General features: G+C 59.6%; 45 protein-coding genes and 2 tRNA genes (1 of these 47 running past the window's edge). 27 read left to right on the top strand and 20 right to left on the bottom strand.

Annotation, left to right across the window (positions count from 1 at the left end; translation table 11 throughout):
* The 4 genes from H097_RS21905 to edd form a co-directional block, all read right to left on the bottom strand.
* Nucleotides 1-709, bottom strand: partial view of an ATP-binding protein gene (locus tag H097_RS21905; protein ID WP_032862449.1) — the 5' portion only. Its footprint begins 746 nt before the window's first position; only the first 709 of its 1,455 coding nucleotides appear in the window; it begins with the start codon at nt 707-709; the stop codon falls past the left edge of the window.
* Nucleotides 699-1,430 carry a response regulator transcription factor gene (locus tag H097_RS21900; protein ID WP_032862448.1) on the bottom strand — a complete coding sequence of 244 codons (732 nt, stop codon included), beginning with the start codon at nt 1,428-1,430 and terminating at the stop codon, nt 699-701. Before H097_RS21900 ends, H097_RS21905 begins: the two co-directional genes overlap by 11 nt.
* A gap of 126 nt (nt 1,431-1,556) precedes the next feature.
* Nucleotides 1,557-2,513 (bottom strand): glucokinase, encoded by a 957-nt coding sequence (locus H097_RS21895; RefSeq protein ID WP_032862447.1) that lies wholly within the window; start codon nt 2,511-2,513, stop codon nt 1,557-1,559.
* Entirely contained in the window at nt 2,510-4,336 is a 1,827-nt protein-coding gene (gene edd, locus H097_RS21890; protein WP_032862446.1) for a phosphogluconate dehydratase, read from the bottom strand. Before edd ends, H097_RS21895 begins: the two co-directional genes overlap by 4 nt.
* A 222-nt stretch (nt 4,337-4,558) precedes the next feature.
* On the opposite strand from edd, the gene gap reads away from it, so the two are divergent.
* The 7 genes from gap to H097_RS21855 all read left to right on the top strand — a co-directional run bounded on the left by gap (nt 4,559) and on the right by H097_RS21855 (nt 13,597).
* Entirely contained in the window at nt 4,559-5,560 is a 1,002-nt protein-coding gene (gene gap, locus H097_RS21885) for a type I glyceraldehyde-3-phosphate dehydrogenase (RefSeq protein ID WP_032862445.1), read from the top strand.
* A gap of 216 nt (nt 5,561-5,776) precedes the next feature.
* On the top strand, nt 5,777-6,295 hold the full coding sequence (locus H097_RS21880) for a sigma-70 family RNA polymerase sigma factor (protein ID WP_032862444.1): 519 nt from the start codon (nt 5,777-5,779) through the stop codon (nt 6,293-6,295).
* An 82-nt stretch (nt 6,296-6,377) separates the two neighbouring features.
* Entirely contained in the window at nt 6,378-7,346 is a 969-nt protein-coding gene (locus H097_RS21875) for a FecR domain-containing protein (protein ID WP_032862443.1), read from the top strand.
* A 115-nt stretch (nt 7,347-7,461) separates the two neighbouring features.
* Nucleotides 7,462-10,032, top strand: a complete 2,571-nt coding sequence (locus H097_RS21870) for a TonB-dependent receptor (protein WP_032862442.1) — start codon at nt 7,462-7,464, stop codon at nt 10,030-10,032.
* 127 nt (nt 10,033-10,159) lie between these two features.
* Nucleotides 10,160-10,768, top strand: a complete 609-nt coding sequence (locus H097_RS21865; protein WP_032862441.1) for a biliverdin-producing heme oxygenase — start codon at nt 10,160-10,162, stop codon at nt 10,766-10,768.
* Nucleotides 10,769-10,929: 161 nt separating this feature from the next.
* Nucleotides 10,930-11,334 (top strand): YbaN family protein, encoded by a 405-nt coding sequence (locus H097_RS21860; protein WP_032862440.1) that lies wholly within the window; start codon nt 10,930-10,932, stop codon nt 11,332-11,334.
* 124 nt (nt 11,335-11,458) lie between these two features.
* Nucleotides 11,459-13,597, top strand: coding sequence for a methyl-accepting chemotaxis protein (locus tag H097_RS21855; RefSeq protein WP_032862439.1), 2,139 nt, complete (start codon nt 11,459-11,461; stop codon nt 13,595-13,597).
* A 66-nt stretch (nt 13,598-13,663) separates the two neighbouring features.
* Here H097_RS21855 and H097_RS21850 read toward each other — a convergent pair whose 3' ends face one another.
* Nucleotides 13,664-14,227, bottom strand: a complete 564-nt coding sequence (locus H097_RS21850) for a nitroreductase family protein (RefSeq protein ID WP_032862438.1) — start codon at nt 14,225-14,227, stop codon at nt 13,664-13,666.
* Nucleotides 14,228-14,376: 149 nt separating this feature from the next.
* Between H097_RS21850 and H097_RS21845 the strand changes: the two genes are divergently transcribed.
* The 7 genes from H097_RS21845 to H097_RS21815 all read left to right on the top strand — a co-directional run bounded on the left by H097_RS21845 (nt 14,377) and on the right by H097_RS21815 (nt 26,775).
* Nucleotides 14,377-15,807, top strand: a complete 1,431-nt coding sequence (locus H097_RS21845; protein WP_032862437.1) for a di-heme oxidoredictase family protein — start codon at nt 14,377-14,379, stop codon at nt 15,805-15,807.
* A gap of 31 nt (nt 15,808-15,838) precedes the next feature.
* Nucleotides 15,839-16,903 carry an imelysin family protein gene (locus tag H097_RS21840; RefSeq protein ID WP_032862436.1) on the top strand — a complete coding sequence of 355 codons (1,065 nt, stop codon included), beginning with the start codon at nt 15,839-15,841 and terminating at the stop codon, nt 16,901-16,903.
* 2 nt (nt 16,904-16,905) lie between these two features.
* Nucleotides 16,906-18,003 (top strand): DUF1513 domain-containing protein, encoded by a 1,098-nt coding sequence (locus tag H097_RS21835; RefSeq protein WP_032862435.1) that lies wholly within the window; start codon nt 16,906-16,908, stop codon nt 18,001-18,003.
* A 205-nt stretch (nt 18,004-18,208) separates the two neighbouring features.
* Entirely contained in the window at nt 18,209-19,369 is a 1,161-nt protein-coding gene (locus H097_RS21830) for an efflux RND transporter periplasmic adaptor subunit (protein WP_032862434.1), read from the top strand.
* Nucleotides 19,366-22,422 (top strand): multidrug efflux RND transporter permease subunit, encoded by a 3,057-nt coding sequence (locus H097_RS21825; protein ID WP_032862433.1) that lies wholly within the window; start codon nt 19,366-19,368, stop codon nt 22,420-22,422. The genes H097_RS21830 and H097_RS21825 overlap by 4 nt, the downstream gene beginning before the upstream one ends.
* A 153-nt stretch (nt 22,423-22,575) precedes the next feature.
* Nucleotides 22,576-23,739 (top strand): efflux RND transporter periplasmic adaptor subunit, encoded by a 1,164-nt coding sequence (locus H097_RS21820; RefSeq protein ID WP_032862431.1) that lies wholly within the window; start codon nt 22,576-22,578, stop codon nt 23,737-23,739.
* Between the two features lie 3 nt (nt 23,740-23,742).
* Nucleotides 23,743-26,775 (top strand): multidrug efflux RND transporter permease subunit, encoded by a 3,033-nt coding sequence (locus tag H097_RS21815; protein WP_032862430.1) that lies wholly within the window; start codon nt 23,743-23,745, stop codon nt 26,773-26,775.
* 132 nt (nt 26,776-26,907) lie between these two features.
* Here H097_RS21815 and H097_RS28895 read toward each other — a convergent pair whose 3' ends face one another.
* The 5 genes from H097_RS28895 to colR all read right to left on the bottom strand — a co-directional run bounded on the left by H097_RS28895 (nt 26,908) and on the right by colR (nt 30,679).
* Nucleotides 26,908-27,135, bottom strand: a complete 228-nt coding sequence (locus H097_RS28895; RefSeq protein ID WP_032862428.1) for a hypothetical protein — start codon at nt 27,133-27,135, stop codon at nt 26,908-26,910.
* Nucleotides 27,135-27,851: a lipopolysaccharide kinase InaA family protein gene (locus H097_RS21805; RefSeq protein ID WP_032862426.1), complete on the bottom strand. Its 717-nt coding sequence runs from the start codon at nt 27,849-27,851 to the stop codon at nt 27,135-27,137. Before H097_RS21805 ends, H097_RS28895 begins: the two co-directional genes overlap by 1 nt.
* Before the next feature lie 4 nt (nt 27,852-27,855).
* The gene (locus H097_RS21800) at nt 27,856-28,536 is read right to left on the bottom strand and encodes a class I SAM-dependent methyltransferase (RefSeq protein WP_032862425.1); all 681 of its coding nucleotides are present in this window, start codon (nt 28,534-28,536) and stop codon (nt 27,856-27,858) included.
* A gap of 189 nt (nt 28,537-28,725) precedes the next feature.
* On the bottom strand, nt 28,726-30,006 hold the full coding sequence (locus H097_RS21795; protein WP_032862424.1) for a HAMP domain-containing sensor histidine kinase: 1,281 nt from the start codon (nt 30,004-30,006) through the stop codon (nt 28,726-28,728).
* Entirely contained in the window at nt 29,996-30,679 is a 684-nt protein-coding gene (colR, locus tag H097_RS21790) for a two-component system response regulator ColR (protein ID WP_029295378.1), read from the bottom strand. Before colR ends, H097_RS21795 begins: the two co-directional genes overlap by 11 nt.
* 201 nt (nt 30,680-30,880) lie before the next feature.
* On the opposite strand from colR, the gene H097_RS21785 reads away from it, so the two are divergent.
* Nucleotides 30,881-32,818 carry an LTA synthase family protein gene (locus H097_RS21785; RefSeq protein WP_032862423.1) on the top strand — a complete coding sequence of 646 codons (1,938 nt, stop codon included), beginning with the start codon at nt 30,881-30,883 and terminating at the stop codon, nt 32,816-32,818.
* Between the two features lie 164 nt (nt 32,819-32,982).
* On the opposite strand, the gene groL is transcribed toward H097_RS21785, so the two are convergent.
* From groL to H097_RS21765, 4 genes are all read right to left on the bottom strand, one after another.
* The gene (gene groL, locus H097_RS21780) at nt 32,983-34,626 is read right to left on the bottom strand and encodes a chaperonin GroEL (protein ID WP_032862422.1); all 1,644 of its coding nucleotides are present in this window, start codon (nt 34,624-34,626) and stop codon (nt 32,983-32,985) included.
* Nucleotides 34,627-34,675: 49 nt separating this feature from the next.
* Nucleotides 34,676-34,972: a co-chaperone GroES gene (locus H097_RS21775; RefSeq protein WP_017846112.1), complete on the bottom strand. Its 297-nt coding sequence runs from the start codon at nt 34,970-34,972 to the stop codon at nt 34,676-34,678.
* 247 nt (nt 34,973-35,219) lie between these two features.
* On the bottom strand, nt 35,220-35,696 hold the full coding sequence (locus H097_RS21770) for an FxsA family protein (RefSeq protein ID WP_032862421.1): 477 nt from the start codon (nt 35,694-35,696) through the stop codon (nt 35,220-35,222).
* A 66-nt stretch (nt 35,697-35,762) separates the two neighbouring features.
* A complete protein-coding gene (locus H097_RS21765) occupies nt 35,763-36,494 on the bottom strand; it encodes a HugZ family protein (RefSeq protein ID WP_032862418.1) in 732 nt (243 codons plus the stop codon).
* A gap of 75 nt (nt 36,495-36,569) precedes the next feature.
* Between H097_RS21765 and H097_RS21760 the strand changes: the two genes are divergently transcribed.
* The gene (locus H097_RS21760; protein ID WP_032862417.1) at nt 36,570-37,328 is read left to right on the top strand and encodes an SDR family oxidoreductase; all 759 of its coding nucleotides are present in this window, start codon (nt 36,570-36,572) and stop codon (nt 37,326-37,328) included.
* Between the two features lie 138 nt (nt 37,329-37,466).
* On the opposite strand, the gene H097_RS21755 is transcribed toward H097_RS21760, so the two are convergent.
* The gene (locus H097_RS21755; RefSeq protein WP_032862416.1) at nt 37,467-38,474 is read right to left on the bottom strand and encodes a DUF481 domain-containing protein; all 1,008 of its coding nucleotides are present in this window, start codon (nt 38,472-38,474) and stop codon (nt 37,467-37,469) included.
* Between the two features lie 165 nt (nt 38,475-38,639).
* Here H097_RS21755 and H097_RS21750 point away from each other — a divergent pair, with 165 nt between their 5' ends.
* The 4 genes from H097_RS21750 (at nt 38,640) to H097_RS21735 (ending at nt 43,394) form a co-directional block, all read left to right on the top strand.
* Nucleotides 38,640-38,993 (top strand): MGMT family protein, encoded by a 354-nt coding sequence (locus tag H097_RS21750; protein WP_032862415.1) that lies wholly within the window; start codon nt 38,640-38,642, stop codon nt 38,991-38,993.
* A gap of 43 nt (nt 38,994-39,036) precedes the next feature.
* Entirely contained in the window at nt 39,037-40,569 is a 1,533-nt protein-coding gene (locus H097_RS21745; protein WP_032862414.1) for an AmpG family muropeptide MFS transporter, read from the top strand.
* A gap of 135 nt (nt 40,570-40,704) precedes the next feature.
* Nucleotides 40,705-42,420 carry a proline--tRNA ligase gene (locus H097_RS21740; protein ID WP_032862413.1) on the top strand — a complete coding sequence of 572 codons (1,716 nt, stop codon included), beginning with the start codon at nt 40,705-40,707 and terminating at the stop codon, nt 42,418-42,420.
* A gap of 20 nt (nt 42,421-42,440) precedes the next feature.
* The gene (locus H097_RS21735; RefSeq protein WP_032862412.1) at nt 42,441-43,394 is read left to right on the top strand and encodes a hypothetical protein; all 954 of its coding nucleotides are present in this window, start codon (nt 42,441-42,443) and stop codon (nt 43,392-43,394) included.
* A 28-nt stretch (nt 43,395-43,422) separates the two neighbouring features.
* On the opposite strand, the gene dinB is transcribed toward H097_RS21735, so the two are convergent.
* Nucleotides 43,423-44,481: a DNA polymerase IV gene (gene dinB / locus H097_RS21730; protein WP_032862411.1), complete on the bottom strand. Its 1,059-nt coding sequence runs from the start codon at nt 44,479-44,481 to the stop codon at nt 43,423-43,425.
* Between the two features lie 289 nt (nt 44,482-44,770).
* Here dinB and H097_RS21725 point away from each other — a divergent pair.
* The 4 genes from H097_RS21725 (at nt 44,771) to H097_RS21710 (ending at nt 49,396) form a co-directional block, all read left to right on the top strand.
* Nucleotides 44,771-44,847: transfer RNA gene (locus H097_RS21725), tRNA-Met, on the top strand.
* A gap of 270 nt (nt 44,848-45,117) precedes the next feature.
* A tRNA-Met gene (locus H097_RS21720) sits at nt 45,118-45,194 on the top strand.
* A gap of 279 nt (nt 45,195-45,473) precedes the next feature.
* Nucleotides 45,474-48,116 carry a bifunctional lysylphosphatidylglycerol flippase/synthetase MprF gene (mprF, locus tag H097_RS21715; protein ID WP_032862410.1) on the top strand — a complete coding sequence of 881 codons (2,643 nt, stop codon included), beginning with the start codon at nt 45,474-45,476 and terminating at the stop codon, nt 48,114-48,116.
* Complete coding sequence (locus tag H097_RS21710; RefSeq protein ID WP_032862409.1) at nt 48,116-49,396, top strand: AcvB/VirJ family lysyl-phosphatidylglycerol hydrolase; 1,281 nt, start codon at nt 48,116-48,118, stop codon at nt 49,394-49,396. Before mprF ends, H097_RS21710 begins: the two co-directional genes overlap by 1 nt.
* A 146-nt stretch (nt 49,397-49,542) precedes the next feature.
* Here the strand turns inward: H097_RS21710 and H097_RS21705 are convergent, their stop codons facing one another.
* Nucleotides 49,543-50,817: a hypothetical protein gene (locus H097_RS21705; protein WP_156356821.1), complete on the bottom strand. Its 1,275-nt coding sequence runs from the start codon at nt 50,815-50,817 to the stop codon at nt 49,543-49,545.
* Nucleotides 50,818-51,003: 186 nt separating this feature from the next.
* Entirely contained in the window at nt 51,004-52,905 is a 1,902-nt protein-coding gene (locus H097_RS21700; RefSeq protein ID WP_032862406.1) for a potassium transporter Kup, read from the bottom strand.
* Nucleotides 52,906-53,410: 505 nt separating this feature from the next.
* Between H097_RS21700 and H097_RS21695 the strand changes: the two genes are divergently transcribed.
* Together H097_RS21695 and H097_RS21690 are read left to right on the top strand one after the other, a co-directional pair.
* A complete protein-coding gene (locus H097_RS21695; RefSeq protein WP_032862619.1) occupies nt 53,411-53,725 on the top strand; it encodes a hypothetical protein in 315 nt (104 codons plus the stop codon).
* Nucleotides 53,725-54,012 carry a helix-turn-helix domain-containing protein gene (locus H097_RS21690; RefSeq protein ID WP_032862405.1) on the top strand — a complete coding sequence of 96 codons (288 nt, stop codon included), beginning with the start codon at nt 53,725-53,727 and terminating at the stop codon, nt 54,010-54,012. The genes H097_RS21695 and H097_RS21690 overlap by 1 nt, the downstream gene beginning before the upstream one ends.
* Before the next feature lie 68 nt (nt 54,013-54,080).
* On the opposite strand, the gene H097_RS21685 is transcribed toward H097_RS21690, so the two are convergent.
* Nucleotides 54,081-54,875 carry a DNA adenine methylase gene (locus tag H097_RS21685; RefSeq protein WP_032862404.1) on the bottom strand — a complete coding sequence of 265 codons (795 nt, stop codon included), beginning with the start codon at nt 54,873-54,875 and terminating at the stop codon, nt 54,081-54,083.
* A 576-nt stretch (nt 54,876-55,451) separates the two neighbouring features.
* On the opposite strand from H097_RS21685, the gene H097_RS21680 reads away from it, so the two are divergent.
* Complete coding sequence (locus H097_RS21680; RefSeq protein ID WP_032862403.1) at nt 55,452-56,723, top strand: RES family NAD+ phosphorylase; 1,272 nt, start codon at nt 55,452-55,454, stop codon at nt 56,721-56,723.
* Nucleotides 56,724-56,793: 70 nt separating this feature from the next.
* Here H097_RS21680 and H097_RS28335 read toward each other — a convergent pair.
* A partial coding sequence (locus tag H097_RS28335; RefSeq protein WP_032862402.1) for a hypothetical protein occupies nt 56,794-57,671 on the bottom strand: 878 nt, incomplete at its 5' end.

Raw genomic sequence — 57,671 nt, 5'->3', positions numbered from 1 at the left:
GTGCCAAACGCTTGAGCGGGCGGCTTTGCCAATGCACCAGCAACCCGATAAACAGCAGCAGAAACCCGCTGGTCAGCACGATAAACCACACTTGCTGGGACGGCAGGCCTTGCTCTTCAAGGCTGGTGTAAGGCTCGGGCAAGAGCGATGCGATGTACAACCACTCGCCAGCCGCCAACTGGATCTGCGTGACCAGCACCGGTGGATTGACCGGTTCCAGGGTCAACGCGTAATGCGCCCAGGAACGTGGCAGCTCATCGAGTTTCAAGCCGGCATTGAAGATGCGCAGGTCTTCGGCGCTGACAAACTCCACCGAAAAATGCACGTTGCTGCCCAGGGTCTGGCGCAAGACTTCATCCACGGCACCGAGCACCGCAAGCTTGCGTGGCGTTTGCGGCAGCACTTCCATATCCAGCGGCTTGTCATTGAGCGTCACCACAAAACGCGTGCCGCCCATGCTGCGCAATTGGTCCAGCACCAGCGGCCGATAAGCCACTGGCAACGAGCGGAAATAACTGACGCTGGCAGTCATCGAATGCGCCAGGCTACGGGCACTGGTGACCAGGCCTTCAAGCTGGGTGGCGCGCAACTGCGACACCCAGATCACACTGGACAAGGCCTGGGCAAACAGCACGGCCAACAGGGTCAGCAGCAGCATGCGCCCCAATAATGAACGCGGGACCGGAATGCGCCGGCGTTCAGTGGGCATTGCTGGCAACCACACTGGCCGCCAGTTGGTAACCGCTGCCACGCACGGTGCGGATCAGCCGTGGAGGTTTCTCGGTATCGCGAAGGCGTTGGCGCAGACGGCTGACAGCCATATCGACAATCCGGTCCAGAGGCATCAGGTCGCGGCCTCGGGTGGCGTTGCCAATGGTGTCGCGATCAAGGATTTGCTGCGGATGATCGAGGAACAGCTTGAGCAGGGCAAAATCGGCCCCGGAGAGGATGACTTCCTCGCCGTCGAGGTGGAACAGCCGGTGGCTGATCATGTCCAGCCGCCACTCATCGAATACCAGCACATCACCACCGCTGCGCTCCTGGCCAAACTGGCAGCGCCGCAGCAATGCCTTGATCCTGGCCTGCAACTCACGCGGGCTGAAGGGCTTGCCAATGTAATCGTCGGCGCCCAGTTCCAGGCCGATCACTCGGTCGGCTTCATCGGAACTGGCGGTCAGCATGATGATCGGCACCTGGGCCTGGCGCGGGTGTTGGCGCACCCAGCGGCAGAGGCTGAAACCATCTTCGTCCGGCAGCATCACGTCGAGGATCACCAGGTCGCACGGTGCCTCGTCCATGGCCTGGCGAAACCCTGCGCCATTGGACACACCCCGCACCTGGAAGCCGGCGCGACTGAGGTAGGTTTGCAGCAACTCGCGGATTTCCTCATCGTCGTCGACGAGGAGAATGGATTTACTGATTACGCTCACGGGGGCCTCCTTGTTGTTATGGGGTGCTCTCTAGGGCCTCATCGCGGGCAAGCCCGCTCCCACATTTTGATTTGCGAACACATTCAAATGTGGGAGCGGGCTTGCTCGCGATCGGGCCATCACTGCCTACGCAAAAGCCTGCTCCAACGCCACACCCGCTCCAGTCAACCCGGAATACGGCGCCGTCACCAACCACACCGGAATACCCTTGAAGTAGTCACTCATGCAGCCTTTGTCAGCAAAACTCTTGGCAAAACCACTGTTGATAAAGAAATCGGCAAACCGTGGGATCACCCCGCCTACGATGTACACGCCACCCCGGCCACCCGTGGTCAGCACGTTATTGCCCGCCACGCGGCCCAGCCAGATGCTGAACTGATCGAGGACTTCCAGCGCGACCGGATCGCCGGCCAGGCCCGCCGCCGTAATCGCCTCGGGCGTTTCGAGCACGGCCTGATGACCGTCCACCGCGCAGATCGCCCGGTACAGACGCGGCAGGCCACCACCGCTCAGGGCGGTTTCAGCACTGACATGCCCGATTTCGTTGTAGATGTGCTGCCACAACTGGGTTTCCCGCGGGCTGCTCAGGGGCAGGTCGACATGCCCACCCTCCCCTGGCAACGCCGCCCAGCGGCCTGCGCCCAGATCCAGCAAAGTGCCGACACCCAAGCCAGTGCCCGGGCCAATCACCACCGCCGGGCGCAACGGCTCCGGCGTGCCTGCGCACACCACGCGATACTCATCGGGTTGCAGGCGCGTCATGCCCAGGGCCATGGCCGAAAAATCATTGACCAGCAACAACTCGTCCACCTGCAGGTTTTTGCAGAACGCAGCCCTGCTCAGGCGCCAATGGTTGTTGGTGAACTTGAACTCATCACCACTCACCGGCCCCGCCACCGACAGGCACACCGCGCCAATGGAACCTGGCGCCAGGCCTTCCTCCTTGAGGTAGACCTGGATCGCATCCTCGGGGCTGGCGTGATCTGCCGTGGCCAGCACCCGGATCGAATGCAGTTCCTGGTCCCGCCACAACGCAAACCGGGCGTTGGTACCGCCGATGTCACCAACCAGCGCAAGCTTCACTTAAGTGTCTCCAGGGCAGAGGTAAAGGCGCTGGCGCCCTGCTCTGCGGAGCTTGCGGCCAGACGCATGAATGCAAACAGCTCACGCCCCGCCCCCACGTTATTGCCCAAAAGGCCCGTGGCAGGTGTGCGCGCGGCAAATTCTCCGGCGTCCACCTTAAGCTCCAGGGTGCCTTTGACGCCATCGACGCGAATGATATCGCCATCCATGACCCGCGCCAGCGGCCCACCGCTCTGGGCTTCGGGGTTGACGTGAATCGCGGCCGGGATCTTACCCGAGGCGCCGGACATGCGCCCGTCTGTCACCAGCGCGACCTTGAAGCCTCGGTCCTGCAGGACACCCAGGAACGGGGTCATCTTGTGCAGCTCCGGCATGCCGTTGGAGCGCGGGCCCTGGAAGCGCATCACCGCGACAAAATCCTTCTCCAGTTGGCCGGCCTTGAACGCATCGGCCAGGTCTTGCTGATCCTGGAATACCACCGCCGGCGCTTCGACGATTTGATGCTCAAGGGCCACCGCCGAGACTTTCATCACCCCGCGGCCAAGGTTGCCTTCCATCACGCGCAGCCCACCTTCGGGGGAGAACGCACGGGCCACCGGGCGCAGGATGGTTTCGTCGAGGCTTTCGATCGGGCCGTCGCGCCACACCAGTTCGCCGTCCACCAGGAATGGCTCCTGGGTGTAGCGGCTCAGGCCACGGCCCGCGACGGTGTTGACGTCTTCGTGGAGCAAGCCGGCTTCCAGCAGTTCGCGGATCAGGAACGACATCCCGCCCGCCGCCTGGAAGTGGTTGATGTCAGCCTTGCCGTTCGGATAGACGTGGGACAGGGTCGGTACCACCTCGGAGAGGTCGGCCATGTCTTGCCAGGTCAGGATGATGCCCGCCGACATGGCGATGGCCGGCATGTGCAGGGTGTGGTTGGTGGAGCCGCCGGTGGCGTTGAGGGCCACGATGGAGTTGACCAGGGATTTTTCGTCGACGATCTCGCCAATCGGCGTGAAGTTACCGCTGGCCTTGGTCAGGCGCGTGACCTGGTGCGCGGCCTCACGGGTCAGCGCATCACGCAGCGGCGTGTACGGGTTGACGAACGAAGCGCCCGGCAAATGCAGGCCCATGACTTCCATCAGCAACTGGTTGGTGTTGGCGGTACCGTAGAAGGTGCAGGTGCCTGGGCTGTGGTAGGACTTCATCTCCGATTCCAGCAACTCTTCGCGGCTGGCCTTGCCTTCCGCGTAGCGCTGGCGCACATCGGCTTTCTGTTTGTTGGAGATCCCCGACGGCATCGGCCCGCCCGGCACGAAGATCATCGGCAGGTGGCCATAACGCAGGGCGCCCATCATCAGGCCGGGGACGATCTTGTCGCAGATGCCCAGCATCAGCGCAGCGTCGAACATGTTGTGGGACAGCGCTACCGCCGTGGACATGGCAATCACTTCACGGCTCAGCAGGCTCAGCTCCATGCCGGGCTCGCCCTGGGTCACGCCGTCGCACATGGCCGGGGTGCCGCCGGCAAACTGACCGACGGAGCCAATCTCGCGCAGGGCCTTTTTGATCTGTTCGGGGAAATGTTCGTAGGGCTGGTGCGCCGAGAGCATGTCGTTATATGACGAAACAATTGCCACGTTGGCCGCATTCATCATTCGCAGACTATTTTTATCTTCAGTGCCGCATCCGGCCACGCCGTGGGCAAAGTTGGCGCATTGCAGCTTGCCGCGCATCGGCCCGTCGCTGGCCGCGCCGCGAATCAGCGCAAGGTACGCCTCACGGGTGGCCCGGCTGCGGGCGATAAGGCGTTCGGTGACCTCAAGTACGCGGGGATGCATGTGTAGAACTCCAGGCTAACGGATGTGGCGACCTGAAAGTCTATGCTGGTCAAAAGCCCGCCGCGCAAAGGTTGGCAGGGAGTTACTTGACCAATCGGACCAGTTGATTCAGGTCACTCGTTGTAGATTGAACAAAATATTGCCACTAAAAAGGCTTGTTTTCTATTTTTATGCGAATAATCTTGTAATTCTTACAACAAATCGACGACAGGCGCTTTTCAAATGACTCTTCGAATCGCAATCAATGGTTTTGGCCGTATCGGCCGCAACGTCCTGCGCGCACTTTATACCCAAGGCTACCGCCAGGATTTGCAGATCGTCGCCATCAATGATCTGGGCGACAGTTCGATCAATGCCCACCTGCTTAAATACGACACCGTCCATGGCACTTTCGATGCAGAGGTCGCCCACGATCAGGAAAGCCTGACCGTCAATGGCGACCGGATTGCCGTCAGTGCCATTCGCAACCCCGCCGACCTGCCGTGGGCTGCACACAAGATTGACGTGGTATTCGAATGCACCGGCCTGTTCACCGACCGTGACAAGGCCGCCGCCCATATTAACGCCGGCGCACGCAAGGTGATCATCTCTGCCCCCGCCAAGGGCGCGGATGCCACGGTGGTCTACGGGGTAAACCATGACATTTTGCGTCAATCGCACCAGATCATCTCCAACGCGTCCTGCACCACCAACTGCCTGGCACCGGTCGCCCAGGTGCTACACCGCGAGCTGGGCATTGAAAGCGGCCTGATGACCACCATCCACGCCTACACCAATGACCAGAACCTGACCGACGTCTACCACACCGACCCATACCGCGCCCGCTCGGCCACGCAGAACATGATCCCGAGCAAGACCGGCGCCGCCGAAGCCGTGGGCCTGGTGCTGCCGGAACTGGCGGGCAAGCTGACCGGCATGGCGGTGCGGGTGCCGGTGATCAACGTGTCCCTGGTGGACCTGACCGTGCAACTGAAAAAAGAAGCCACGGCAGAGGAGGTCAATGCACTGCTCAAAGAAGCCAGCCAGCACTCGAAAATCCTTGGCTATAACACCCTGCCGCTGGTTTCCAGTGACTTCAACCATAACCCGCTGTCGTCGATCTTCGACGCCAACCACACCAAGTCCAGCGGCAAGCTGCTCAAGGTACTGGCCTGGTACGACAACGAATGGGGCTTCTCCAACCGCATGCTGGATAACTGCCTGGCGCTGTGTAACGCCGAGTAACCCGCTGAAAACCTGATTGACCCAATCACTGTAGGAGCGAGCTTGCTCGCGAGAAACGCAGAGGCACCACGCTAACTCAGAATGCCAGCGTTATCGTTGACGACCTTCGCGAGCAAGCTCGCTCCTACAGGGTTGAGCGGAATACAGCAAAGTGCCACTTGCCATTTGCGCTGATGATAAGCATTATCATTCGCTACCAATCGGTCTGGTACCCTCGTGAGCCTATCTCGCTTCAACCAAGTCTTCCTCAGCCAACGGCTGGTGCTGTTGCGAACCTTGCAGCGGATGGTGAACAACCACAGCACCGCCGAGGACCTGTTGCAGGAAACCTACCTGCGCGTCACTCGGGCCCTCAGCGAACGCCCCATTGACCATCTCGAACCTTTTGTCTTCCAGACCGCACGTAACCTGGCGCTGGACCATCTGCGCTCGCGTCGGATTCAATCGCGCACCTTGCAGGAAGATGTCCCAATGGATGTCCTGCAAAGTGTCGCCTCCCCGGTCACCACCCCTGAAGATGCCGCCCACGCCGAGCAATTGCTGGAGCACCTGAGTGTCAGCCTTGGGCAGTTGAGCGCCCGCCAGCAGCAGATCTTTATCCTCAGCCGCCTGCACGGCTGCAGCTATCAGGAGATCGCCGACCAGTTGCAGGTGTCCTTGAGCACTGTGCAAAAGGAACTGAAATTGATCATGGCCATCTGCATAGGTGTGGCCGAACGACTCGATCACCCTTAAGCTTTGTCGGGACAAGCCGACAGAAATGTCACAAAAATACGTAAGACATTGAATAAAACGTGGCGAAGACCCGAGGAACACCGTGACGGACCCGAACAACCTGCACCCCCATGAGTTGGCTCATGAGGTGTTGCAACATGCGGCCATGGACCAAGCCCTCGACTGGCTGATCGTCTTGCAGTGCCCGCAGCCTGGCCAGCAAGCCGAGTTTCAGGCCTGGCTGGCTGCCGACCCGAGTCACGCCCAAGCCTTCGCCAAAGCCCAGGCTGCCTGGGGCGGTGCGCCTGTGCACAGCGCCGCCGTGGCCCTCAATGCACCACGCAAACCCAGCGCCTGGCGGCGGATCAAGCCGCACTGGAAACCCCTGGCCACGGCGGCGGTGTTGCTGCTCGGGCTGTTCAGCTTCAGCAACCTGCCGGTGCGTCTGCAGGCCGACCATTTGACCGTGGTCGGCGAGCGCCAGCGCCTGCAACTGGATGACGGCTCCAAGGTGCTGCTCAATACCAATTCGGCGTTTTCCAGCACCATTGATGAGCATCAGCGTATCGCCCGCCTGTATCAGGGCGAGGCGTTCTTCGAAGTCGCGGCCAGCCGTGGCCTGCCCCTGCAAATCGACGCCGGCCCGGTGCGCGCCAGCGTCAGCGATACGGCATTTGCCGTGCGTTACCTCAACGGTGAGGCGCAGGTCCAGGTGCAACGCGGGGATGTCGACCTGAGCACCACCTTCGGCAATAACCGGGTACGCCTGAGTGCCGGCGAGAGCATCCGCGTCGGCCCCAAGGGCTTCGGCCAACCGGCCAAGCTCGATGCCACCAAGGAGCTGGCGTGGGTCCAGGGCCGGTTGATCTTTGAAAACTGCCCGATGAGCGAGGTGCTGGCTGAGCTGCGGCGCTATTACCCGGGCTGGATCGTCAATACCAATGAGCAATTGGCCAGCGTCGCCGTGACCGGCAATTACCGCCTGGACCAGCCGCTGGACGTGGTGCGCTCCCTGGCCCACATCACCTCGGCCAAGCTCTCGGAGTTCCCGGCGCTAGTGATTCTCAACTGAGAATAATTATTTTTACTCGATAGCCCCTGCTGGTACGTCTCGTCTTAGCCAATGCAACTGATTCCTATTTGATTCAGGCTCGCAACTATAAGACTCGTCCCTCGGAGCGCTCTCGATGTCCTCTCGTTTCAACCGCCGGTCCTCTTCGCCCACGCTGTGCCTGCTGACCGCCGCGATCCTGCTGGCCGGCAGCCCGGTGCTCACGGCCAATGCGGCCGAACCCACTGCGCGCAGCCACGCCAATTACACCTTCAGCATCGAGCAGCAATCCCTGGTATCGGCGCTCAACGCCTTTACCGCCGTCACCGGCTGGCAGATCGGCCTGCCCGCCGAACTGGGCCAAGGGGTTTCCTCCCCGGGCGCGCGCGGTTCGCTGACCCCGGAAAAAGCCCTGGACCGGCTGTTGGTGGGGACCAACCTGAACTACCGCAAACTGGGCAATAACAACATCGTCCTGGAAAAGCGCACGGCGGGCAGCGCGATCACCCTGCAACAAATGACCATCAGCGCCACCCGCACGGAACAGGCGGTCGATAGCGTGCCCAGCACCGTCAGCGTGCATGAGCGCGAGGAACTGGACCGCCAGAACGTCAACTCCATCCGTGAACTGGTGCGCTACGAGCCCGGTGTCTCGGTCGGCGGCGCCGGCACCCGCTCCGGTAATTCGGGCTACAACATCCGAGGCATCGACGGTGACCGCATCCTCACCCAGGTGGACGGTGTAGAGGTCCCGGACAACTTCTTCAACGGCCCGTACGCCAAGACCCGCCGCAACTATGTCGACCCGGAAATCGTCAAGCGCGTGGAAATCATCCGCGGCCCAGCCTCGGCCCTGTACGGCAGCAGCGCCATCGGCGGCGCCGTCAGCTACTTCACCCTCGACCCGGACGACATCATCAAGCCCGGCCAGGACGTCGGCGCGCGCCTGAAGACCGGCTACAGCTCGGCCGACGAAAGCTGGCTGACCTCCGGCACCGTCGCAGGTCGCGTGCAGGACTTCGATGGCTTGCTGCACCTGAGCCAGCGTAATGGCCATGAGATGGAGTCCTACGACGGCAACAACGCCACCGGCCTGGCCCGCACCGGCGCCAACCCGGAAGACGTGCGCACCACCAACGTGCTGGCCAAGCTGGGCTGGAACTATGGCGAAGACAACCGCCTGGGCCTGACCTACGAGAAGTACAAGGACGACCGCGACATCAACCAGAAAAGCGCGGTGGGCGGGATTTTCCTCGAAGGCCAGGGCATGAATATGTACCGTGACCGTCGCGGCAACGACACCATCACCCGCGAACGCTTTGGCCTGGAAAACAAGTTTTCCCTCGACTCGCCGTTTGCCGATCACATCAAGACCAGCCTCAACTACCAGATCGCCAAGACCGACCAGGCCACCAGCGAAATCTATCAGGTCGGCCGCCGCGTACTGCGGACCCGCGACACCCTCTACGAAGAAAAGCAGTGGGTGTTCGACGCACAGTTGGACAAGGCCTTCGTCATCGGCGACACCGATCACCTGCTGACCTACGGCACCACGATCAAGCAGCAGAAAGTCACCGGCTCCCGTGAAGGCGCGGCGACCTGCCTGGCCGTCGGTGCCGGCTGTACCGCCATCGGCGCACCGAGCCCAACCCCTGCCGACAGTGTGAAAAAAGCCAGCGATTTCCCGGACCCAACCATCAACAGCTACGCGCTGTTCGCCCAGGATCAGATCAGCTGGAATGACTGGACCTTCTTGCCGAGCGTGCGCTACGACTACATCCAGCTCAAACCCAAGCTGACCGAAGAGTTCCTCAACACCACCGACCCGGACCGCAAGTATCCCCACGACGATTCGAACAAAACCTGGCACCGCTTCTCGCCAAAACTCGGCGTGACCTACGCGTTGACCGAGCAATACACCTGGTTCGGCCAATACGCCGAAGGTTTCCGCACGCCATCTGCCAAGGCGTTGTATGGCCGCTTTGAAAACCTTGGCGAAGGTTATGTCGTGGAACCCAACTCCAACCTCAAGCCAGAAACCAGCAAGAGCTATGAAACCGGAATCCGCGGCAATTTCGATGCGGGCAATTTCGACGTCGCCGTGTTCTATAACAAGTACCGCGACTTTATCGACGAAGACAACGCCGTACTGGACCCTGCTGGCAGCACAGTCTTCCAGCCGGGCAATATCAAGCGCGCCACCATCAAGGGCATGGAAGTCAAAGGTCGCTTGAACCTGGACGCCTTCGGCGCACCGCACGGCCTGTATACCAAAGGCGCGATTGCCTACGCCCACGGTCGCAACGACGAAACCGGCCAGCCGCTGAACAGCGTCAACCCGCTCAAGGGCGTGTTTGGCCTGGGCTACGACCAGGACAACTATGGTGCGCTGGTCAGTTGGACCCTGGTCAAGAAACAGAACCGGGTCGACAGCGCCACGTTCTTTACCCCGACCGGCATCAAGGCCAACGGCCCGTTCAAGACCCCGGGCTTTGGCATCGTCGACCTGACGGGTTTCTACAAAGTCACCAACGACCTGACCGTCAATGGCGGCCTGTACAACCTGACCGACAAAAAATACTGGAACTGGGATGACGTGCGCAGCTACGACGGTGTGGGTGAAGCCGGCGTGACCTCGCCGGCCAGCCTGGACCGCCTGACCCAGCCCGGTCGCAACTTCGCGATCAACCTGATCTGGGACATCTGATCCCTGCAACCCCACCCCGCCGGATTTATCGCCAGCGGGGTGAGGTTTTTTTACTGTGACGCGTCTTCTTGTTCGTCTAGTAATAACAGCCTGGCAATAAGGCGCTTTTCCTTCTCAAGGACATCCCATGACCGCTTCCACCACCGCTGAACGTGCAAGCCTGCGCTCCCAGCGCCTGAACCAGATCACCAACGAGCCGCACACCAAGCTCGACGCACTGGTCAAGGCTCACGCCCCATTTGAAACCCAGGCCAACTTCGCCCGTTTCGTCGTCGCCCAGTACCTGTTCCAGTCGGAACTGGTGGCGCTGTACAACGATCCCGAGCTGATCAAGCTGGTGCCTGACCTGGCCGAGCGCTGCCGTGCCGAAGCTGCCAAACTCGACCTGGCCGACCTGGAAACCGCAGTGCCCGCCCCTGTGGCCGGTGCCGTGCAGAACCCAAGCAAGGCCCAAGCCCTGGGCTGGCTGTTCGTGTCCGAAGGTTCCAAGCTGGGCGCTGCGTTCCTGATCAAGCGCGCCGTCGGCCTGGGCCTGAGCGAAACCTTCGGTGCCCGCCACCTGGGCGAACCAGCCGGTGGCCGTGCCGAAGGCTGGAAGAGCTTCACCCGCACCCTCGACGGCCTGGAACTGAGCGCCGAAGAAGAAGCGGCGGCAGAGAAAGGTGCGGTGGATGCATTCGTACGCTTCACCGTGTTGCTTGAACAGGCGTACGCTAGCGCCCCAGAACTGGCCTGACCCACTGCTGGAATGCAATTAATGTGGGAGCTGGCTTGCCTGCGATGCAGGCGCCTCGGTTTATCAGTTGGACCGAGGCGATGCTATCGCAGGCAAGCCAGCGCCCACATTTTGATCGCGCTCCACTTTCAGATTTTTCGCAACCCATACAAATCGTACCCATGACCGGCACAACCCAATCCTCCTCCAAACTCGCCCGAATCCTGTTCGGCCTGCTGGCCTATGTCAGCCTGGGGATCGGCTTGATTGCGATTGTCGTGCCGGGCCTGCCCACCACCGAATTCATCCTGCTGGCTGCCTGGGCTGCCACCAAGAGTTCGCCACGCCTGAGCGCCTGGCTGGAAAACCACCGCCTGTTCGGACCGATCCTGTTCAACTGGCGCAACGGCAAGATCATCGCGCGCCGGGCCAAGGTCAGCGCCACCGTGAGCATGCTGCTGTGTGCCGGCCTGATGTTGGTGATGCTCGATCACGGCTGGCCGATCTACCTGGCCATCGCCGGGATGAGCCTGGGCAACCTGTGGATCTGGTCACGCCCCGAACGCCTCGCGCAAACCGCTGCCTGAGCGCTACCGCTCATCGCCTGCCCCTCATGAATTACTCGCCGGTGCCGATGTTGCGGGCATAGCGCCGAATGGACTTGGCCGTTGCCCTGCTTGCACACCAATAAGTCCAATCGCGAGTAAGCCCATGTTCGACACCCTCTCCATCCGCTTGAAAATCGTGCTGCTGTCTGGCCTCTGCCTGTTGGGAGTGATTGCGCTGATCGTCAGCCTGAATATCTACCAGGCCAACCAGAACGACCAACTGGTCAGCGCCCAAAGTTCACGCATGCTCACCACCAGCGTGGAGAACCTGCTCCAGGCCAAGGCCGCCGAGCAGGCCGTGCAACTGCAGAAAGCCTTCGGCGAGAGCCTGTTGGTGGTCACCGCCCTCGCCGATCAGGTCAAGGACTTGCGCAACATGGCCGCCAAGCGCTCGCTGGAAGCGGGGGCCGTGCGCGAGGAACTCAACCAACGGATCAAGACCGCCTTCGAGCGCAATACCAAGGTGCTGGGGATCTGGTTGTCGTTTGAACCCAACGGCCTGGATGGCAGGGACAGCGAATTTGTCGACGACAAACTGCGCGCCTCCAACGAAGTCGGGCGCTTTTCCAGCTATTGGAGCCGCGCCGGCGGTGAAGGCCTGAACACGGTGATGGTGGAAGCGGACCTGACCAAGACCACCCTCAATCTCAGTGGTACGCCCTACAACATCTGGTACACCTGCCCACGGGATACCCGCAGCGTTTGCCTGCTGGACCCGTATGCCGACGAAGTCGCCGGCAAGTCGATGCTGATGACCACGATCTCGCTGCCGCTGCTGGCAGATGGCAAGGTGATTGGTGTGATCGGCGTCGACATTGCCCTGGATGCCCTGCAAGCGGCCGCCAATACCGCGCAAAAAGAGCTGTTCGACGGCGCAGGAATCATGGAAATCCTCTCCGGCAGTGGCCTGATTGCCAGCTACAGCGGCGAGCCGGACAAGGTCGGCAAGAGCATCGTCGATGTACTCGGCGCCGAAGGCAAAGAGATCGTGCAACTGCTGGCCAATGACACCCGCAAGGTCCGCGAGCAGGACGATACGATCCGTGCGGTGTACCCGGTCAAGCCGATTGCCGAGGCCAAGCCCTGGGGCGTGGTGATCAAACTGCCCAAGGACGTGCTGCTGGCCGATTCGGTCAAGCTGCAAGGCGTGCTCGACGACGCCCAGGCCCGTGGCACACTGCAGGCATTGCTGGTGGGCGCTGCGGCCGGCCTGCTGGGCCTGTTGCTGATGTGGCTGACGGCCACGGGCGTGACCCGCCCGATCAACAGCGTGGCGGCGATGCTCAAGGACATTGCCAGCGGCGACGGTGACCTGACCCAACGCCTGGCCTACACGAAAAAAGACGAACTGGGGGAACTGGTCGGCTGGTTCAATCGTTTCCTCGACAAGTTGCAACCGACCATCGCCCAGATCAAGCAGAGCATCACCGAAGCCCGTGGCACCGCTGATCAGTCCTCGGAAATCGCGCGCCAGACCAGCGAAGGCATGCAGGTGCAGTTTCGCGAGATCGACCAGGTGGCGACCGCCTCCAACGAGATGAGCGCCACCGCCCATGATGTGGCCAACAGCGCCTCAAACGCTGCCAGTGCAGCTCGCGGCGCCGATCAGTCAGCCCGCGAGGGCCTGGCGATCATCGAGCGCAGCACCCGTGACATCACCACCCTCGCCGAAGAAGTCAGCAAGGCGGTGACCGAAGTCGAAGCCCTGGCGGTCAACAGCGAGCAGATCGGCTCGGTGCTGGAAGTGATCCGCAGCATTGCCGAGCAGACCAACCTGCTGGCCCTCAATGCCGCGATTGAAGCCGCGCGCGCCGGGGAAAGCGGGCGTGGTTTCGCGGTGGTGGCGGACGAAGTGCGCAACCTGGCCCGACGTACCCAGGATTCGGTGGAGGAAATCCGCCTGGTGATCGAACGCATCCAGAGCGCGACCCGTGGGGTGGTGACCACCATGCATTCGAGCCAGAGCCAGGCGCAGAACAATGCCGGGCAGATCCAGCAGGCGGTTCAGGCCCTGGGCAAGATCAGCGATGCAGTGACGGTGATCAGCGACATGAACCTGCAAATCGCCAGCGCCGCCGAAGAACAGAGCGCCGTGGCCGAAGAGGTCAACCGCAATGTTTCGGCCATTCGTACCGTGACCGAGACCCTGACCGGCCAGGCGACGGAGTCGGCGGCGATCAGCAGCCAATTGAACGCATTGGCCAACCAGCAGATGAAGCTGATGGATCAGTTCCGGGTCTGAAAACACCGGATACCCATGTGGGAGCGGGCTTGCTCCCACATAAAGCACAAGCAGATTTGCGCTGGGTCAGAGACCGGTCCAGGCACTGACAAACGCCGTGATGTCTTCCTTTGCCGCCGTACGCGGCGGGTTCTGCGCGGTGCCCAGGTAGAGGAAGCCGATCACCTCCTCACCCGCGCCCAGCCCCAACCCCTTGGCCACATGCGCCGAATACGACAACTCCCCGGTCCGCCACACCGCACCAATCCCCTGGGCGTACGCCGCCAGCAGGATGCCGTGGGCCGCACAGGCGGCCGCCAGCAGCTGCTCGGACTTGGGCACCTTGAAGTGTTCCTGCAGACGGGCAATCACCACCACCACCAACGGCGCACGCAATGGACCGTTCTGTGCCTTGTCGATCACCGCTTGCGGTGCCGCGGGGTCTTGCAGGCGGGCCGCTTCGGCCAGCAGGGTGCCCATTTGCTCGCGGGCCGGGCCTTCCACGGTGAGGAAGCGCCAAGGCCGCAACTGGCCGTGGTCCGGCGCACGCATGGCTGCCGCGAACAGCACTTCGCGCTGTTCGGCAGTGGGGGCCGGCTCCAGCAGGCGCGGCACGGAAACACGGTTGAGCAAAGCGTCGAGAGCCTGCATTGGCCACCTCCAGGAAAAATGTGCGGCCATTCTAGCGGGAATGCATCAGATTGGAGCAAACGATAATTGCTCTTATTCAATCCGCCCTGCCCTGTTAGACTTTGCCCCCTGAATTTCATCCACCGTCGCCCGTCTTTTCAGGATTACCGATGCCCCGTTTGCTTCTTCGCCTGTCTGCACTCTTGATGGCCATGAGCCTGAGTGCCTGCGATGACGCCCCGCCGCCGACATTTACCCAGGCCGAGCCGGGTGAGGCGCGTTCGGGAGGCAGCACGACGGTTAGGAAGACCGACCAGAATGCCTTCTCGTTGCCATCGGCCAATTTGGCGCCGACGCGCCGCCTGGATTTCAGCGTCGGCAACAGCTTTTTCCGCAACCCGTGGGTGATCGCCCCGGCCACCACCACGGCCCGTGATGGGCTGGGACCACTGTTCAACACCAACGCCTGCCAGAACTGCCACATCAAGGACGGGCGCGGCCATCCGCCCTTGCCTGAGGCCAGCAATGCGGTGTCGATGCTGGTGCGCCTGTCGATTCCGGATTCACCGCCCTACGCCAAGGTCATCGAGCAACTGGGTGTCGTCCCGGAGCCAGTCTATGGTGGCCAACTGCAGGACATGGCCGTGCCAGGTGTGGTCCCGGAAGGCAAGGTGCGGGTCGACTACACGCCGGTCAACGTCACGTTCAAGGACGGCACGGTGGTCGAGTTGCGCAAGCCAACCCTGCAAATCACTCAGCTCGGCTATGGCCCGATGCATCCCGATACGCGGTTTTCCGCGCGCGTGGCCCCGCCGATGATCGGCCTGGGCCTGCTTGAAGCCATCAGCGATGCGGACATCCTGCAAAACGCCAGCAAACGCCCGGATAAAAATGGCGTGCTCGGCCGCCCGAACTGGGTCTGGGATGATGCCCAGCAAAAAACCGTGCTCGGGCGCTTTGGTTGGAAAGCCGGGCAACCGAACCTCAATCAACAAAATGTTCACGCGTTCTCGGGTGATATGGGCCTGACGACCAGCCTGAGACCCTTCGATGACTGCACCGACGCCCAGGTTGCCTGTAAGCAGGCGCCCAACGGCAACGGCGAAAATGGCGAGCAGGAAGTCAGCGATAACATCCTGCGCCTGGTGCTGTTCTACACCCGCAACCTGGCCGTACCGGCGCGCCGTGATGTCAATGAGCAGCAAGTGCTAGCCGGTAAGAACCTGTTCTTCCAGGCGGGTTGCCAGTCGTGCCACACGCCGAAATTCACCACCGCAGGCAACGCCGCTGAACCTGAGCTGGCCAACCAGGTGATCCGCCCCTACAGCGACCTGCTGTTGCACGACATGGGCGAAGGCCTGGCCGATAACCGTACCGAATTCAAGGCCGGTGGCCGCGACTGGCGCACGCCGCCGTTGTGGGGCATTGGCCTGACGCAAAACGTCAGTGGCCACACCCAGTTGCTGCATGACGGCCGCGCCCGCAACCTGCTTGAAGCCGTGCTGTGGCATGGCGGTGAAGCCCAGGCGGCGCAGCAGCATGTGTTGTCTTTTAGCGCCGAGCAACGTGCCGCGTTGCTCGCGTTCCTGAATTCTCTATAAGCTTTGCCCCAATTAATGAAGGGAGCTCGACATGTTCCGTCCCAAGTTGTTGTTCACCAGCCTTGCCGCCCTCGCCCTGGGCGCCTGCTCGCCACAGGATCCGCAAGCGGTTACCTCGGCTGCTATCGCCAAGCAAGTGATCCTGCCGACCTACAGCCGCTGGGTCGAAGCTGACCGGCAACTGGCCGTCAGTGCCCTGGCTTACTGCCAAGGCAAGGAATCCCTGGAAACCGCGCGCGCCGACTTCCTTCACGCGCAAAAAGCCTGGGCCGAGTTGCAACCGCTGTTGATCGGCCCGCTGGCCGAGGGCAACCGCGCCTGGCAGGTGCAGTTCTGGCCGGACAAGAAAAACCTCGTCGGCCGTCAGGTCGAGCAACTGGCCACTGCCCAGCCGCAGATCGATGCCGCCGCCCTGGCCAAGTCCAGCGTCGTGGTGCAAGGCCTGTCGGCCTACGAATACATTCTGTATGACGCCAAGACCGACATCGCCAACGATGCCCAGAAAGCCCGCTACTGCCCACTGCTGATCGCCATCGGTGAGCGCCAGAAACAACTCGCCGAGGAAATCCTCGCCAGTTGGAACAGCACCGACGGCATGCTCGCGCAGATGACCAAGTTCCCGAACCAGCGCTACGCCGATTCCCACGAAGCCATCGCCGAGCTGCTGCGCGTGCAGGTCACGGCCCTGGACACCCTGAAGAAAAAACTCGGCACGCCGATGGGTCGCCTGTCCAAGGGTATCCCGCAGCCGTTCCAGGCCGATGCGTGGCGTAGCCAGTCGTCCCTGCAAGGCTTGCAAGCCAGCCTCGCGGCGGCCCAGACCGTGTGGGTCGGGGTCGACAACAAGGGCCTGCGCGGCCTGCTGCCCGCCGACCAGAAGCCTTTGGCCGAGAAGATCGACGCTGCCTACGCCGCCTCACTGAAACTGTTCGACAGCAACCAGCGTTCGCTCAATGAACTGCTGGCCGATGACGCCGGGCGCCAGCAACTCAACGACATCTACGACAGCCTCAACGTCGTCCACCGCCTGCATGAGGGCGAACTGGCCAAGGCGCTGGGCATCCAACTGGGCTTCAACGCCAACGACGGTGACTGATGATGCTCAGGCGACAGGCTTTGGCCATCGGCAGCGTGCTGCTCAGTGCAATCACCCTGGGCGGCTGGACGCTGTTCAAGCGCAAGGGCGACAGCCCGCTGCTGCTGTCGGCCCGGGATGATGCCGACGGCAAGCACTACGCCGTCGGTTATCGCCTGGACGGCAGCCAGGTGTTCGCGACCCAGGTCGGCCAGCGCTGCCACGACATCATCAACCACCCGACCCTGCCCATCGCCCTGTTCGTGGCCCGCCGCCCGGGCACCGAGAGCTACCTGGTAGACCTGCGCGACGGCACGCTGCTGCAAACCGTGACGTCCCAGGCCAACCGGCACTTCTATGGGCATGCGGTGATCCACAAGAGCGGCGACTGGCTGTACGCCACGGAAAACGACACCACCGACCCCGGTCGCGGCCTGTTGGGGGTATACAAGTTCGAAGGTGAACGCCTGGTACACCGTGGCGAGATCTCCACCCACGGCATCGGCCCGCACCAGGTGTCGTGGATGCCCGATGGAGAAACCCTGATCGTAGCCAATGGCGGTATTCGCACCGAGGCCGAAAGCCGGGTCGAGATGAACCTCAACGCCATGGAGCCCAGCCTGGTGCTGATGCAGCGCGACGGTACGCTGTTGAGCAAGGAAACCCTCGGCCAACAGATGAACAGCGTGCGCCATATGGGGATCGCCAGCGATGGCACGATCCTCACCGGACAGCAGTTCATGGGGCCTTCGCAGGAGCGATCCGAATTGTTGGCAATCAAGCGTCCGGGGCAACCGTTCGTGGCGTTCCCGGTGGCGGATGAGCAGTTGCAGGCCATGGGGCACTACACCGCCAGCGTGGCTGTGCACAGTGAGTTGCGCCTGGTGGCACTGACCGCACCACGGGGCAATCGCTTTTTTATCTGGGACATGGACAGCGGCGAACTGCGTCTGGACGGGCCGTTGCCCGACTGCGCCGGCGTGGGTGCGGTGGCAGACGGGTTTGTCGTGACCTCGGGCCAGGGCCGTTGTCGCTTCTACGATTGCCGGCAGCCACAACTGGTGGCCAAGCCCCTGGAATTGCCCGCCGGGTTTTGGGATAACCATCTGCATCTGGCCTGAAACCACTGCATCGCTCCCAGGCTGACACCTGGGAGCCCATCCACCAGAACAAATCCTACGCAGCCTGCGAAAGCGCCCTCAACGAGGGATCAGCCTTCTTACAGGTACTCGCGAATTTCCGCCTTATAGCACCCGCTTTTCTCGTGAAGACTGCGTGGCTCAGCGTGCGTCCCCCGCACCACGTCACCCTCACAAGGAAGAACCTATGCCGGGCCGCCGGATGATTACCATGCTCAGCATTGTCCTGTTGGCCGTGCTAATGCTCGCCAGCTATAAGGCATTCTGGGTTTACCAACAGTTGCAGTTGCTGCATGCGCCCAAGCCGCCCGTCAGTGTGGCGGTCGCCAATGCCGTCGAAAAAACCTGGCAGCGCCAATTGCCAGCGGCGGGAACACTCAAGGCGCTGCAAGGCATCAACCTGAGTATCGAGGTGCCCGGCATCGTCACCCATCTGCATTTCGACTCGGGGCAAGCCGTCAAGGCCGGGCAAACCCTGCTGCAACTCGAACACCAGACCGAACAGGCCGAGTTGGACGTGGCCCTGGCTGACCGCAGCCTGGCGCGGCAGAATTTCCAGCGCGGGCAGAAACTGGTGGGGATCAAGGCCATCTCCCAAGGCGAGTTCGATCGGCTGTCTGCCGAACTCAACCGCAACAACGCCCTGGTTGCCCAGCGCCGCTCGGCCCTGACCAAAAAAAGCATCGTTGCCCCGTTCGACGGCACGATCGGCATTCGCCAAGTCGATATCGGCGACAACCTGCAAAGCGCCACGGTAATCGCCAGCCTGCAGGACACCCAGAGCCTTTACGTGGACTTCCATGTGCCTGAGCAAGCCGTGCAACTGATCGAAGTCGGCCAGGCGGTGCAGATTGAAGTTTCGGCGCGGCCAGGGCTGGTCAGTCTCGCCAGCGTCAGCGCCATCAACCCCATTGTCGACGACAACACCCGAAATGTGTTGGTGCGCGCCACCTTGAGCAACCCGTCCAACGACCTGCTGCCGGGGATGTTCGCCCACTTGCAGGTGCTGTTGGCCAACCCGGCCGTGCACGTGGTGATTCAGGAGAGCGCAATCGCCTACAGCCCCTACGGCCAGTATGTATACGTCGTGACACCACGCAAAAACAGCGAGGGACGCGACGAACTCGATGGCGAGGGCAAGCCGGTCCTGATCGCCGAACAACGCCTGGTCGAAACCGGCGAACGGCGCGCCGGCGAGATCGTGATTGCCAAGGGCTTGAACAAGGGCGAACAGATCGTCACCGCCGGCCAGATCAAGCTGCAAAACGGTACCCCGATACGCATCGGTATCGACAAGAACCAGCCTGCTGAACGGCCCCTGACCACTCAGCGGGAGAACGCTGAATGACGTTCACCGACCTGTTTATCCGCCGCCCCGTGCTGGCCCTGGTTGTCAGCCTGCTGATCGTGTTGCTGGGATGGCAGGCCTACGGGCAATTACCCCTGCGCCAGTTCCCCCAGATGGAAAATGCGCTGATTACCGTAACCACGCTTGCTCCGGGCTCCAGTGCCGAGACCGTACAGAGCTACATCACACAACCGCTGCAGAAAAGCCTGGCCAGTGCGCAAGGCATCGACTACATGCGCTCCTCCAGCCGCCAGAATGTGTCCGTTATTTCAATCTATGGCCGGGTCGGTGCCGACAGCGACCGTTTGTTCACCGAACTGCTGGCCAAGACCAATGAAGTGAGGAACCAGCTACCCAGGGAGATTGAAGATCCGGTCCTGAACAAAGTCGCGGCAGACAACACCGCGCTCATGTACCTGAGTTTTTCCAGCGACACCATGAACAATGCGCAGATCACCGACTTCTTGCTGCGGGTGGTGCAGCCTCGGCTGGTGACGCTGCCGGGCATGGCCGAAGCCCAGATCATCGGCAACCAGAGCTTTGCCATGCGCCTGTGGCTGGACCCGCTGAAACTCGCGGGATTTGGCTTGAGCGCCAGCGATGTAACGCAGGCCGTCAAGCGCTACAACGTCCAGTCTATCGCCGGCGACGCCACCGGTGAGTTTGTCGTGACCAGTGTCACGGCCAATACCGAACTGCAAACGGTTGAAGGCTTCAAGGCCATCACCTTGAAAACCAATGGCGACAGCCAGGTACGCCTCGGTGATGTGGCGCGGGTGGAATTGGGCGCGCAGAACTACGACAGTTTCAGTTCATTCAACGGTCTGCCCGCAACTTATATCAGCATCAAGCCAACCCCCGATGCCAACCCGCTGGAGCTGGGCAAGCGCGTACGCGACCTGTTGCCGGACTTGCAGGCGCAGTTACCGCCGCACCTGCAAGCGGATATCGCCTACGACTCGACGCTGTATATCAACGCCTCTATCGACCATGTGCTGTCGAGCCTGATGGAAGCCATCCTGATTGTGGTGCTGGTGGTGTTTTTGTTTCTTGGCTCGTTGCGCTCGGTGGTGATTCCCGTCATCACCATTCCCCTGTCACTGGTCGGCACACTGTTCTTCATGCAACTGATGGGTTACTCGATCAACGTCCTGACGCTGCTGGCCATGGTGTTGGCCATCGGCCTGGTGGTCGATGATGCCATTGTGATGATGGAGAACATCCATCGGCATATCGAAAAAGGCCGATCGCCCCTCGAAGCGGCAATCAAGGGCGCCAGGGAGGTGTGCATGCCGGTGATTTCCATGACGATCACCCTGGCCGCGGTGTATACCCCCATCGGCTTCCTCCAGGGGTTGACCGGTGCGCTGTTCAAGGAGTTTGCCCTGACCTTGGCCGGCGCCGTGGTGATTTCCGGCATCGTCGCGCTGACGCTGTCACCAATGATGTGCGCCCTGCTGCTGCGCCCTGAAGAACAGCCGCAGGGCCTGCACCTGCACCTGGAGCGACTCTTCGACAATCTGAAACAGCGTTATCAGCGGCGGCTGCATCAGATCATGGAGGCACAGTCGGTGGTCATCGTATTCGCCCTGCTTGTCCTCGGCCTGATTCCGGCCATGCTCACGTTCACCCTGTCGGAGTTGGCCCCCGATGAGGACCAGGGCCTGATCTTCATCCTCTCCAGTGCACCGCAGCCGACCAACCTGGCCTACCTCAACACCTACACCCAGGACTTTATCGAGCAGTTCCAGACCGTGCCCGAGTACCAGGCCTCGTTCCAGATCAATGGCCTGGATGGCGTGCATTCGGGCGTCGGCGGTTTCCTGCTCAAGCCCTGGGACGAACGCGAGCGCTCACAGATGGAGGTCATGGTGCCGCTACGCGAAAAGCTCGATAACATCCCCGGCCTGCAAGTCTTTGCCTTCAACCTGCCGTCCTTGCCGGGTACGGGCGAGGGCCTGCCCTTTGGCTTTGTCATCAGTTCCCAGCAGGATCATCAATCGATGTTGGAGGTGGCCGAGCGCGTCAAGCAACGGGCGATCGACTCGGGGAAATTTGCCTATGTGGATATCGACCTGGCATTCGACCGGCCTGAAGTGGTGATCGACATTGACCGGGCCAAGGCCGCGCAGATGGGCGTATCCATGGAAGACCTGAGCCTGACCCTGGCGACGCTGCTGGCCGAAACGGAAATCAACCGGTTTCGGATTGATGGCAATCTCTACAAGGTCATTGCCCAGGTCGAGCGTACCTACCGGGACAATCCGGACTGGCTGAGTCACTACAACGTAAAAACGGCCAAAGGCCAATTATTGCCCTTGTCGACACTGATCACCGTCTCCAGCCAAGAGGTCCGCCCCCGGCAGTTGAATCAGTTCCAGCAGCTCAATTCAGTGCTGGTCTCGGCGTATCCGATTGTGGGCATGAGCAACGCCCTTGAGACCGTGCAAGCCATCGCCCTGGAGGAGGCCCCGACGGGCTACACCTTCGACTACAGCAACGCCACGCGCCAGTTTGTACAAGAGGGGAATGCGCTGTGGGGTACGTTCGGCCTGGCACTGGCAATTATCGGCCTGGTGCTGGCGGCCCAGTTTGAAAGCCTGCGTGACCCGCTGGTGATCCTGGTGACCGTGCCGCTGTCGATATGCGGTGCGCTGATTGCGCTGTTCCTGGGCTGGTCCACGTTGAACATTTACACGCAAATCGGCTTGGTTACGTTGATTGGCCTGATCAGCAAGCACGGCATCCTGATCGTCGAGTTCGCCAATCAATTGCGCAAGGAACAAGGCCTGTCGGCGCGTGCCGCCATCGAGGAGGCCGCCGCTATCCGCTTGCGGCCGGTGTTGATGACCACCATCGCTACCGTGCTGGGGGTGGTCCCACTGGTGTTTTCCAGCGGTGCGGGCGCGGTCAGTCGGTTTGATATCGGCATGGTGATCGCCACCGGCATGTCGATCGGGACGTTGTTCACCTTGTTTGTCCTGCCGTCGGTGTATACGGCGTTGGCCAAGCGCGACAACCGGCTGGAACACACCCTTGAGAGAAAGGACTGACAACCCTTTCTCACCCCTGGACGCCCCGAAACCATTGCGCTTGAGCCTGCCCTCAGGTTGTGAAATTTACCAGTTGGAATCCCCCCGAAACTCGGAGTAATGTGCCAAATCGTTCGTCTTCGTCTGCCTCAGTTTTTTCCAAGGAACCGGAATATGCTGCGTCGTCGCATGCTGATCATGTTGGCCGTTGTGCTGTTGATTGTCCTGCTGCTGGGGGGCTATAAGGCCTTCTCCATTTACCAGCAGATCCAGGTCTTTTCCGCCCCCAAACCGCCGATCAGCGTGGCGGTGGCCACGGCGGTCGAACAACCCTGGCAACAGCGCCTGCCGGCGGTGGGCACGCTCAAGGCCTTGCAAGGGGTGAACCTTGCCCTGGAGATCGCCGGCACCGTCAAGGCCGTGCAGTTCGAGTCCGGGCAGAAGGTCAAGGCCGGGCAACCACTGGTGCAACTGGACAGCGCGGTGGAAGACGCCCTGCTGCAAACCGCCCAGGCCGACCTGGGCCTGGCCCAGCTCGATTACGGGCGCGGCAGCCAACTGGTGGGCAGCCAGGCAATCTCCAAGGGTGAGTTCGACCGACTCTCGGCGCAACTGCAAAAAAACAAGGCCACGGTCAACCAGCTCAAGGCATCCCTGGCCAAGAAACACATCGTCGCACCGTTCAGCGGCACCATCGGCATTCGCCAGGTCGACGTGGGCGACTACCTGGCCAGCGGCACGGTGATCGCCACCTTGCAGGACCTGAGCAGCCTCTATGTGGATTTCTATGTGCCTGAACAAGCGGTGCCCAGACTGGCCGTCGGCCAGGCGGTACAGGTGCAAGTCTCGGCCTACCCGAAACTGACCTTCCCCGGCACCCTCAGCGCCATCAACCCCAAAGTCGAGAGCAGCACCCGTAACGTGCTGGTACGCGCCACCCTGGCCAACCCTGACAATCAACTACTACCGGGTATGTTCAGCAACCTGCAAGTGCTGTTGCCCGACCCACAAGCGCAGGTGGTGGTGCCGGAAAGTGCAATTACCTACACCCTCTACGGCAACTCAGCCTACGTGGTCGCACAGAAAAAGGCCGAGGACGGCAGCCTCGAAAAAGGAGCCGATGGCCAACCGATATTGATCGCCGAACGACGGTTTATCGAGACCGGCGAGCGGCGCGACGGCCTGGTGCTGGTCAGCAAGGGCCTGAGCAGTGGCGAGCAAGTGGTGAGTGCCGGGCAGATCAAGCTCGACACCGGTGCGCATATCGCCATCACCGCGGATAAAAACCTGCCGGCCGCCCCGGGCCAACCCCCGCGCAACGACGGTTCAAGGAACTGAGCCATGGCGTTTACCGATACGTTTATCCGCCGCCCGGTGCTGGCCATGGTGGTCAGCCTGCTGATCGTGCTGCTGGGTTTCCAGGCCTACAGCAAACTGCCACTGCGCCAATACCCGTCCATGGAAAACGCCCTGATCACTGTGACCACCGCGTACCCCGGGGCCAATGCCGAGACGATCCAGGGCTACATCACACAACCCTTGCAACAAAGCCTGGCGAGCGCCGAAGGCATCGACTACATGACCTCGGTCAGTCGCCAGAACTTCTCGGTGATTTCCATCTATGCGCGGATCGGCGCCAACAGCGACCGCCTGTTCACCGAACTGCTGGCCAAGGCCAACGAGGTGAAGAACAAGCTGCCGCAAGACGCTGAAGATCCGGTATTGAGCAAAGAGGCTGCGGATGCTTCGGCGCTGATGTACATCAGTTTCTCCAGCCAGCAACTGAGCAACCCGCAGATCACCGACTACCTGTCGCGGGTGATCCAGCCCAAACTGGCGACCCTGCCCGGCATGGCCGAAGCCGAGATCCTCGGCAATCAGGTATTTGCCATGCGCCTGTGGCTGGACCCGGTCAAGCTCGCCGGTTTCGGCCTGAGCGCCGGTGACGTCACCAATGCCGTGCGCAACTACAACTATCTCTCCGCCGCCGGCGAAGTGAAGGGCGAGTATGTCGTCACCAGCATCAACGCCAATACCGACCTCAAGACCGCCGAAGCCTTCGCCGCCATCACCGTGAAGACCGATGGCGACAGCCGGGTGCTGCTGGGTGACGTGGCCCGGGTGGAAATGGGCGCAGAGAACTACAACGCCATCAGCTCCTTTGGTGGCACGCCCTCGGTGTACATCGGCATCAAGGCTACTCCCAGCGCCAACCCGCTGGATGTGATCAAGGAAGTACGCAAGATCATGCCGGAGCTGGAATCCCAGCTACCGCCCAATCTCAAGGCAGAAATTGCCTACGACGCCACGCTGTTTATCCAGGCGTCCATCAACGAGGTGGTCAAAACCCTGTTTGAAGCCGTGCTGATCGTGATAGTCGTAGTGTTCCTGTTTCTCGGGGCATTGCGCTCGGTGGTGATCCCGGTGGTCACCATCCCGCTGTCGATGATTGGCGTGCTGTTTTTCATGCAGTTGATGGGCTACTCCATCAACCTGCTGACACTCCTGGCGATGGTGCTGGCCATCGGCCTGGTGGTGGACGACGCGATTGTGGTGGTGGAGAACATCCACCGCCATATCGAACAAGGCAAGACGCCACTTGATGCCGCGCTGGAAGGCGCGCGGGAGATTGCCGTGCCGGTGGTGTCGATGACCATCACCCTGGCGGCGGTGTACGCGCCCATCGGTTTCCTGGAGGGATTGACCGGGGCGTTGTTCAAGGAATTCGCCCTGACCCTGGCCGGCGCGGTGGTGATCTCCGGCATCGTCGCCCTGACCCTGTCTCCGATGATGTGTGCCTTGCTGTTGCGCCACGATGAAAACCCCACGGGCCTGGCCCATCGCCTGGACCGGATCTTCGAAGGCCTCAAGCGCCGCTACCAGAGCCTGTTGCACGGCACCTTGAACACCCGGCCGGTGGTAATTGTGTTTGCCTTGATCGTGCTGTGCCTGATCCCAGTGTTCCTCAAGTTCACCCAGTCGCAACTGGCCCCGGACGAAGACCAGGGCATCATCTTCATGATGGCCAGCGCGCCGCAGCCGACCAACCTGGACTACCTGAACACCTACACCGACGAGTTCATCACGATCTTCAAGGACTTCCCGGAGTACTACTCCTCGTTCCAGATCAATGGGTTCAATGGTGTGCAATCGGGGATTGGCGGTTTCCTGCTCAAACCGTGGAACGAGCGCGACCGCACGCAGATGCAGATCCTGCCTGAAGTGCAGAAACGCCTGGAGCAGATCCCCGGTTTGCAAGTGTTCGGCTTCAACCTGCCCTCGCTGCCAGGCACCGGCGAAGGCCTGCCCTTCGGTTTTGTGATCAACACACCAAATGACTATGAGTCATTGCTGCAAGTGGCCAACCGCGTGAAGAAACGCGCCATGGAGTCGGGCAAGTTTGCCTTTGTCGATATCGACCTGGCGTTCGATAAACCCGAGGTGGTGGTGGACATCGACCGCGCCAAAGCGGCGCAGATGGGGGTGTCGATGCAGGATCTGGGCAGCACCCTGGCGACCTTGCTGGCGGAGGCCGAAATCAACCGGTTCACCATTGACGGGCGCAGCTACAAGGTCATCGCCCAGGTCGAACGGGCCTATCGGGATAACCCCGAGTGGCTGAACAACTACTACGTGAAAAACACCCAGGGCGAACTGTTGCCGCTGTCGACCTTGATCAGCGTCAGCGACCGCGCACGGCCGCGACAGCTCAATCAGTTCCAGCAACTCAACTCGGCCCTGATCTCGGGCTTTCCGATTGTCAGCATGGGCGAAGCCATCGACACCGTGCGCCAGATTGCCATCGAAGAAACCCCGGCCGGCTACGCCTTTGACTACAGCGGCGCGTCGCGCCAGTTCATCCAGGAAGGCAGTGCGCTGTGGGTCACCTTTGGCCTGGCACTGGCGATCATCTTCCTCGTGCTGGCCGCGCAGTTCGAGAGCTTCCGTGACCCGCTGGTGATACTGGTGACGGTGCCACTGTCGATCTGCGGCGCGTTGATCCCGTTGTTCCTCGGCTGGTCGAGCATGAACATCTACACCCAGGTGGGGCTGGTGACGTTGATCGGGCTGATCAGCAAGCATGGGATCCTGATCGTCGAATTTGCCAACCAGTTGCGCAAGGACAAGGGCCTGACACCCCGTGAAGCGGTGGAAGAAGCGGCGGCCATTCGCCTGCGCCCGGTATTGATGACCACGGCGGCGATGGTGTTTGGCATGGTGCCGTTGATCTTGGCTACTGGGGCTGGGGCGGTCAGTCGGTTTGATATCGGGATGGTGATTGCTACGGGGATGTCGGTGGGGACGCTGTTTACTTTGTTTGTGTTGCCGTGTGTGTATACGTTGTTGGCTAAGCGTGATCCCTTGGCGGATTGATTGAGTGCGCGTATCGCCCTTAGCGCCTACAAGGGATATAGCTCAGCGCTCTGGCGCTGCTGTTGCTCGCAAGACACGCAAAAAAACAAAAGGCCCCGCACTGCGAGGCCTTTTATAAGGACATCAATCTCTTCAACTCGCAGGCCTCATCCCTTGGGACAACCCAAACATAAACAGCAACAGCTGATGATCAGGCTGAGTCACCCCCGCGGCCTTGGCGATCCGCGGCAACGGGCATTGCCCGCCACTGTGCTCCGCGCTGAGGACTTCTGTACGAGGCTGCTCCCAGGTAGCCAGGGCCAGGGAAGCGATGCCCAAGGCCCCCAACAGAAACAAACCTCGTGCTATTTCTAGCTTCATTAGGTTAAACCCTTGATAGCGCTGCCAAACGCCGTTTCGTAAAAGTAGCTGAGTTTTTGCCAGTCGGCGGCATTCCACGACGAATGGCGACGTAATTGCTGCATGTCATGGGCAGCGGCGCGCCGGGCGGTCAGGCGTTGGCGGCATTTCTCTAGATCCAGCAGCGCCACTTCGACCGTGGCCTCCTCGCCCTCCCCGCAGACCCGCACAAAGATATGCTTGCTGTACAGGCAGCCATGCTGCCAGCGGCCCTTATGCATGCGTGCCAAGGTTTGCGCCAGCTCCTGGAGTAGGCGCTCGTGTACCCGTTCACCGTATTGTTCGCGGCCACCTGCGGCGTACCAGTTGTCGATTTCGTCGAAGCCATCCAGGGACGCCGTCACCAGCAAGGCAGTCCATTGATATTCGGGATCACGGCGGGCCCCACAGAACACCAGTTCCGGGACGCCTACATTCAGCAAGCGCAGGCCCCTGAGCGCATCACGCTCACGTAGCACCGTCGGCCGCCCAAAGGGATGCAACCAACTGCGGTAGGTATGGCCCGTCTGGCGTTTGCTGTAGAGCAAACGCCCATTGGTACCGATCACCCGCTGTACACCGCTTTCGCCACCCCGACGTCGATTGGGTTCCTCGACCCACTCGCCCTGCTGCCGCCAAAAATAATCAAACCGTTCTTCAGGTGCTACGTGACTGCCTGCTACGTACTCAACGGCCATCCTGCTACCTCTTGCGCAATACATACACTCGCCACATGGCGTACAGCGGTATGAAGTCCAGATATTCCTGGACGCGGAAACCTGCTTGCTCAAACTCAGCTTCAACAGTAGCAGCCGGTAACACAAATCGATTTCGGTAACTCTCCTGCTCACTTTTGTTGCGGCGCTGCACTTCCAGGCGCTTGCGCTTCCAGGCCTTGAAATTGCCATCCACCCACAACGAAATGATCACGCTATCGCGGGTAACTCGTTGAAACTCCTTCAATATCGCCATTCGGTGCGCAGGCTCGCCGATGTGGTGCAACAGGCGCATGCAAAAAATGCTGTCCACTGCGTTATCTGGCAAATCGATATCAAAGGCTGATGTCTGCAAGGGCCGTACCTGCTTGACCACTTCAGCCGGTTGCGCGCCCATGGCGATGTTCAACATGGACTCGGAATTGTCCGCACCGATAATGATCCGGTTGGGTTTTTCAGCCAGCAGCGGCCAGAAACGCCCGGCACCGCACGGCAAATCCAATACCAGGCCCGGCTCGCCGGCCATCGCCAGCGCACCACGGGCCAGTTGCTCGTCACGTTTGTGGGATAGCCGGCGTGCCAGGGTGTCCTGATGTTTAAGCAAGTATTCCTGAGCGTGCTGGTTGTCGTACTTTTCGGAAAATTCAAGCTTGATCGGGGTAGCCATCAACGGGTCTCCTGGACTGATGCCTACAACCTTAAGCAGTCGCACGTCATCCGAAGGTCAACCCTTTGTGAAAAAAACGTCCCGTCCAACCGTAAAGAATTACAAAGTTTTACAGGGAAAAAGCATGGCATGAAGCCATCTTCGCCGAACAGGAGAGAGTCTGCCCCAAGAACAGGGGCAGGAAAGGCATCAGGGTTTGCCGAGGCTCAATTCAACATGGAAGCGACAGCCACTGGGTTCCATGGTGCTGAGACTGACCACCCAGCCTTGGCTCTCGCAGATGCGCTGGACCAGGGACAACCCCAGGCCCAGGCCGTCACCGCGCTTTTCGTTACCGCGCACAAACGGCTCGAACATCGCCTCACGCTTGTCTTCGGGGATCCCCACACCGCTGTCTTCCACCACAAAGCCCGTCGGCTCCAGGGTCAGGCGGATAAACCCATGTTCGGTGTAATGCAGGGCATTGCGCAGCAGGTTGCCCATGACTGCATGCAAGAAGGTGGCGTTGTAGCGGGTATCGAGTGGGTTACCCGGCTGGTAGAACAACTCGATGCCCTTGCGCTCGATCGGGTCGCGCCAGATCCCCAGCAAGCCCTCCGCAACCTCGGACAGGCTGATCTGGGGTGACATCGTGGTGTCGTCATGCTGGGCACGGGCCAGCATCAGGAAGGTCTGCACCAGCTCGCGCATCTCCTCACAGGCCCGGGCGATCCGCTCGACCTGTTTGCGCCCCCGTGAATCAATAGCCGGGTTTTCCAACAGCAGTTCGCAGGAGCTGGCCAACACCATCAAGGGCGTACGCAACTCATGGCTGACGTCGCTGGTGAACAAACGCTCACGGGTCAGGGCCTGGCGCAGACGGCCCAGGGTCGCGTCGAAGGCCACCGCCAGTTCGCCGACTTCGTCAGCCGCGTAGTCCGGGGCCAACGGCGGGGCCAAGCCCAACAACTGGTCACGATGCCGTACCTGGCGCGCCAGGCGCACCACGGGGGCCATCACCTTGCGGGCCAGGACCCAGCCCAGGAATACCGCCAGCGCCAGACTGAGAACAAACCCCACCAGCACCACCGCAAACAGCACGCGCTCGCGCTCTTCGAAATCGCTCTGGTCTTGCAGCAGGACATAGCGGCGACCGTCGACGATCTCGACCATGGCATGGTAGGAAAGCTCTTCGCGAAACACCTCATGAAAGCCCGCGTCCAGATGCCGCAAGTCCTTGGGCAATTCAAAATCGCCAGGTCCGCCGCTGAAGTAGAACAATTGGTCCGGCTCGGGGCGGTGACGCCAGTCTTCGACACTGTCCATCAACAGCAGGCGTTGCAGGTCGCCGCCCAGGCCCGCCGAAATCAATTTTTCTTCCACCAGGTGTACCGTGGCGACGATGCCCATGGCGAAGGCCCCCGCCACCAGCGCGCTCATCAGCGCAAAGGCGATGATGATCCGCTGGGCAAGGCTTTGCTTAAACTCCATCACGGCCCTCGGCCAAGCGATAACCCACGCCATGCACGGTTTGCAGCAGCGGCTTGGCGAATGGCTTGTCGATCACCTGGCGCAGTTGGTGGACGTGGCTGCGCAGGCTGTCGCTGTCCGGGCAATCATCACCCCATAGGGCCTCTTCCAGCACTTCGCGGCGCAGGACGTGAGGGCTTTTCTGCATCAACACCGCGAGCAACTTCAGGCCGACCGGGTTGAGCTTGAGCAGGCGCCCTTCACGGGTCACTTCCAGGGTATCGAGGTCGTAGGACAGATCGCCAACTTGCAGCTCTCGCCGACCACCACCCTGGGCGCGGCGCAGCACGGCTTCGATGCGTGCGGCCAGTTCCGACAGGGCAAATGGCTTGAGCAGGTAGTCGTCGGCACCCGACTTGAAGCCTTGCAGGCGGTCATCCAATTGATCGCGGGCAGTGAGCATGATCACCGGCGTATCGCGGCGCGCATCTTCACGCAGGCGTTTGCACAGGGTGTAGCCATCAATGCCGGGCAGCATGATATCGAGCACGATCAGGTCGTAATGCTCGGTGGCGGCCAGGTGCAGGCCCGACAAACCGTCCTGCGCACAGTCCACGGTATAACCCTTGAGCCCCAGGTAATCCGCCAGGTTGGCCAGAATATCGCGGTTGTCTTCAACCAATAAAATTCGCATGGGCAGTGTCTCCGTACGCGGTAACGGCCGTGTTGGCTCGCGCAGCTTACGGCCAAGTATGGCTTATCGCTAGACCTGAACGGGCAACCGATTACTGTTTTCAACCGATTAACCTGCTTAACGAGTTTTTCACTATAGGTTCACAAGCTGACCACAGTGCCGGGGCGAATATCGCCGCCCATCGCTCTCAGGAATACAGACATGGGCCTGCCCAAGACTGCGCCAATGCGCTTTTTGCTACTGCTGACCAGCACCTGGCTGGTCATTTTTCTGCTGACCCGCAGCCTACTGCTCATCACCCACCTGGATGAGGTCAGCGGCAACCTGCTGCCGGTGTTCGGCGTGGGCCTGCTTTACGACCTGGGTTTCCTGGCCTATGCCGCACTGCCCCTGGGCCTGTACCTGCTGCTATGCCCGCCGGCTTTATGGCGGCGACGCGGCCATCGCTGGTTCCTGCAAGGTGTACTGACCGTCAGCCTGTTCGCCATGCTGTTCACATCCGTGGCCGAATGGTTGTTCTGGGATGAGTTCGGTGTGCGCTTCAACTTTATTGCCGTGGATTACCTGGTGTATTCCGATGAAGTGTTGAACAACCTGCTGGAGTCCTACCCGATCGGCAAACTGCTGGGCCTGTTGGCAATCCTGGCGATTGTCTTGAGCCTGGCCTTGCGCAAACTGTTCAACGCAGCACTCGACTCGCCTCTGCCGGCCATGCGTGGACGCCTGCTCAATGCCCTGGGATTGCTGGTGGTTGCCGGCCTGAGCCTGCAATTGATTAGCCAGGACAGTCCACGAACCCAAGGCGGCAACGCCTATAACAACGAACTGGCCAGCAACGGCCCATACCAATTCTTCGCGGCGTTCCGCAACAATGAACTGGACTACAGCCAGTTCTACAAAAGCCTGCCGGCCGACGTCGTGGCCCGCCAGCTACGCGCCGAACTCAGCGAACCGAATGCGCGCTTTATCGGCAGCGACCCACTGGATATCCGCCGCGCCATCGACAACCCCGGCACCCTGCGCAAACCCAATATCGTGCTAGTGACCATCGAAAGCTTCAGCGCCAAATACATGGGCAGCAATGGCGATGAGCGCAACCTGACGCCCAATCTCGATGCCTTGCGCAAACAGAGCCTGTACTTCAATAACTTCTACGCCACCGGCACCCGAACCGACCGGGGCCTGGAGGCCATCACCCTGGCTATTCCACCCACACCGGGCCGCTCTATCGTCAAGCGCATTGGCCGGGAGAGCGGCTTTGCCAGCCTGGGCCAACAGCTGAGCGCCATCGGCTATGACAGCGTGTTTGTCTACGGTGGCCGTGGCTATTTCGACAATATGAATGCGTTTTTCAGTGGCAATGGTTACCGAGTGGTGGACCAGAGCAGCGTCGCGGAAGCAGACATCAGCTTCAAAAATGCCTGGGGCATGGCCGATGAAGATCTCTACAGGCAAACCCTGAAGCTGGCCGACGCCGACTACGCCAAGCGGCAGCCGTTCCTGCTGCAACTGATGACAACTTCCAACCATCGGCCTTATACCTATCCTGACGGTCGGATCGATATCAAGTCCGGCAACGGTCGCGATGGCGCAGTGAAGTACACCGACCATGCCATCGGCCAGTTCCTGGAAGCTGCACGCCAGAAACCGTGGTTCGATAACACGATCTTTATATTCGTCGCCGACCACACCGCCGGCAGCGCAGGCAAGGAAGACCTGCCCATCAGCAACTACCAGATTCCGTTGTTCATCTATGCGCCGAAGTTGATTGAGGCCCGTGAAAGTGCACAACTGGCCAGCCAGATCGACCTCGCCCCGACACTCCTGGGCCTGTTGAACCTGAGCTATGAATCGACGTTTTTCGGGCGCAATCTGCTGCAGGACAACCCTCTGCCACCTCGCGTGGTGGTCGGCAACTATCAGCACCTGGGCTTGTTTGACGGTACCAACCTGGCAATCCTCAGCCCTCGCCAAGGCCTGCGCCGCCATGACCAGGCCCTGGGTGAAAGCCAGGAATCCAGGAGCAACAGTGATGATCCGTTGATTCAGCGCGCGATCACTTACTACCAGGCGGCCAGTTATGACTTCAAGCAACACTTGCTGAACTGGAAGTTACACAAGAACGCGGCAGCCCTGTAGGAGCGAGCTTGCTCGCGAAGAACCTGAGGGCGATGCGTTTGTTCATGGTGAACGCATTATCGTTGACGTTCTTCGCGAGCAAGCTCGCTCCTACACAAGGCACATAAAAAAGCCCCGCCAGCATGACGCTGGCGGGGCTTTTTCAGTACAGGGGTAAGGCTGGCTTACATCATGCCGCCCATGCCACCCATGCCGCCCATGTCTGGCATACCGCCGCCAGCGCCTTCAGCCTTCGGCTTGTCAGCAATCGCAACTTCGGTGGTCAGCAGCAGACCAGCAATCGAAGCGGCTGCCTGCAACGCCGAACGGGTCACCTTGGTTGGGTCCAGGATACCCATTTCAACCATGTCGCCGTATTCGCTGGTTGCAGCGTTGTAACCGTAGTTACCTTTACCGTTCTTCACTTCGTTGACCACAACACTTGGCTCGTCGCCGCTGTTGGAAGCGATCTGGCGCAGTGGGGATTCAACGGCGCGACGCAGTACAGCAATACCGACGTTCTGGTCAGCATTGTCGCCTTTGAGGTTAACCAAGGCTTCCAGCGCACGGATCAGCGCAACGCCACCGCCAGGTACCACGCCTTCTTCGACGGCTGCGCGGGTTGCGTGCAGGGCGTCTTCAACGCGGGCTTTCTTCTCTTTCATTTCAACTTCGGAACCAGCGCCAACCTTGATTACTGCTACGCCGCCAGACAGCTTGGCCAGGCGCTCTTGCAGTTTTTCACGGTCGTAGTCCGAGGAAGTTTCGGCAACCTGGGCGCGGATCTGGTTGATACGCGACTGGATGTCGCCTTCAACGCCAGCACCGTCAACGATGATGGTGTTTTCCTTGGAGATGGTCACGCGCTTGGCGCTACCCAGGTTTTCCAGGGTGGCACTTTCCAGGCTCAGGCCGATCTCTTCGGAGATAACGGTACCGCCGGTCAATACGGCGATGTCCTGCAGCATGGCCTTGCGACGGTCGCCGAAGCCCGGAGCCTTGACGGCTGCGACTTTAACGATACCGCGCATGTTGTTCACAACCAGAGTCGCCAGGGCTTCGCCTTCGACGTCTTCGGAAACGATCAGCAGTGGGCGACCGGCTTTGGCAACGGCTTCCAGCACTGGCAGCATTTCACGGATGTTCGAGATCTTTTTGTCGACCAGCAGGATCAGCGGGCTTTCCAGCTCGGCAACCATGGTTTCTGGCTTGTTGACGAAGTACGGGGACAGGTAGCCACGGTCGAACTGCATGCCTTCTACAACCGACAGTTCGTTTTCCAGGCCAGTGCCTTCTTCAACGGTGATCACGCCTTCTTTACCGACTTTTTCCATGGCTTCGGCAATGATGTCGCCGATGGAGCTGTCGGAGTTGGCAGAGATGGTACCGACCTGAGCGATGGCCTTGGTGTCAGCACATGGCTTGGACAGGTTTTTCAGCTCAGCAACAACGGCGATGGTCGCCTTGTCGATGCCGCGCTTGAGGTCCATTGGGTTCATGCCGGCAGCGACGGCTTTCAGGCCTTCGTTGACGATCGACTGAGCCAGTACGGTGGCGGTGGTAGTACCGTCGCCTGCGTCATCGTTGGCACGGGAGGCAACGTCTTTGACCAGCTGCGCGCCCATGTTTTCGAAACGGTCTTCGAGTTCGATTTCTTTTGCTACAGAAACGCCGTCCTTGGTGATGGTCGGAGCGCCGAAGCTCTTCTCGATGATCACGTTACGGCCTTTCGGGCCCAGGGTCGCTTTTACTGCGTCAGCCAGGATGTTGACACCGGTGAGCATTTTCTTACGGGCGGAATCGCCGAATTTAACTTCTTTAGCAGCCATGATCGATATTCCTTAAATACTTTGTAGTAACGGGAAAATGAGCGGGAAATCAGCCTTCCAGTACAGCGAGAATCTCGTTCTCAGCCATGACCAGCAGGTCTTCGCCGTCAACTTTCACAGTGTTGCTGCCGGAGTAAGGACCGAATACAACCTTGTCACCGACTTTGACGGCCAGCGCACGTACTTCACCGTTTTCCAGAGTCTTGCCTGGGCCTGCAGCGACGATCACACCGTGGTTGGCTTTTTCAGCAGCCGAACCTGGCAGAACGATACCGCCAGCGGTTTTCTTTTCTTCTTCGCTGCGACGGATAACGACGCGGTCGTGCAGAGGACGAAGCTTGCTCATTGTCGATCTCTCCTAATTGTAAGTTTCATCGGCCGGTATCAGTACCGGCTGGTTGTATTCCGGCGGGGCCGGTCGCGGTTCGCCAAGCGAAACGCGGAAGTCTGTCTGGTGTCGCCACCAGAAACCTTGCGGTGACCGTTACATAAGGGCGTATATGCTTATTACAAGGGCCACAGGTGAAATTTTTTGTGTCTGGCGAGCCCTTGAAAACGCCACGGCACCCGAAGATGCCGCGCCAGGGTAAGCGTCACTTGGAGTCGCGGTGCTCGAACTCGCCTTCGATCACATCACCTTCACGCCCCAGCGGCTGGCGAGGTGCCGGGCCGCCTCGGGGTTGCAGGTCATCGGCAAAGGCGCGCTGGCGGATTGCCGCTTCTTCGGCTCGCTGGCGCATCTTGCCTGCCAGCAGTCGACGGGTGAATGGCAACAGCAGGATCAGGCCCAGCACGTCACTGACAAAACCAGGCACGATCAGCAGGCCGCCGGCCAAGGCCATCATCAGGCCTTCAAGCATGGTCTGGGCTGGCAGTTCGCCACGATTCAAGCTTTCACGGGCACGCAGTGCAGTGGCCAGACCGGCGATACGCAGCACGAACACGCCGAGCATCGAGCCGAGAATGATCAGCAGCAGCGCCGGGAAAAACCCGATAGCACCACTGACCTTGACGAATACGAACAGCTCCAACACCGGGAACAGCAGAAAGAGCAATAAAAAAGGGCGCATCAAATGGTTCCTCAACGCAAGAATGTCTTGCTACCAGACCTTAGATGACGTCGCCCTTTCGTGAATTCAAGCTTCGGTCGTGGCTTTTTTCGGCCAAGCCTCGGCGTGAGCCAGGAAAACCAAGGCCTCGCGCACTTGTGTCGGCGTGTTGCAAGTCGCCGCAAAAGGCAGCCAGTGAAGGCCCTGGCCAATACGCAGGTGCATGCCTTCGCTGTCGATACCGGCCAGTTGCGCCGCCTCGAATGTCGGCAGGCCGGCCAATTCGACATAGTGGGCAATGGCCTTGGTGTGATCGCTGTTCATGTGCTCGATCATGCTCAGTTCAGCCTTGCCGGCGAACGGGTTGGCCAGGGTCAGTTGATCGACCCAGTGGATCGCGCCAAAACCGCCGATGTAGCGATGACGCACCGGCTTGAGCACCCAGAAATCAAAGTCATGGGCCTTGTGGTAGTTCGCCGAATCCGGGAAATACCGGTAGTAACGCTCGGCGGCTGCGGCAATGGCCGCCTCGTCGTCGAGCTTTTCAGCCTCGGCCAGGTAAGTCAGGCGCCCCACGGCCTGCACGTCATCAGCCTCGCGCTCACCCACCAGCAACGAGCACTTGGGATCTTTTTGCAGGTTATGGGTGTGCTGGGCGATACGGCTGATCAGGATCAGCGGCCGGCCCTCTGCGTCCAGGCAGTAAGGCACTACCGAACCAAAGGGAAAACCGGGCATGGCCTTGGAGTGCGTGGCGAGCGCCCCACGGTATTCCTTGAGCAGTAGTTCTCGGGCATTCTTGGCAACGTGGACGCTCAACTTATGACTCCTTCGATAAGATCCGTCACAAAACGGACTTGGACAACCGCTTAAATCTGCTCACAGGACATGCGAATGCATCTCAACGACAAAGTAATCATTATCACCGGCGGTTGCCAGGGTTTGGGCCGCTCCATGGCCGAGTATTTTGCAAGCAAAGGTGCCCACCTGGCGCTGGTGGACCTCAATCAGGAAAAACTCGATGCCGCAATGGCTGCATGCCAGTCCCATGGGGTCATGGCACGCAGCTATCTATGCAACGTGGCAGATGAAGAACAGGTCACTCATACCGTGGCACAGATCGCCGATGATTTTGGTGCGATCCACGGTTTGATCAACAACGCAGGGATCCTGCGCGACGGTTTGCTGCTCAAGGTCAAGGATGGCGAGATGACCAAGATGAGCCTCGCCCAGTGGCAGGCGGTGATCGACGTCAACCTGACCGGCGTGTTCCTGTGCACCCGCGAAGTGGCGGCGAAGATGGTGGAATTGAAGAACCAGGGCGCCATTATCAACATCTCGTCGATTTCCCGGGCGGGCAATGTGGGCCAGACCAACTATTCGGCGGCCAAGGCCGGTGTGGCCGCAGCCACAGTGACCTGGGCCAGGGAACTGGCGCGTTATGGCATCCGTGTGGCGGGAATTGCGCCAGGCTTTATCGAAACCGAGATGACCTTGGGCATGAAACCCGAGGCGTTGGAGAAGATGACGGCGGGGATCCCACTCAAGCGCATGGGCCGGCCGGAAGAGATCGCCCATTCAGCGGCGTATATCTTCGAGAACGACTATTACACCGGGCGCATCCTGGAATTGGATGGCGGCTTGCGGTTGTAACTGACACCGCACATTCTAATGTGGGAGCGGGCTTGCTCGCGAATGCGGTGTATCAGTCAGTACATTTGATACTGGCATACCGCATTCGCGAGCAAGCCCGCTCCCACATTTTGGTCTGCATTTCACGCCGTAACTGCGTTACCAGGTCACGCCAAAACCTGCGGTGTAGCGGGTCTTGCTCAGGTTGCTGTCCGCACTGCCGCTGATGATGTCGCGCTCGGCCTTGAGGTTGAGCGAGGCCCATTCCGTGACCTTATATCGCAGGCCCATTTCCGCATCGAGGGCGTAGTCAGCCGGGCCAGCCAGGGGTTTGCCCACTTCGCCGTTGGTGAAGAACTCCACGGTCTTGCCGACCAGGTAGCGGTTGTAATCCCACTTCATCGCCAGGGAATAGAAGTTGTCCTTGCCGCCGTCCTGGTATTCATAATCGGTGCGGTTGAGCAGCGAACCCAGGGAGAAAGCGCCCAACTCATCGTCCCAGAACTGATAACCCGGGCCGGTACCGACGGTGCGCTGGCGGCGCAGGTCTTCGACCTTGTCGTGCTTGTAGGTCAGGCGCCCCTGCCAGAACCACTGATCGGTGATAAAGCGATCCAGCGCGTACTCGGCGCTCCAGTTATCGGTGGTGACCACATCGTTCTGGAATTCGCGGTTGTATTCGCCTTCGGCAATATGACGCCATTTGCCATGACGGGCGGAGGTCTTGAAGTCGATGTCATAGTCGTCGGTGTCTTTTTCCGCACGCTTGTAGTCCAGCGCCACATCGACATTGCCTTTCCACACCAGATCCTCGATCACAGGCTTGGGCTTGATGATCTGCTGGATGCTGGCCAACTCCACGGTCTTGGGGGCTTCCCCATTGGCCAGGACCACCTTGCCATCTTCGGCCGCCTGCAGGGATTTGGCTTTTTCGCCACTGTAGGCATCTTGCTTGACCAGCAGCTCCTGGTCGCTTTCCAGGGTTTTCACCTGCTTCCAGTCCACCGGGATCGCGCCCGCGTATTCGGTCTGGATCAGCAGCTTGCCGCCGTCGAAAACCTTGATCTTGCCCGTCAGGCGATCACCGTTTTTCAACCAGACCGTATCGGCCAGCACAGGGGTAGATGCAGTAAAAACAGCGAGGCATAGCAAGGTTCTGGACAACATAAGCGATTACGGGGCTCAAGTTTGGCGAAAAAAGGGGCATTATCGGCGTAGCGCAAGTCTTAGCAAGGACTGACTCAAGGTTTTCTATTGAGTTCAATTCTCATCGCCATTTTTACAGACGTTTCTTACATATCCACGACTAATTTCAACCGAGCCGCCTGAACAGTGAACGAGCCCGCCGACACTCCACAAAACCCGGCCGAAATGCGCCGTACCGCGCTGTACCTGACCTTGGCCCAAGTGCCCGAAGGGTGTGTGGTGAGTTACGGCGAGCTGGCGCACCTGGCCGGGTTGGGGCGTGCCGCACGCTTCGTCGGCCGCACGCTGAGCCAGCTTCCCGACGGTTCGAAGTTGCCCTGGCACCGGGTGGTCGCCGCCGGCGGTCGGATAAGTCTGCCAGTGGGTAGCGCTTCGGGCGACGAGCAACGTGCGCGTTTGCGCAGCGAAGGTGTCAGTATCCTGAACAATCGCGTTGATATTCAGCGCCATGGCTGGCGTCCGGTAGAGCACAGCGGTTAGAGTGCGCGCTTTGTTTCCGTAAATCTGAGGCAGACTCCAGCCCATGCCCCGTAAAACCTGGCGCGCCGCGCTCGCTGCCTATGCCAGCCCCTCGACGTTAGTGCTGCTACTGCTCGGCTTTGCCGCCGGTCTGCCTTACATGTTGGTGTTTTCGACGCTCTCGGTCTGGTTGCGTGAAGCCGGTGTGGCACGCGAGACCATTGGCTATGCGAGCCTGATCGGCCTGGCGTATGCGTTCAAGTGGGTCTGGTCGCCACTGCTGGACCAATGGCGCCTGCCGCTATTGGGCAAGCTGGGGCGTCGTCGTTCCTGGCTGGTGCTGTCCCAATCCCTGGTGATTCTCGGCTTGATCGGCATGGGCTTCTGCGACCCGCAGAAACACCTGTCCTGGCTGATCGCCATTGCCGTTATCGTCGCATTCGCCTCCGCCACCCAAGACATCGCGGTGGACGCCTATCGCCTGGAAATCGCCGATGACAGCCGCCAGGCTGCCCTGGCCGCCAGCTACATGTCCGGCTATCGCATCGCCGCCCTGCTGGCCACGGCGGGCGCGCTGTTCTTTGCCGAAGGTTTTGGCTCCACCGGCTTCAACTATAAGCACTCGGCGTGGACTGGCACGTATGTGCTGTTCGGGGTGCTGATGATCCCTGCCCTGCTCACCAGTTTTTTCATGCGTGAGCCCGATGTGCCGCTGCGCACCCAGTTGCAGGCCGGGCGCTATACGTTTGCCCACCAACTGATGTCGGTATTTGTGCTGATCATCTTGTTGGTGTCGGTACCGGCGATGTTCACCCAGTTGTACAACACCGACTTTGCCAGCGTGCTGTTCGAAGGCGTGAGCCTGCTCGACCTGCTGCTGGAAGACCGCGCATTCCTGCGCGCGATCCTCTATATCATCCTCACCGCCCTGTGCCTCTCGGCCATGGGTCGCCGGGGCCTGGCGCCGGTGCTGACGCCGGTCAACGACTTTATCCTGCGCTACCGCTGGCAGGCTCTGCTGCTGCTGGGGCTGATCGCTACCTACCGCATGTCGGACACGGTGATGGGCGTGATGGCCAACGTGTTCTATATCGACCAGGGGTTCACCAAGGACCAGATCGCCAGCGTCAGCAAGATCTTCGGCCTGATCATGACCCTGGTCGGTGCCGGCATGGGCGGGCTGTTGATCGTGCGGTTCGGCATCCTGCCGATCCTGTTCATCGGCGGCATCACCTCGGCCGGCACCAACCTGCTGTTCCTGATGCTCGCCGGCATGGGCGCCGACCTGCAGATGCTGATCTTCACCATCTCCCTGGACAACTTCAGCTCGGGCCTGGCGACCTCGGCCTTTGTCGCCTACCTGTCGAGCCTGACCAACCTGAAGTTCTCCGCCACCCAATACGCGCTGCTCAGCTCGATCATGCTGCTGTTACCGCGGCTGATCGGCGGCTACTCGGGGGTCATGGTGGAAAAGTTCGGCTATCACAACTTCTTCCTGATCACCGCACTGCTCGGCGTGCCGACGCTGCTGCTGATTGCCTTGCATTGGTACCAGGAAAGCCGGCGGATCCGTTTGAATCCCCCCGAAGAAGACTGACACCTGCGGGGGTAGGCTTGTGTGGGAGCCAGTGCCCCACAGAAATCCCTTCACCACCTGATGCCTGTACTCTGGCGGCGACCGCCCGTACAATCCCAGGTCACTTCAAGTCCAAGCAACCGACAACGGCCTACCATGCGTACCAGTCAATATTTGCTCGCCACACAGAAAGAAACGCCTTCCGATGCGGTCGTGATCAGCCACCAGCTGATGCTGCGCGCCGGCATGATCCGCAAACTGGCCTCTGGCCTGTACACCTGGCTGCCCATGGGCTTGAAGGTGATGCGCAAGGTCGAAGCGATCGTTCGCGAAGAAATGAACGCCGCCGGCTCTCTGGAAGTATTGATGCCGAGCACTCAGCCGGCTGAACTGTGGCAGGAATCCGGGCGCTGGGAAGAGTACGGCCCTGAGTTGCTGCGCTTCAAGGATCGTCATGGCCGCGACTTCTGCGCTGGCCCGACCCATGAAGAAGTGATCACCGACCTGATGCGCAACGAGTTGAGCAGCTACAAACAGCTGCCCCTCAACCTCTATCAGATCCAGACCAAGTTTCGTGACGAAATCCGCCCACGCTTCGGCTTGATGCGTGGCCGCGAGTTCATCATGAAGGACGCCTATTCGTTTCATGCCGACCAGCCTTCGCTGCAAGTCACCTATGACCGCATGCACCAGGCCTATTGCAACGTGTTCACCCGCCTGGGCCTGAAATTCCGCCCGGTCGAAGCGGACAACGGTTCCATCGGCGGCGCGGGCTCCCATGAGTTCCACGTACTGGCAGAGTCTGGCGAAGATGACATCATCTTCAGCAACGGTTCCGACTACGCGGCCAACATCGAGAAAGCCGAAGCCGTGCCACGGGAAACTTCCCGTCCTGCACCGGCTGAAGAGCTGCGCCTGGTCGACACCCCAGACACCAAGACCATCGCGGCCCTGGTCGAGAAATTCAATCTGCCGATTGAAAAGACCATCAAAACCCTGATCGTGCATGCCGAAGAAGAAGGCAAGCTGATCGCCCTGGTTATCCGTGGCGACCACGAGCTCAACGAGATCAAGGCTGCCCAGCAACCTGGCGTCGCCAGCCCGCTGGTCATGGCCTCGGACGCCGAGCTGCGTGACGCCATTGGCGCCGGCGCCGGCTCCCTGGGCCCGCTGAACCTGCCACTGCCGATCATCATCGACCGTTCCGTCGCGCTGATGAGCGACTTCGGCATCGGTGCCAATATCGACGACAAGCACTACTTCGGCGTCAACTGGGAACGTGACCTACCGGTACCGACCGTGGCCGACCTGCGCAACGTGGTTGCCGGTGATCCAAGCCCGGATGGCAAGGGCACCCTGGAAATCAAGCGCGGTATCGAAGTGGGGCACATCTTCCAGCTGGGCAACAAGTACAGCAAGGCGATGAAGTGCGAAGTGCTGGGCGAAAACGGCAAGCCGGTGACCCTGGAAATGGGCTGCTACGGCATTGGCGTTTCCCGCGTGGTGGCGGCTGCCATCGAGCAGAACCACGACGACAAAGGCATTATCTGGAGCGACACCCTGGCGCCGTTCCAGATCGCCCTGGTACCGCTGCGCTACGAAACCGAGCAGGTTCGCGAAGCCACCGACAAACTGTATGCCGAACTGACGGCCGCCGGTTTCGAAGTGCTGCTGGATGATCGCGACAAAAAAACCAGCCCGGGCATCAAGTTTGCCGACATGGAACTGATTGGCATCCCTCACCGGATCGTGGTCAGTGACCGCGGCCTGGCCGATGGCAATCTGGAATACAAGAGCCGGACCGAAGCCGAAGCCCAACCGTTGCCGGTGGCTGACGTACTGCCCTTCCTTCAGGCGCGTATTCGTCGCTGAAAACCAGATCAAGAGAAGTCATGTTCAAGCGAAACACCAAAGCCCTGGGGGGCGCCGCCTTGTGCGGCGCCCTGCTGGTCAGCGGCTGCGCCAATCAGATGTCGCAGCGTAGCGAACACGAGGAGCGGATCGAGCGCAAATTGCTCGACCACAGCCTGCAGATTGATGTCGGCGACCCCAAAGTGCTCGAACTACCGCAACGCCGCGTGCGCATTCATGAACAGCGGACTTTCGAAGTCACTGAGTTTGAAGTCACGCGCCACTATGATCGCTATACGCCCTACCAGCCCTGGCGCGAACTCTATGAGATCCCGCTGGGTGCCGTGGCAGTCGTGGCGGGCGCCGGGGCCAACGTGGCGAACATCTTTGCCCTGGGCAACCTGCCAGACAGCATGACCCATGACTGGATCAGCTACGGCGTGGCCGGGCTCAACCCGTTCATGAACGTGCAGTCCCATGGCCGGGCGCAACAGAACCTGGCAGGTATCGATGAAGTCCAGCGCGACCGACGCCTGGAATACACCAGCCTGCCGTGGAGCGAGCGACCGGTGCAAGTAAAGGCCGGCAAGCAGACCCACGAGATGACCACCGACCGCAACGGTGTCCTGCGCCTGAACCTGTTGGACAGCCCGTTTGCCGAACAGGACCTGAGCCAGGTCCGCACCTTGCGGATCAGCATTGAAGATGCCCAGGACGATGTGCATTCGGACTCGTCCCTGGCCATCAGCAGCACCCTGCGCGGCAAACTGCTGGAAGCCCACGGCTTGATCTACGACGACCTGGAGGATGACGAAGTCAGCCAATGGGTGCATCGGGTCAAGCGCTTGTCGGAACTGGGACTGGAAGAAGAAGCCAGCGAATTGGAACAGAGCCTGATTGAACTGACACGCAATGATCCCGAATTGCAGCAGGAATTTCTCAAGGCACTGACCAAGGATGGCGGCCGGCTGGTGGCGGATCCCGGCATCCGCTGACCCTCTGTAGAAGCCGGCTTGCCGGTTCCTACAGGGACAGCTCCAACTGTTCATTGCCCAGGCTCAAGTCCAGCAGCCGCACACCAATCCCCAGCAACCGCACCGGTTTACCACCGCGATTGAACGCCTGGGTCAGCAACTGTCGATAACTCTCCAGGTCCCGCCCCGCTCCCGCCTGCTCCAGCGTCGTTTGGGTAAAGTCATGGAACTTCACTTTGACAAACGGTTTACCCGGTCGATAACTGCTGTCGATACGCTGCATCCGCCCTGCCAGGGTCTCCATCAATTCTGGGAGTTTTTCCAGGCAACTGGGCAAGTCCGGCAGATCGACATCGTAGGTGTTTTCCACACTGATCGATTGCCGGCGGCTGTCGTTGTGTACCGCACGATCATCAATCCCACGCGCCAAACTCCATAACCGCTCACCAAAACTGCCGAATTCGCGCACCAGCGCCAGCTTGTTCCACTCGCGCAATTGCAGGCAATCTTCAATCCCCAGGCGCGCCAGCTTGTCGGCGGTAACCTTGCCGACACCATGCAACTTGCTCACCGGCAACTGCGATACGAAGTCTTCCACCTGGTCAGGGGTGATCACAAACAGCCCATTGGGCTTTTTCCAGTCACTGGCGATCTTGGCCAGGAACTTGTTGGGGGCCACCCCGGCAGACACCGTGATGTGCAACTGATTAGAGACCCGCCGGCGGATATCCTGGGCAATGCGCGTGGCGCTGCCGCCGAAATGCGCACAATCGGACACATCCAGGTAAGCCTCATCCAGCGACAGCGGCTCGATCAGATCGGTGTAGTCACGAAAAATCGTCTGGATTTCCTTCGAGGCTTCTTTATAGGCATCCATGCGCGGCTTGACGATGGTCAGGTCGGGACACAACTTCAATGCATGGCGTGAAGACATCGCCGACCGCACCCCGTAGGCCCGGGCCTCGTAGTTGCAGGTGGCGATCACCCCACGCCGATCCGCCGAGCCCCCGACCGCCAGGGGCTTTTGCGCCAGGCTCGGGTTATCCCGCATTTCAATGGCCGCGTAGAAGCAATCACAGTCGACATGGATGATTTTGCGCTGCGTCATATAGAGAGGCGTAATCGGGACATAAAGTAGACGGATCGCCAGTATCGCACTCACACCTGTATATAGCACCAGTACTTTGAATCATCTGACAAAGTGGCAGGAAAAAACCTCATTGAATTTGTTTTCTCAATCGAAGAGCCTCCCCCAATAGAGCTGAAGGCCACAGCCAGACTGGGCCGAAGCTCCTTTTCCAGCGCCCTTGGAGAGCTAACCAATTGAAGCACAAGCGCTTTTCTTTGAATCAACGGTTGACACACCGCCATTCCTCTGTAGAATGCCGACACACAGACGCGGGATGGAGCAGTCTGGTAGCTCGTCGGGCTCATAACCCGAAGGTCGTCGGTTCAAATCCGGCTCCCGCAACCAAACATCAAAAAAGGCTACTCGAAAGAGTGGCCTTTTTTGTGCGCGTTGATTTCCTCCCCCCTGTAGGAACGAGCTTGCTCGCGAAGGACGCCAACGATAACGCGGACACCCGGCATCCACTCGGCGCCCTTGAGCTTTTCGCGAGCAAGCTCGCGCCTACAGTGAAAACTCGTTTTCAATCGCGCACTTAGGCTGATTTGCAGTTATTTTGCACTTTATGTCATTAACGGTTGACACCTCGTCGTTGCGCTGTAGAATGCCGCCCACAGACGCGGGATGGAGCAGTCTGGTAGCTCGTCGGGCTCATAACCCGAAGGTCGTCGGTTCAAATCCGGCTCCCGCAACCAAACATCAAAAAAGGCTACTCGAAAGAGTGGCCTTTTTTGTGCCCGCTAAAAAAGTTCTTTTGAAACAATGGCATGGCATCTTTCATGAAACCGCGCATGGGTTTCGGAGTCCATCCATTTGCAGGCTATGCTCAAGTGTCGAGCACGCCCTTGCGCGACTAATGGACGCTGTCGCCGGCCCCGGCAATCCGCGTTACTATTTGTAATTATTTTGTACATAGGGATTGGTAACTTGGCTGGATACCCCCATCCTGTCGCGCACAATCCACGAGGTGATTGATGCGCGCCAATTCGTCTGAACCACAAGACACCGTCACAGCCACACAACCGATCGCCCCCGCCCGCCTGCGCTGGCTGGATCTGTTGAGCAAGTATCGTCAACCCATTGGGCTGGCAGTCACGTTGCTGCTGTTTGCAATTGCCCTGATCGCCTGCCGCCACCTGCTGCTTGAGCTGGATCTGTACGCCCTCCACGACTCGATCCTGGAAGTGCCAAAACCCTCCTTGCTGGGCACCTTCGCCGCTGCGATCGCCGGGTTCATCATTCTATTGGGCTACGAATTTTCCGGCGCGCGCTACGCCGGAGTAAAACTGCCGGCCAAGACTTTGGCCTACGGCGGCTTTACCGCGTTCGCCATTGGCAATGCGATCGGTCTGTCGATGCTGTCCGGTGGATCAGTGCGTTATCGCCTCTATGCACGGCACGGTATCGGGGCCTCGGAAGTGGCCCATATGACCGTGTTTGCCAGCCTGGCCCTGGGCTGCGCACTGCCGCCGCTCGCCGCACTGGCAACCTTGAGCAATCTGCCAGCCGCCTCCAACGCGCTGCACCTGCCGGCCACGCTGCTCGGCGGGATCGCGGGCGCAGTGCTGCTGCTCTCAGCCGCGCTATGCATCGGGATTTACCGCCGCCGCCTGCCAGAGCAGCCTTACCCCGACAACCTGCTGGTCAAGGTCGGCCGTCGTACCTTGCGCCTGCCTGGACGCCGCCTGACCTTTCTGCAACTGATCATCACCGCCCTGGACGTAGCTGCCGCCGCTACCGTTCTCTATATGCTGCTGCCGGAAGCCCCACCGTTTGGCCCGTTCCTGCTGGTGTACCTGCTGGCACTTGCAGCGGGTGTGCTCAGCCATGTGCCGGGCGGTGTCGGCGTGTTCGAAGCGATTCTGCTGGCCGCCTTTGCCGATAAGCTCGGCGCCGCACCACTGGCCGCCGCCCTACTGCTGTACCGCATGATCTACGTGGTACTGCCGTTGTTGATCGCGTGCATCTTCCTGCTGATCAACGAAGCCCAGCGCCTGTTCCAGACCCAGCAGAGCCTGCGGGTGGCCTCGGGCCTCGCGGCACCGGTATTGGCCGTGCTGGTTTTTTTGTCCGGGGTGGTGCTGCTGTTCTCCGGCGCCACCCCGGAAATCGACTCGCGCCTGGAAAACATCGGCTTCCTGATCCCCCACCGCCTGATTGACGCCTCGCACTTTGGTGCCAGCCTGATCGGCGTGCTGTGCCTGTTGCTGGCCCAGGGCCTGCGCCGGCGCCTGTCGGCAGCCTGGATGCTGACCATGGTGCTGTTGCTGGTCGGCGCCCTGCTCTCACTGCTCAAAGGCTTCGATTGGGAAGAAGCCAGCCTGATGACCACAACCGCGGTGCTGCTGGCAATCTTCCGGCGCTCGTTCTACCGCGCCAGCCGCCTGACCGAGCTGCCCTTCTCGCCGCTGTACCTGGTGGCCAGCGTCTGTGTGCTGGGGGCCTCGATCTGGCTGCTGTTGTTTGCCTATCAGGATGTGCCTTACAGCCATCAACTGTGGTGGCAATTCACCCTCGACGCCAACGCCCCGCGTGGCCTGCGCTCACTGCTGGGGGCTGCCGTGCTGCTGGTGATCGTGTCGCTGACCTGGCTGCTGCGCACCGCACGCCCGGTGATCCACCTGCCGACCGCCGATGAACTGGAGCGCGCCACCAGGATCCTGATGGCCTCGTCGCAACCCGATGGTGGCCTGGCACTGACCGGCGACAAGGCCCTGCTGTTTCACCCCAACGATGAAGCGTTCCTGATGTATGCCCGGCGTGGCCGCAGCCTGGTGGCCCTGTACGACCCGATCGGTCCGACCCAGCCACGGGCCGAGATGATCTGGCAGTTCCGCGACCTCTGCGACATTCATCACGCCCGCCCGGTGTTCTACCAGGTGCGCGCAGAGAACCTGCCCTTCTATATGGACATCGGCCTGACCGCGATCAAGCTGGGTGAAGAAGCCCGGGTCGATCTCAAGCGCTTCGACCTGGAAGCCAAGGGCAAGGAGATGAAGGATTTACGCTACACCTGGAACCGCGGGACCCGAGACGGCCTATCCCTGGAGATTTTCGAACCGGGCCAGGCACCGATGGACGCGCTGAAAATCATCTCCGATGCCTGGCTGACCGGTAAGAACGTGCGCGAAAAAGGCTTCTCCCTGGGACGTTTCAGCGACGAATACCTCAAGCATTTTCGCATTGCGGTGATTCGCTTCGAAGGGCAGCCGGTGGCCTTCGCCAATCTGCTGGAGACCTACAGCCATGACCTGGCCAGTCTCGACCTGATGCGCGCGCACCCTGATGCGCCAAAGCTGACCATGGAGTTCATGATGGTTGGCTTGATCCAGCACTATAAAAGCCACAACTATGCACGCTTCAGCCTCGGCATGGTGCCGCTGTCGGGCCTGCAACCACGCCGTGGTGCACCGCTGACCCAGCGCCTGGGCTCGATGGTGTTCCGCCGTGGCGAGCAACTGTATAACTTCCAAGGTTTGCGCCGCTTCAAAGACAAGTTCCAGCCTGACTGGGAACCTCGTTACATGGCCGTGCCCGCAGGACTTGATCCGCTGGTGGCACTGGCCGATACCGCCGCCCTGATCGCGGGCGGCTTGACTGGATTGGTGAAACGCTGATGATTCGACGCTCCTGGCGGTATGTATTGGCAAGTCTGGTGGTGCTGGCCCTGATCCTCGGTGGCGGCTACTGGTACTGGAATCGCCCCGCCCCTCAACCGACCCTGGAACAACTGCCCCAGGCCGACGGCTCGACCATGATCCGTGTGACGCCTGGCACCACCACCAAGGCCCGCGTAGCGGTGGCCGTAATGGCCGATGCCAGCCTGAGCGACAGCCAACTGATTGCCCTGAGCAAGGGCGGCGCTGCGCAGATCGTGCAAGTGATCCTGCCCAAGGACGACTGCAAACTGCAGGAACAAGCCCTGCAAGCAGCACTAAGCCAGCTCAAAGGCCCGGCCACCCTGGTCAGCGGCATCGGCCCTGGCGCGGCACTCGCCTGGCGCTGGCTGGCGACGCAGAACGACGACAAGGCTAATGCCATCTCCGTGGGCTTCGCCCTGGTCCAGGAAGGTTGCAAAGACCCGCTGCCCAAGACCGCTGCCCACGGCAACTGGCTGGTGGCCTGGAACGATAACCCTGACGACGAAAGCGCCAGTTTCGTACGCGACACCCCGCGTGCCACCACCAGCATCAGCGACTACGACATCAACTACCCGCAGGTGCTGAACAACGAACTGCGCAAGCAACTGGTAGGTTCGGACAATGGCGGCCTGGCGATCCCGGTGGTTGAAGTACCCGCCGGCCAGGCCAAGGACACCGTGACCCTGTTCCTCTCTGGCGACGGCGGCTGGCGTGACCTGGACCGCGACGTGGCCGGCGAGATGGCCAAGATCGGTTATCCGGTGGTCGGCATCGACACCCTGCGCTACTACTGGCAGCACAAAAGCCCGGAGCAGAGCGCCAAGGACCTGACCGAGCTGATGCAGCACTATCGGCAGAAATGGGGCACCAAGCGCTTTGTGCTGACCGGCTATTCGTTCGGTGCCGATGTGTTGCCGGCCATCTACAACCGCCTGCCGGAAGCCGAGCAGCAGCGGGTCGACGCAATTATCCTGCTGGCCTTTGCCCGCACTGGCAGCTTTGAGATCGAAGTGGAAGGCTGGCTGGGCAATGCTGGCAAGGAAGCAGCCACTGGCCCGGAAATGGCCAAGCTGCCAGCCGCTAAAGTGGTGTGCATCTACGGCGAGGAAGAAGTCGACGAGAGTGGCTGCACCGACAAGACCGCCGTGGGTGAAGCCATGAAGCTACCGGGTGGCCATCACTTCGACGAAAACTACCCGGCACTGGCCAAGCGCCTGGTGGATATCATCGAGAAGCGCCAGGCCAAGGCCGAATAACTCCTGCTGAACTCGGTCAATGTGGGAGCTGGCTTGCCTGCGATAGCGGTGGACCAGTCCCTGCAGTTGATTGCATTGCAGATCAAATAGTGCGTGCGACAAAAAGCCCCCGCTGGCGCAAAGGCAACGGGGGCTTTTTGCAGGTTTCAGCGCACCGCTGCGGATGGTCCGGAAAGATCCCACACATCATCCTGCGCATGGCTGGCCTCCCAGGCTCGCACCTTACGCCGCGCGTCATCAAACAATCGCACATAGTTGCCGTAGCTGATTTTTTCCGCGACATCAGGCCGCAGCCGACTGAACAGCGGTCGCAGCAACTCGGGAAGTGCCAGGTATTGCTCGACCGTGAGACGCTGGCCAGGCACGACCTTATCCGGCAATTCAAGTGTGTTCTTGCTGAACATCACGGTGTCGGAGCCCCATAACACCCGACTGCTGTACTGATTGAAAAAGCCGATCCACTCGTTGACGGGCGGCATGCCAGGCCCAGGGTGAATAATGTTTTCCTGGACCAGATCCCAAGAAATGTCCACCACCCATGCAGGACAGCTATCCAGGATCCGGGCAACGGTTTTCAAGTGGCTGGAAGTCGGCTTTACGTAGCGTCCCAGCCCAGTGTGGGCCCAGATCACCGAGGCCTTGGGCGCGGTACTGCACAAATGCTTCAGTGCAGCTTCGTAGGTCCTGCCAGGGAAAACATCTTCCACCGTGCCGTCATAATTGACCTCCGTCTGATACAGGTCGTTGTGCAGCGTCACCACCAGGCCGGTCTCCTCGGCCACCTTCAACACGTCTGCCAGGGACTGCGCATACAGCGACATCGTGCCTTTCTTATCGAGGTCGGGGGGCAGCGGCACGGTGGCAGTGCTGCGGATGGTCTCGCCGGCGATCTTGCGTGACACCAATTCCTTATGCACCGTGAACTCACCGATACCGGCAAAAGCCCCCGGGAAGGTCAGCAGTACCCGCTTGATGTGCTGGGCCCCATAACGATCCATGGGGTTGAAGCCGGTAATCATGAGGTCCAATCGCCCCTGATCCGCCGCTGACAACTGCAGGTACTCCCGGGCATACATCGCGTCTGCGAAGGCGTAATAGTACAAGTCAGCCTTGGGGCCGATGTAGTAGTTGGCGCCATACAAACGGCCGGACGTATCCGTCACCTGATAGTTTTCAAAACTGTCCCAGCGCTGTTGCAACGGCAGCGGCATCACCACCGAACGGACCACGCTGGCCGATAAGTAATCCGACAACAATGACTTGAGTGAAACACCCTGATAGGCGTAATTGGAAGGATGGAAGTGTGAGTCGGCAAACTGCAGTGCCTGGGGAGCGACAGGAGGTGTATCAATGGTGCTGGACGAACAACCTACGACTAAAAGAGTGATGCCTGACACCAATCCTGAGAGTGCGCGTTTCATCTTTGGCTTTCCCTGTAGTGAGTTGATCCTTATGGGCCAGACGGCAAACTTGGGTAAAAAGACGTTAGCACACCCCCCGGTTTCAACAGGCCGGATGTGAAAGGCAGTGACTTCACCGTACAAATCGACAGGCCAAAAAAAACCGCGATGGCATACAGCCCATCGCGGTTTTATTTTCAACCGGGTCTACATTTCTACTTGGGTCCCCAACTCAATCACCCGGTTTACCGGCAACTTGAAGAAGCGCAGGTTGCCGTTGGCGTTCTTCAGCATGAAGGCGAACAACCCTTCGCGCCAGCGCGCCATGCCTTCGAGCTTGGAGGCAATGACCGTCTCGCGGCTGAGGAAGTAGGTGGTGCGCATCGGGCTGAAGTCCAGGTCATCCAAGTGGCACAGCTTCAGGGCTTCGGGCACGTCCGGCTCGTCGGTAAAGCCAAAGTGCAAGATCACCCGGAAGAAGCCGTCACCATAAGCGTCCACCTCAAAGCGCCGCTGGGCCGGGACGCGCGGAATGTCCTCATAGATCACCGTCAGCAGCACCACCTGTTCGTGCAGCACCTGATTGTGCAGCAGGTTATGCAGCAAGGCGTGGGGCACCGCGTCCGGGCGGGCGGTAAGGAACACCGCCGTACCCTGGACGCGATGGGGCGGCTGCACGCGAATGCTGCTGATAAAGATCGGCAGCGGCAGGCCGCCCTCGTCCAGGCGCTCCACCAGCAATTGCTTGCCGCGCTTCCAGGTGGTCATCAGCACAAACAGCACGATCCCCGCCAACACCGGGAACGCGCCGCCCTGGACCACCTTCGGTACGTTGGCCGCAAAGAACAGGCCATCCACCAGCAAAAAGCCCAGCAACACAGGCACTGCCAATACCGGCGGCCACTTCCACAACAGCAGCATCACGGCGGAGACGAGGATGGTGGTCATCAGCATGGTCCCAGTCACCGCCACCCCGTAAGCCGAGGCCAGGGCGCCCGAAGACTCGAAGCCCAGCACCAGCAAGATCACTCCGACCATCAGCGACCAGTTCACCGCGCCAATGTAGATCTGGCCCTGTTCGGCGCTGGAGGTGTGCTGGATATGCATGCGCGGGATGTAGCCGAGCTGGATCGCCTGGCGCGTCAACGAGAACGCACCGGAAATCACCGCCTGGGAAGCGATCACCGTCGCCAGCGTGGACAAGCCCACCAGCGGCAACAGTGCCCAGCTTGGCGCCAACAGGTAGAACGGGTTGCGGGCGGCTTCGGGGTCGCCCAGCAACATCGCACCCTGGCCGAAATAGTTGAGCACCAGGGCTGGCAGCACCAGGATGAACCAGGCACGGGCAATGGGTTTGCGGCCGAAATGGCCCATGTCGGCATACAACGCCTCGGCACCAGTCAGCGCCAGCACCACGGCGCCGAGAATCGCCACGCCAATGCCCGGATGGACCATGAAGAAACGCACGCCCCACATCGGGTTCATCGCGTTGAGCACTTCGGGCCGCTGGATGATCCCGCAAACACCCAGGCCGCCCAATACCAGGAACCAGGTGACCATCACCGGCCCGAATAGCTTGCCGATACGGTCGGTGCCGTGTTTCTGGATCAGGAACAGTGCCACCAGCACCACCAGCGCCAAGGGCACGACCCAATGCTCCAGGCCGTCGAACGCCAGCTCCAGACCTTCGATGGCCGATAGCACCGAAATCGCCGGGGTGATCATGCTGTCACCATAGAACAGCGCCGCGCCGCACAGACCGCACACCACCAGGAAACTGCGCAATCGCGGGTGATTGCCTGCCGCTCGTCGGGCCAAGGCGGTGAGTGCCATGATGCCACCTTCACCCTGGTTGTCGGCGCGCAACACAAACAGCACGTATTTGATTGAAACCACCCAGATCAACGACCAAAAGATCAGCGCCAGGATCCCCAGCACGCCGTCATGATTGACCTGCACCCCATAATTGCCAGAAAACACCTCTTTAAGGGTGTAGAGCGGGCTGGTACCGATATCGCCATAGACGACCCCGACCGCCGCCACCAGCATACCAATCGGCTTTGCCGTGGAATGTTCGACGCCTGTTGCCTGACCACTTGCCTGACCCATCAACCGCTCCTGACCTTTTGACCTGAGGTCTTTTATAAACCGCACAGCTATACACTTAAGCCCAAAGCCAAGCTATACACAGTATGTGCCACCGTACTTCTAGTAACAGACTATTTGTTGACTACGGACTTACTCTTGGTGCAACGGCGCGAAGCATAGCGCAGCACTCGTCGTATTTCCCTGCATAAAGCTGGTCAAGCGCGTTTCCCGTCGATAGAATTGCGCACTTTTTGATCAGAGGCACATCAAGTGCCCGTCCGCAGCCCTGTCGTGCCCGACTGGCGGCGTCATTCAATACCGAGGTTAGACATGTCCACCACCATCGCAAAAGCCAACCCAAAGGTTGGCTTTGTTTCCCTGGGTTGCCCAAGCGATATTCAAAATACACATCGGTTTCGTAGGTTCTCAAAAACTCCCGTTGATCAAAAATGATTACGAAATAGTTGTAATTTACTCAGCGTCTGTCTATTATCGCCGTACGCCAATGACGCACATCAGGGATTGCATGATCTTCATCGAATCGCCAATTTTCACCTCTGATCTGATGGAGCATTTGGATGATGAAGAGTACCGGGCACTGCAGGCGTATCTCGCTGAACATCCACAGTCGGGTGCTCTCCTAGAAGATACGGGCGGCCTACGAAAAATCCGCTGGGCAGCCAAAGGCAAAGGCAAGAGTGGGGGCGTTCGAGTGATCTATTACCATGTCACCGCAGCCCACCAGATCCGAATGATTCTGATCTATCGCAAGGGGATTATGGATACCTTGACCAGTAGTCAGAAAGCGCAGCTTCGCGCACTTAACAAAGGGTGGAAATAATGGAAAAGAATCTCTTCGATCGTCTTGTGGAAAGCATGACTCAGATGGATGAGATCGATCGCGGTGAGCGTCAGCCATCGCGTGAGTTCCACGTAGACGCGGTTCAAGTCAAAAAGATACGTCAGGCCACTGGCCTTTCTCAGACTACGTTCGCCAAACGTATCGACGTCGCAGTGGGGACCCTAAGAAATTGGGAACAGGGTCGTCGCGAGCCTGAAGGTCCAGCTCGTGCCTTGCTTCGAGCGATTAATAATGATCCAGAGCATGTACTTGCTGCATTGAGCTAAATACTTCAAAGCCCGCACAGCGGGCTTTTTTAGGCTCGCAGTTTGGAAAAACGCTCAGCTAACCCATATCAAAACAGGCCGCCCAAGGCCGCTGGCTCCCAGTTCATTATAACCAGTTCGCCGCTGAGATCGGCCTTCCCCTCTCGCTGGTTACCGTTGCTGTAGCGAATGCTCAACGTCTCAAAATGAAACCCGTCAAAAACCGCACGAATGTCCGGGTGGTCGTTGATGCTCACCATCACCTTCCCCTTGCATCTCCGCATGAAATCGGCAATTCGCTCGTACTCGGCAAATGGAAAGTCATTCCCGTACCCAGCGGTCTGCCAATATGGCGGGTCCATATAGAAGAACGTGTGCGCTCGATCGTAGCGCTCAGCACAATCAAGCCAGGACAAATTTTCCACGTATGTACCGGCAAGACGTTGCCAGGCGGCGGACAGGTTTTCCTCGATGCGCAGTAGATTGATGGCAGGTCCAGTGGTGGCGGTGCCGAACGTCTGACCCGTCACCTTGCCTCCGAATGCATGCTGCTGCAGGTAGAAGAACCGAGCGGCTCGCTGAATGTCAGTCAACGTCTCGGGGCGTGTCATCTTCTGCCATTCAAAAATCTGGCGTGAGCTGAGTGCCCATTTGAATTGCCTTACGAACTCCTCAAGATGGTTCTGGACTACACGGTAGAGCGTGACCAGGTCGCCGTTAAAGTCGTTCAGCACCTCTACGGGGGCAGGCTGAGGACGGAGAAAGAACAACGCAGCGCCCCCAGCGAAGGCTTCGACATAGCACTCATGAGGCGGGAATAGCGGTATCAAGCGATCGGCCAAGCGGCGTTTACCGCCCATCCATGGGATGATTGGAGAAGACATAAAAAAGGGCCTTATAACTGTATAAATAAACAGTGTTCATGATACCTCTTTTCCTATGATGGCGATGCGCCTTTGTGCAAATGTTTTGGCGCAGTGAAATTGGCTGCAGCCCTTGAACAACAAGCCCTTAGGCCCACAGATGGCCGGCCAGCTCTTATTGACTACCAAGCGTTAATTTGACCAATCCTAAATTCGAAAACTTACCTAAATCATTGTTTTGTATTTGTTAACTCAATGAAACCGGGCACTTCACTCCAACCCATCACGCGACCGCGTTTTGTGCGGCTGTGCAAGCGCGCTGCATTCCCCTTCAAAACTTTGCATTCTGTGAAATTACCAATCGCCTGCAGAGCCCCACGGCCCGCTTGGGCTGCAGCTTTGTTTGCACTACCCCCGACTTTGCACAAAAAAAGGACACAAACCCCGTCGGCGGGAGGGGGATAAGTGGTTTTCTGCCTGTTTTTTTATTTCAGATCGCTTTTTGGTCACGTGAGTAACCTTTCGACGTGACCATCAGGTAAATTGAGCTAAGGAAGTTTGTAAATCATGCTGGCAAGAGCACACAGGAAGGTTTGAATGATTTGTCACGACTGCATAAAGCCGGAAACCTTAAAAGAGTATATAAGCCAAAAAGGAGTAATGCGTCGGTGCCGCTACTGTGATGCCGAGGGGGTTTGTATACCTTCCGCGGAATTAGCTTCATATATCGAGGCGCGCTTTTATGAGTCGTACAAAAATACTGATGAGTTATCCGATTACGAGTACGCAGTTACATTTGACTATGGCTCTGACGAGATCCCAATTCATACATTGGATATAATAATCATTGAGCACTTTGATCTTGGTAACCAGGAGTTTTCAGACGAGGTGATTGAGGCCATAGAGACGAGACTATTAAAGCCTGACGAATCTAAATATCTTACCTTCTTTGTTGATGATGGCACGCAGGAAAACAACAATTACAAAAACCGCTGGGATAATTTTGCTTTCGAAGTTTCACATGGGCATCGCTTCTTTAGCGATGACGCACGTTGCTTTCTTGATGATCTGTTTGAGCTTATAAGCCCAGGCGGAAAAATTCTTGAAAGTCTTATATTAACTCTTACAGAAGAAAACTCAATTTACAGGGCGCGTATAGTCAACGACCCTAGGGAGCGGGTGAAGATTAATGACGATCCCGTATCCGGGTTAGGACCCGCACCGCGAGAGCGTACAAACAGTCAGAGAATGACTCCTGAAGGGATCTCCGCTCTATATTGTGCCTTCGAGAGAAACACTTGCTTGAGCGAGCTTCGACCAATTACTGGCGACATGGTAATTTCAGGAGCATTCTATGCAGGCCAAACAATCAAACTATTGCAGCTAAATCAGCTCGACAAAGTAAGTCGCCCAAATTTAAATCCTTTAATGCCAGGATTCGCAGATAAGTCGCACGCTTTTGAATTCTTGAATAAAATAATCGATAAAATGTCCAAACCTAAAAGAAATAGCGATAGATTCGGATATTTACCGACCCAAGTGGTTTTTGAATATTTGCGAAAAAAATTTAAAGGACAAGTTGATGGCGTGGTATATCCCTCAGTGCAAACCGGGCGAGCAGGGACAAACCTGGTATTATTTCCAGAGTTCTCTGAGGTAGGTGAGGTCGACAATATATATTCTGATGGAAAAATTGAACCCAAGCTGCTATTCAGGAAGGAATCACTTATATTTCATGCTGTCGAAAAGGTTCAGCCGGTATCTAACAACTACAATGACATAGCCTTTGTTACTCTGGATGAACTTTCTAGGCAGAGGCTTGGTCAGCATTTCGGGGTGATTAGAGATGAAAAAAAGAAGAGTGATTAATGTGAGGGATAATACGACGCGCCAAATGCCTTTAGGTTTAGGCGCGTAAAAAGCCATTACTAACGCTGGACTAAGTTTTTTGAGTAATTGTCTTGAGGCTAACATTCAATAGTTCAGCTTCTTTAGCGTTATCCACATAGGAAATAGCGTCACTCGGGGCAGGGGTGGGCCCGTGCGTATGCCCAGCCAGTTGAATGTTCATCTGTTGAACCAAATCGAGCAAGTCACAAAGCACCTGCAGCACGTTCACACCTTCGGACCCCAGCCAGGTCTTAGGCGCTACCAGCCGCTGACTGCCCCCCGCCACGCTTTTACGCAGCCCCTCAATCCTTTCCTCCATATCGCCTCCCACTGTGGCGTTGTGCTTCTGCCCTACCACCAGGTTGAAGTCCCGTCCGGTCGCCTGGTGCAGATCATCCATCGCCGCCAGGCTGGCAGATCCGCCCGACAAGAGCTTGAGCGCGCCCAGGGCCTCGATCGTCTTGATCCCACCCACTGACTCAGTTGAATGGTCATCCACCGTCCTTGTGTGATTCTGGAACCGTTCGGTGTTGCCCCTCGCCTCCACTTCCCGCTCGATCGCCTTGTCCACGATCTTGCCGTCAGTCTGGCGCAGCCAGTTGCCGTCGGCATCGACACGCTGTTGACAGGCTTCACTGTGCTGCCACACCTGGTCACCCTTCGGCACGCTGGGCATGCTCAGGCCGTGGGGCAGGATTGTTTGGATATAGGGCTTATGCGGCAGGCCATAGGCAAAGCACACCACTACCTGGGTGCCTTCCTCGGGAAAGGCATAGATACCCATTTCCTCGCCACCAGTGGGCAGTGGCAACGGCACCCCGGCCAGGATCGGCAGTTTGCTGTCTGGCTCGCCATCCGGTCCCAGGACTTCGATATCAACCGCATAGCGCGGCCGGAAGTCGTCACAGATCCCGGCGCCGGCCGGGG

The sequence above is a fragment of the Pseudomonas sp. FH4 genome (assembly GCF_000510915.2).
In the GTDB taxonomy this organism is placed as follows: Bacteria; Pseudomonadota; Gammaproteobacteria; order Pseudomonadales; family Pseudomonadaceae; genus Aquipseudomonas; species Aquipseudomonas brenneri.
Note: the sequence above shows the minus strand (reverse complement) of the source record. Positions and strands in the feature narration are given on the sequence as shown.

Excerpts from the sequence above, each read along its gene's own strand:
- edd (WP_032862446.1), bottom strand. The coding sequence starts at position 4,336 with ATGCATCCCCGCGTACTTGAGGTCACCGAACGCCTTATCGCCCGCAGC.
- gap (WP_032862445.1), top strand. The coding sequence starts at position 4,559 with ATGACTCTTCGAATCGCAATCAATGGTTTTGGCCGTATCGGCCGCAAC.
- H097_RS21870 (WP_032862442.1), top strand. The coding sequence starts at position 7,462 with ATGTCCTCTCGTTTCAACCGCCGGTCCTCTTCGCCCACGCTGTGCCTG.
- H097_RS21865 (WP_032862441.1), top strand. The coding sequence starts at position 10,160 with ATGACCGCTTCCACCACCGCTGAACGTGCAAGCCTGCGCTCCCAGCGC.
- H097_RS21860 (WP_032862440.1), top strand. The coding sequence starts at position 10,930 with ATGACCGGCACAACCCAATCCTCCTCCAAACTCGCCCGAATCCTGTTC.
- H097_RS21855 (WP_032862439.1), top strand. The coding sequence starts at position 11,459 with ATGTTCGACACCCTCTCCATCCGCTTGAAAATCGTGCTGCTGTCTGGC.
- H097_RS21850 (WP_032862438.1), bottom strand. The coding sequence starts at position 14,227 with ATGCAGGCTCTCGACGCTTTGCTCAACCGTGTTTCCGTGCCGCGCCTG.
- H097_RS21845 (WP_032862437.1), top strand. The coding sequence starts at position 14,377 with ATGCCCCGTTTGCTTCTTCGCCTGTCTGCACTCTTGATGGCCATGAGC.
- H097_RS21840 (WP_032862436.1), top strand. The coding sequence starts at position 15,839 with ATGTTCCGTCCCAAGTTGTTGTTCACCAGCCTTGCCGCCCTCGCCCTG.
- H097_RS21835 (WP_032862435.1), top strand. The coding sequence starts at position 16,906 with ATGCTCAGGCGACAGGCTTTGGCCATCGGCAGCGTGCTGCTCAGTGCA.
- H097_RS21830 (WP_032862434.1), top strand. The coding sequence starts at position 18,209 with ATGCCGGGCCGCCGGATGATTACCATGCTCAGCATTGTCCTGTTGGCC.
- H097_RS21825 (WP_032862433.1), top strand. The coding sequence starts at position 19,366 with ATGACGTTCACCGACCTGTTTATCCGCCGCCCCGTGCTGGCCCTGGTT.
- H097_RS21820 (WP_032862431.1), top strand. The coding sequence starts at position 22,576 with ATGCTGCGTCGTCGCATGCTGATCATGTTGGCCGTTGTGCTGTTGATT.
- H097_RS21815 (WP_032862430.1), top strand. The coding sequence starts at position 23,743 with ATGGCGTTTACCGATACGTTTATCCGCCGCCCGGTGCTGGCCATGGTG.
- H097_RS28895 (WP_032862428.1), bottom strand. The coding sequence starts at position 27,135 with ATGAAGCTAGAAATAGCACGAGGTTTGTTTCTGTTGGGGGCCTTGGGC.
- H097_RS21805 (WP_032862426.1), bottom strand. The coding sequence starts at position 27,851 with ATGGCCGTTGAGTACGTAGCAGGCAGTCACGTAGCACCTGAAGAACGG.
- H097_RS21800 (WP_032862425.1), bottom strand. The coding sequence starts at position 28,536 with ATGGCTACCCCGATCAAGCTTGAATTTTCCGAAAAGTACGACAACCAG.
- H097_RS21795 (WP_032862424.1), bottom strand. The coding sequence starts at position 30,006 with ATGGAGTTTAAGCAAAGCCTTGCCCAGCGGATCATCATCGCCTTTGCG.
- colR (WP_029295378.1), bottom strand. The coding sequence starts at position 30,679 with ATGCGAATTTTATTGGTTGAAGACAACCGCGATATTCTGGCCAACCTG.
- H097_RS21785 (WP_032862423.1), top strand. The coding sequence starts at position 30,881 with ATGGGCCTGCCCAAGACTGCGCCAATGCGCTTTTTGCTACTGCTGACC.
- groL (WP_032862422.1), bottom strand. The coding sequence starts at position 34,626 with ATGGCTGCTAAAGAAGTTAAATTCGGCGATTCCGCCCGTAAGAAAATG.
- H097_RS21775 (WP_017846112.1), bottom strand. The coding sequence starts at position 34,972 with ATGAGCAAGCTTCGTCCTCTGCACGACCGCGTCGTTATCCGTCGCAGC.
- H097_RS21770 (WP_032862421.1), bottom strand. The coding sequence starts at position 35,696 with ATGCGCCCTTTTTTATTGCTCTTTCTGCTGTTCCCGGTGTTGGAGCTG.
- H097_RS21760 (WP_032862417.1), top strand. The coding sequence starts at position 36,570 with ATGCATCTCAACGACAAAGTAATCATTATCACCGGCGGTTGCCAGGGT.
- H097_RS21755 (WP_032862416.1), bottom strand. The coding sequence starts at position 38,474 with ATGTTGTCCAGAACCTTGCTATGCCTCGCTGTTTTTACTGCATCTACC.
- H097_RS21745 (WP_032862414.1), top strand. The coding sequence starts at position 39,037 with ATGCCCCGTAAAACCTGGCGCGCCGCGCTCGCTGCCTATGCCAGCCCC.
- H097_RS21740 (WP_032862413.1), top strand. The coding sequence starts at position 40,705 with ATGCGTACCAGTCAATATTTGCTCGCCACACAGAAAGAAACGCCTTCC.
- H097_RS21735 (WP_032862412.1), top strand. The coding sequence starts at position 42,441 with ATGTTCAAGCGAAACACCAAAGCCCTGGGGGGCGCCGCCTTGTGCGGC.
- dinB (WP_032862411.1), bottom strand. The coding sequence starts at position 44,481 with ATGACGCAGCGCAAAATCATCCATGTCGACTGTGATTGCTTCTACGCG.
- mprF (WP_032862410.1), top strand. The coding sequence starts at position 45,474 with ATGCGCGCCAATTCGTCTGAACCACAAGACACCGTCACAGCCACACAA.
- H097_RS21710 (WP_032862409.1), top strand. The coding sequence starts at position 48,116 with ATGATTCGACGCTCCTGGCGGTATGTATTGGCAAGTCTGGTGGTGCTG.
- H097_RS21705 (WP_156356821.1), bottom strand. The coding sequence starts at position 50,817 with ATGAAACGCGCACTCTCAGGATTGGTGTCAGGCATCACTCTTTTAGTC.
- H097_RS21700 (WP_032862406.1), bottom strand. The coding sequence starts at position 52,905 with ATGGGTCAGGCAAGTGGTCAGGCAACAGGCGTCGAACATTCCACGGCA.
- H097_RS21695 (WP_032862619.1), top strand. The coding sequence starts at position 53,411 with ATGATCTTCATCGAATCGCCAATTTTCACCTCTGATCTGATGGAGCAT.
- H097_RS21690 (WP_032862405.1), top strand. The coding sequence starts at position 53,725 with ATGGAAAAGAATCTCTTCGATCGTCTTGTGGAAAGCATGACTCAGATG.
- H097_RS21685 (WP_032862404.1), bottom strand. The coding sequence starts at position 54,875 with ATGTCTTCTCCAATCATCCCATGGATGGGCGGTAAACGCCGCTTGGCC.
- H097_RS21680 (WP_032862403.1), top strand. The coding sequence starts at position 55,452 with ATGATTTGTCACGACTGCATAAAGCCGGAAACCTTAAAAGAGTATATA.